At 57.6% G+C, this 56393-nt stretch carries 51 protein-coding genes and 1 tRNA gene; 30 read left to right on the plus strand and 22 right to left on the minus strand.

All coding sequences use genetic code 11. The features are described 5' to 3' along the window. Positions 1–110: 110 nt before the first annotated feature. A complete protein-coding gene (locus FHC48_RS09655) occupies positions 111–1256 on the plus strand; it encodes a porin (protein ID WP_023293123.1) in 1146 nt (381 codons plus the stop codon). Positions 1257–1346: 90 nt separating this feature from the next. On the opposite strand, the gene mnmH is transcribed toward FHC48_RS09655, so the two are convergent. From mnmH to ppiB, 6 genes are all read right to left on the minus strand, one after another. Next, positions 1347–2417: a tRNA 2-selenouridine(34) synthase MnmH gene (gene mnmH / locus FHC48_RS09660; RefSeq protein ID WP_025912645.1), complete on the minus strand. Its 1071-nt coding sequence runs from the start codon at positions 2415–2417 to the stop codon at positions 1347–1349. Positions 2418–2502: 85 nt separating this feature from the next. Next, a complete protein-coding gene (purK, locus tag FHC48_RS09665; protein ID WP_032656600.1) occupies positions 2503–3570 on the minus strand; it encodes a 5-(carboxyamino)imidazole ribonucleotide synthase in 1068 nt (355 codons plus the stop codon). Then, complete coding sequence (purE, locus tag FHC48_RS09670) at positions 3567–4076, minus strand: 5-(carboxyamino)imidazole ribonucleotide mutase (protein ID WP_023616863.1); 510 nt, start codon at positions 4074–4076, stop codon at positions 3567–3569. Before purE ends, purK begins: the two co-directional genes overlap by 4 nt. Positions 4077–4247: 171 nt before the next feature. Beyond that, a complete protein-coding gene (locus FHC48_RS09675; protein WP_059364403.1) occupies positions 4248–4457 on the minus strand; it encodes a YdgH/BhsA/McbA-like domain containing protein in 210 nt (69 codons plus the stop codon). 135 nt (positions 4458–4592) lie between these two features. Beyond that, entirely contained in the window at positions 4593–5315 is a 723-nt protein-coding gene (gene lpxH / locus FHC48_RS09680; protein WP_059359808.1) for a UDP-2,3-diacylglucosamine diphosphatase, read from the minus strand. 3 nt (positions 5316–5318) lie between these two features. Beyond that, the gene (gene ppiB / locus FHC48_RS09685) at positions 5319–5813 is read right to left on the minus strand and encodes a peptidylprolyl isomerase B (protein WP_008499327.1); all 495 of its coding nucleotides are present in this window, start codon (positions 5811–5813) and stop codon (positions 5319–5321) included. Between the two features lie 174 nt (positions 5814–5987). On the opposite strand from ppiB, the gene cysS reads away from it, so the two are divergent. Further along, positions 5988–7373, plus strand: a complete 1386-nt coding sequence (gene cysS, locus FHC48_RS09690; RefSeq protein WP_032674291.1) for a cysteine--tRNA ligase — start codon at positions 5988–5990, stop codon at positions 7371–7373. 86 nt (positions 7374–7459) lie between these two features. Here the strand turns inward: cysS and FHC48_RS09695 are convergent, their stop codons facing one another. From FHC48_RS09695 to folD, 5 genes are all read right to left on the minus strand, one after another. Then, on the minus strand, positions 7460–7981 hold the full coding sequence (locus FHC48_RS09695) for a metal-dependent hydrolase (protein WP_008499329.1): 522 nt from the start codon (positions 7979–7981) through the stop codon (positions 7460–7462). A 72-nt stretch (positions 7982–8053) separates the two neighbouring features. After that, positions 8054–9070, minus strand: coding sequence for a Mal regulon transcriptional regulator MalI (gene malI, locus FHC48_RS09700; protein WP_021241606.1), 1017 nt, complete (start codon positions 9068–9070; stop codon positions 8054–8056). A gap of 83 nt (positions 9071–9153) precedes the next feature. After that, complete coding sequence (locus FHC48_RS09705) at positions 9154–10653, minus strand: PTS transporter subunit EIIC (RefSeq protein WP_008499331.1); 1500 nt, start codon at positions 10651–10653, stop codon at positions 9154–9156. A gap of 284 nt (positions 10654–10937) precedes the next feature. Next, the gene (ybcJ, locus tag FHC48_RS09710) at positions 10938–11150 is read right to left on the minus strand and encodes a ribosome-associated protein YbcJ (protein WP_004143016.1); all 213 of its coding nucleotides are present in this window, start codon (positions 11148–11150) and stop codon (positions 10938–10940) included. A 1-nt stretch (position 11151) separates the two neighbouring features. Then, positions 11152–12018, minus strand: a complete 867-nt coding sequence (gene folD / locus FHC48_RS09715) for a bifunctional methylenetetrahydrofolate dehydrogenase/methenyltetrahydrofolate cyclohydrolase FolD (RefSeq protein ID WP_008499332.1) — start codon at positions 12016–12018, stop codon at positions 11152–11154. A gap of 309 nt (positions 12019–12327) precedes the next feature. Here folD and fimA point away from each other — a divergent pair, with 309 nt between their 5' ends. The 6 genes from fimA to sfmF all read left to right on the plus strand — a co-directional run bounded on the left by fimA (position 12328) and on the right by sfmF (position 18339). After that, complete coding sequence (gene fimA, locus FHC48_RS09720) at positions 12328–12891, plus strand: type 1 fimbrial major subunit FimA (protein WP_008499333.1); 564 nt, start codon at positions 12328–12330, stop codon at positions 12889–12891. 68 nt (positions 12892–12959) lie between these two features. After that, a complete protein-coding gene (gene fimI / locus FHC48_RS09725) occupies positions 12960–13505 on the plus strand; it encodes a type 1 fimbrial protein subunit FimI (RefSeq protein ID WP_008499334.1) in 546 nt (181 codons plus the stop codon). A 34-nt stretch (positions 13506–13539) separates the two neighbouring features. Continuing rightward, complete coding sequence (gene fimC / locus FHC48_RS09730) at positions 13540–14232, plus strand: type 1 fimbria chaperone FimC (RefSeq protein ID WP_023326827.1); 693 nt, start codon at positions 13540–13542, stop codon at positions 14230–14232. A gap of 14 nt (positions 14233–14246) precedes the next feature. After that, positions 14247–16808, plus strand: a complete 2562-nt coding sequence (locus FHC48_RS09735) for a fimbrial biogenesis usher protein (RefSeq protein ID WP_008499336.1) — start codon at positions 14247–14249, stop codon at positions 16806–16808. Continuing rightward, positions 16801–17808: a type 1 fimbria D-mannose specific adhesin FimH gene (fimH, locus tag FHC48_RS09740; protein WP_021241603.1), complete on the plus strand. Its 1008-nt coding sequence runs from the start codon at positions 16801–16803 to the stop codon at positions 17806–17808. Before FHC48_RS09735 ends, fimH begins: the two co-directional genes overlap by 8 nt. A gap of 9 nt (positions 17809–17817) precedes the next feature. Next, positions 17818–18339: a fimbria assembly protein gene (gene sfmF / locus FHC48_RS09745; protein WP_059363331.1), complete on the plus strand. Its 522-nt coding sequence runs from the start codon at positions 17818–17820 to the stop codon at positions 18337–18339. Positions 18340–18390: 51 nt separating this feature from the next. Here sfmF and fimZ read toward each other — a convergent pair whose 3' ends face one another. The 3 genes from fimZ to FHC48_RS09760 form a co-directional block, all read right to left on the minus strand. After that, complete coding sequence (gene fimZ, locus FHC48_RS09750; protein ID WP_059363333.1) at positions 18391–19023, minus strand: fimbria biosynthesis transcriptional regulator FimZ; 633 nt, start codon at positions 19021–19023, stop codon at positions 18391–18393. A gap of 800 nt (positions 19024–19823) precedes the next feature. Beyond that, positions 19824–20552 carry a response regulator transcription factor gene (locus tag FHC48_RS09755; protein WP_059363334.1) on the minus strand — a complete coding sequence of 243 codons (729 nt, stop codon included), beginning with the start codon at positions 20550–20552 and terminating at the stop codon, positions 19824–19826. 24 nt (positions 20553–20576) lie between these two features. Further along, complete coding sequence (locus FHC48_RS09760) at positions 20577–21275, minus strand: EAL domain-containing protein (protein WP_046091602.1); 699 nt, start codon at positions 21273–21275, stop codon at positions 20577–20579. 278 nt (positions 21276–21553) lie between these two features. On the opposite strand from FHC48_RS09760, the gene FHC48_RS09765 reads away from it, so the two are divergent. From FHC48_RS09765 to FHC48_RS09825, 13 genes are all read left to right on the plus strand, one after another. After that, positions 21554–21630: transfer RNA gene (locus FHC48_RS09765), tRNA-Arg, on the plus strand. A 102-nt stretch (positions 21631–21732) separates the two neighbouring features. Beyond that, on the plus strand, positions 21733–22563 hold the full coding sequence (locus FHC48_RS09770; protein WP_059363335.1) for a CPBP family intramembrane glutamic endopeptidase: 831 nt from the start codon (positions 21733–21735) through the stop codon (positions 22561–22563). A gap of 356 nt (positions 22564–22919) precedes the next feature. Further along, positions 22920–23936 (plus strand): iron ABC transporter substrate-binding protein, encoded by a 1017-nt coding sequence (locus FHC48_RS09775; RefSeq protein WP_045335421.1) that lies wholly within the window; start codon positions 22920–22922, stop codon positions 23934–23936. 24 nt (positions 23937–23960) lie between these two features. Then, positions 23961–25535: an iron ABC transporter permease gene (locus tag FHC48_RS09780; protein ID WP_059363336.1), complete on the plus strand. Its 1575-nt coding sequence runs from the start codon at positions 23961–23963 to the stop codon at positions 25533–25535. Position 25536: 1 nt separating this feature from the next. After that, positions 25537–26568 (plus strand): ABC transporter ATP-binding protein, encoded by a 1032-nt coding sequence (locus FHC48_RS09785; protein ID WP_059363337.1) that lies wholly within the window; start codon positions 25537–25539, stop codon positions 26566–26568. A 149-nt stretch (positions 26569–26717) separates the two neighbouring features. Beyond that, positions 26718–26993 carry a DUF1471 family periplasmic protein YahO gene (yahO, locus tag FHC48_RS09790; RefSeq protein WP_021241596.1) on the plus strand — a complete coding sequence of 92 codons (276 nt, stop codon included), beginning with the start codon at positions 26718–26720 and terminating at the stop codon, positions 26991–26993. A 185-nt stretch (positions 26994–27178) separates the two neighbouring features. Continuing rightward, positions 27179–29362, plus strand: coding sequence for a TonB-dependent siderophore receptor (locus FHC48_RS09795; RefSeq protein ID WP_059363339.1), 2184 nt, complete (start codon positions 27179–27181; stop codon positions 29360–29362). A gap of 126 nt (positions 29363–29488) precedes the next feature. Continuing rightward, complete coding sequence (locus FHC48_RS09800; RefSeq protein ID WP_059363340.1) at positions 29489–31462, plus strand: PhoX family phosphatase; 1974 nt, start codon at positions 29489–29491, stop codon at positions 31460–31462. Positions 31463–31565: 103 nt separating this feature from the next. Further along, complete coding sequence (gene pheP, locus FHC48_RS09805) at positions 31566–32954, plus strand: phenylalanine transporter (protein ID WP_023343530.1); 1389 nt, start codon at positions 31566–31568, stop codon at positions 32952–32954. A gap of 246 nt (positions 32955–33200) precedes the next feature. Continuing rightward, positions 33201–34436 (plus strand): MFS transporter, encoded by a 1236-nt coding sequence (locus FHC48_RS09810; protein ID WP_021241592.1) that lies wholly within the window; start codon positions 33201–33203, stop codon positions 34434–34436. A 15-nt stretch (positions 34437–34451) separates the two neighbouring features. Further along, positions 34452–35477 carry a sugar phosphate isomerase/epimerase gene (locus FHC48_RS09815; RefSeq protein ID WP_059363341.1) on the plus strand — a complete coding sequence of 342 codons (1026 nt, stop codon included), beginning with the start codon at positions 34452–34454 and terminating at the stop codon, positions 35475–35477. Continuing rightward, positions 35470–36612, plus strand: a complete 1143-nt coding sequence (locus FHC48_RS09820) for a Gfo/Idh/MocA family protein (RefSeq protein WP_059363342.1) — start codon at positions 35470–35472, stop codon at positions 36610–36612. Before FHC48_RS09815 ends, FHC48_RS09820 begins: the two co-directional genes overlap by 8 nt. A gap of 75 nt (positions 36613–36687) precedes the next feature. Then, on the plus strand, positions 36688–37659 hold the full coding sequence (locus FHC48_RS09825; protein WP_059363344.1) for a LacI family DNA-binding transcriptional regulator: 972 nt from the start codon (positions 36688–36690) through the stop codon (positions 37657–37659). Here FHC48_RS09825 and FHC48_RS09830 read toward each other — a convergent pair whose 3' ends face one another. Both FHC48_RS09830 and FHC48_RS09835 read right to left on the minus strand, forming a co-directional pair. Beyond that, positions 37660–38904: a mechanosensitive ion channel family protein gene (locus FHC48_RS09830; protein ID WP_059363345.1), complete on the minus strand. Its 1245-nt coding sequence runs from the start codon at positions 38902–38904 to the stop codon at positions 37660–37662. A 65-nt stretch (positions 38905–38969) separates the two neighbouring features. Continuing rightward, entirely contained in the window at positions 38970–40406 is a 1437-nt protein-coding gene (locus FHC48_RS09835; RefSeq protein WP_059363346.1) for an MFS transporter, read from the minus strand. A gap of 107 nt (positions 40407–40513) precedes the next feature. On the opposite strand from FHC48_RS09835, the gene FHC48_RS09840 reads away from it, so the two are divergent. Together FHC48_RS09840 and FHC48_RS09845 are read left to right on the plus strand one after the other, a co-directional pair. After that, a complete protein-coding gene (locus tag FHC48_RS09840) occupies positions 40514–41383 on the plus strand; it encodes a helix-turn-helix transcriptional regulator (RefSeq protein ID WP_008499383.1) in 870 nt (289 codons plus the stop codon). Positions 41384–41532: 149 nt separating this feature from the next. Beyond that, positions 41533–42135 carry a hypothetical protein gene (locus FHC48_RS09845; protein ID WP_032663988.1) on the plus strand — a complete coding sequence of 201 codons (603 nt, stop codon included), beginning with the start codon at positions 41533–41535 and terminating at the stop codon, positions 42133–42135. A gap of 27 nt (positions 42136–42162) precedes the next feature. Here the strand turns inward: FHC48_RS09845 and nfsB are convergent, their stop codons facing one another. From nfsB to FHC48_RS09860, 3 genes are all read right to left on the minus strand, one after another. Further along, entirely contained in the window at positions 42163–42816 is a 654-nt protein-coding gene (gene nfsB / locus FHC48_RS09850; protein WP_059363347.1) for an oxygen-insensitive NAD(P)H nitroreductase, read from the minus strand. 120 nt (positions 42817–42936) lie between these two features. Continuing rightward, a complete protein-coding gene (locus FHC48_RS09855; RefSeq protein ID WP_023293103.1) occupies positions 42937–43305 on the minus strand; it encodes an MmcQ/YjbR family DNA-binding protein in 369 nt (122 codons plus the stop codon). Next, positions 43295–43885: a TetR/AcrR family transcriptional regulator gene (locus FHC48_RS09860; RefSeq protein WP_059363348.1), complete on the minus strand. Its 591-nt coding sequence runs from the start codon at positions 43883–43885 to the stop codon at positions 43295–43297. Before FHC48_RS09860 ends, FHC48_RS09855 begins: the two co-directional genes overlap by 11 nt. Positions 43886–44075: 190 nt before the next feature. Here FHC48_RS09860 and FHC48_RS09865 point away from each other — a divergent pair, with 190 nt between their 5' ends. Further along, the gene (locus FHC48_RS09865) at positions 44076–45179 is read left to right on the plus strand and encodes an MBL fold metallo-hydrolase (protein WP_021241583.1); all 1104 of its coding nucleotides are present in this window, start codon (positions 44076–44078) and stop codon (positions 45177–45179) included. A 32-nt stretch (positions 45180–45211) separates the two neighbouring features. After that, positions 45212–45553, plus strand: coding sequence for a RamA family antibiotic efflux transcriptional regulator (locus FHC48_RS09870; RefSeq protein ID WP_010428317.1), 342 nt, complete (start codon positions 45212–45214; stop codon positions 45551–45553). A gap of 54 nt (positions 45554–45607) precedes the next feature. On the opposite strand, the gene FHC48_RS09875 is transcribed toward FHC48_RS09870, so the two are convergent. Next, positions 45608–45856: a DUF1158 domain-containing protein gene (locus tag FHC48_RS09875; RefSeq protein WP_013097677.1), complete on the minus strand. Its 249-nt coding sequence runs from the start codon at positions 45854–45856 to the stop codon at positions 45608–45610. 488 nt (positions 45857–46344) lie between these two features. On the opposite strand from FHC48_RS09875, the gene FHC48_RS09880 reads away from it, so the two are divergent. The 3 genes from FHC48_RS09880 to FHC48_RS09890 all read left to right on the plus strand — a co-directional run bounded on the left by FHC48_RS09880 (position 46345) and on the right by FHC48_RS09890 (position 53388). Next, the gene (locus tag FHC48_RS09880; protein ID WP_059363352.1) at positions 46345–49053 is read left to right on the plus strand and encodes a cation-transporting P-type ATPase; all 2709 of its coding nucleotides are present in this window, start codon (positions 46345–46347) and stop codon (positions 49051–49053) included. A 105-nt stretch (positions 49054–49158) separates the two neighbouring features. Next, complete coding sequence (locus FHC48_RS09885; RefSeq protein ID WP_059363354.1) at positions 49159–50223, plus strand: efflux RND transporter periplasmic adaptor subunit; 1065 nt, start codon at positions 49159–49161, stop codon at positions 50221–50223. A gap of 9 nt (positions 50224–50232) precedes the next feature. After that, positions 50233–53388 (plus strand): efflux RND transporter permease subunit, encoded by a 3156-nt coding sequence (locus FHC48_RS09890; RefSeq protein WP_059363356.1) that lies wholly within the window; start codon positions 50233–50235, stop codon positions 53386–53388. Here FHC48_RS09890 and FHC48_RS09895 read toward each other — a convergent pair. Beyond that, positions 53318–54439 carry a YbdK family carboxylate-amine ligase gene (locus tag FHC48_RS09895; protein ID WP_021242649.1) on the minus strand — a complete coding sequence of 374 codons (1122 nt, stop codon included), beginning with the start codon at positions 54437–54439 and terminating at the stop codon, positions 53318–53320. The two genes, FHC48_RS09890 and FHC48_RS09895, sit on opposite strands and share 71 nt — an antisense overlap. Positions 54440–54543: 104 nt before the next feature. On the opposite strand from FHC48_RS09895, the gene FHC48_RS09900 reads away from it, so the two are divergent. Both FHC48_RS09900 and FHC48_RS09905 read left to right on the plus strand, forming a co-directional pair. Further along, the gene (locus tag FHC48_RS09900; RefSeq protein ID WP_059363359.1) at positions 54544–55434 is read left to right on the plus strand and encodes an oxidoreductase; all 891 of its coding nucleotides are present in this window, start codon (positions 54544–54546) and stop codon (positions 55432–55434) included. A gap of 173 nt (positions 55435–55607) precedes the next feature. Beyond that, complete coding sequence (locus FHC48_RS09905; RefSeq protein WP_023326846.1) at positions 55608–55991, plus strand: SecDF P1 head subdomain-containing protein; 384 nt, start codon at positions 55608–55610, stop codon at positions 55989–55991. Positions 55992–56295: 304 nt separating this feature from the next. Here FHC48_RS09905 and FHC48_RS09910 read toward each other — a convergent pair. Then, positions 56296–56393 (minus strand): IS1 family transposase (locus FHC48_RS09910; protein WP_000851394.1); only part of this gene is annotated, 98 nt, incomplete at its 5' end.

Genomic DNA, 56393 nt, shown 5'->3' on the forward strand with positions numbered 1-56393 from the left:
CCCACTCATTTAGTAGCACAAAACATTAAAAACCCGTCCACACAGCCCGATTATTTCCAGTTAATATTCACCCGCTAAATATTTAGCAGCGTGTCTATTAAGGAAAAATAATGACTATAAAAAAATCAGCGCTGGCGGCAACGATTGGCGCGGCAGTGGCATTAACGACCTTCGCTTCTCAGGCGGAAATCACCGTTCTTAAGCAGGATCCTCAGGCGGGTAACCCGCTGAGCCGCCTGAACTTCACCGTTGGCGGCAGTATTCGTCCTCAGTTCCAGAACATGACCGGCGACGACGGGAAAAACAGCTACAAGCGTAACGGCTTTGACGGCGGCACCCGCTTCCGTTTCGCGGCAGATTACTACCTGTTTGATGACATCAGCTGGATCAGCTACTACGAGCTGGGTGTGAATATTCCTGCGCAGTTTAACTGGGATCACCACTACGCCGAAGGCGCACACGACACCACGCGTCGTATGCTCTATACCGGTCTGAAGAGCGACACCTGGGGTACGCTGACCTTCGGTCAACAGAACAGCGTTTACTATGATGTGGTTGGCGCGAAAACCGATATCTGGGACTACGACATGATCGCTCAGGCACCGGGTAACGGGATCAACGGCGACTACGACGGTTCTTACCGTTCACGCCAGATGCTGAAATATAAGAAAACCGTGGGCGATGCTGACATTTATGCATCCTACCTGTTTGAAGACAGCGAATTCCTGCCGGGCAACGGCCTGCGCTACAAGCGTAAAGGCGGCGGCTCGCTGGGTCTGGATTACCACCTGACTACCGATCTGACCTGGGGCGCCGCGTGGAACTACACCCGCGCCGACATGCGTAACCCGGACAACGGCGACAGCAAAACCTACGACCAGAACATCCTCGGTACCGCGCTGAGCTGGACCCCGGACAACTGGACCTTCTCCGCAGGCGGCGGCTGGTACCAGAACTTCCTGACCACCAAAAAAGTGTCTGTTAACGACTACTTTGCAGGCGACGCGTGGGGTATTGAGTACTTCGCAGGGTACAAATTCCCAGTCGGTCAGTACGCGGTTAAATCCATCCAGCCTTACTTCATGGGTGACCGCATTGAGTACGTGAACGGCCGTAACTACCAGCGCATCGACAACGGCGTGGGTATCAGCTTCCAGCTGGATTACGGTTTCCGCGTGGATTACGAACACGTGTTCACCTCCAGCACCGACAACCTGGGCGACATGAACCTGGTGCGTCTGCGTTACGACTTCTAAGCCGTCTGTTCCCCGGTGGCGCTGCGCTTACCGGGGCCACAACAGTACGCGTAGGCCGGGTAAGGCGTAGCCGCCACCCGGCTTTATTTTTCAGCGATCAAGCCACTCAGCAATTTCTTCGTACGTCCCGCGATACACAATCTTTTCCGCCTTTTTCTCCAGCTGATAGCCGTACATCGGGTCGTAATAGTCGTTCAGGAGCGGTACAAGCCAGCTGAAGTGCGCGTCAGTGCGGCCAGAGCGTTGCTGTTCCAGCAGCGCGGAGTCTAACAGCGCGGTAAATTCCGCAAAGCGCTGCAGCCCAAGACGGCGGCGTATGGCGAACAGGCCGTGATGCAGGTACTCGCTGTATTCTTTCCAGCCCGCTTCCTCGCCGTAGGCGGCAGAAAAGTCCGCCCACATATGGTCGAAATACTCTTCGCGCAGGCGTTCAAGACGAATGTCAAACGGATCCTCGACCACGACGATAGGGGCTTCAACCATGCGGTCGCGCAGGCAGGCCGGCAGGTGGTTAGAGCCAATCATCCGGCCCTCATCTTCCAGCACCCAGCGCGCGGCGTCTTTTTTCAATAGCTCAACCGCAAGGTGATTTTCAAAGCTGGCCTGAGAAAGCTGCGGCGTGAGCGTGCGGCCAAATGACGAGCCGCGATGGTGCGCCAGCCCTTCCAGATCGATACCCTGCGCGTGCTGCTTCACCAGCAGGGTTTTACCGTTCCCGGTACAGCCGCCGATAAGCACCATCGGCTTTTGCGACTGCTCGATGGTCACCTGAATCGCCGTCTGGCGCAGGGCCTTATAGCCACCGCGGATCAGCGGATAGTCGATACCCGCCTCTTTCAGCCAGGCCTGCGAGATATGCGAGCGCTGGCCGCCGCGCGCGCAGCAGAGAAAGCCCTCAGGATGGGCAAGGCTGGCTTCGCGCCAGGCGTTGATGCGGGCCTCACGCGTGTCACCGCTCACCAGGCGATGGCCGAGCGCCAGCGCGGCGTCCGGTCCCTGACGTTTATAACAGGTGCCGACGGCGGCGCGCTCGTCATCGTTCATTAAAGGCAGGTTGACTGCCGCTGGCATCGCGCCCTGGGCAAATTCGATCGGCGCGCGAACGTCGATTAAAGGGGTATCGGACGCGAGGATCGCGCGATAGTCCGTTCCATCGTTCATGGTTATTCCAGAAGAAAGCTAAGCAGCAATGGGCGGGAATTGTACGCCGGGGAAAGAGGAGGTCAACTCCCCGGCGGAGGGAGAACTATTTAAGCTTAGATTGTGCCCAGACAATACCGCTCGCGTATTCCGGCGGCAGGAGCGGGATCATGGCTTCCAGCGTGGCGCTCAGACGGCCCGTGTCGCTGTCGTTCAGGTTCAGGTGGCCGACTTTACGACCCTCGCGGACCTCTTTGTCATACCAGTGCAGATGCACCAGCGGCAGCTTCAGCCAGTCGTAGTTCAGATCGGTCCCGATCAGGTTGATCATCACCGACGGGCTGTTCACCACCGGCTGCGGCAGCGGCAGGTCGGTAATGGCGCGCAGGTGCAGCTCAAACTGGCTGATGGAGGCGCCGTTTTGCGTCCAGTGGCCGCTGTTGTGCACGCGCGGTGCCAGCTCGTTGATCAGCAGACCGGACGGGGTGATAAAGCACTCCATCGCCATGACGCCGACATAACCGAGTTCGTGCATGATGGCAGAGAGCATCTCTTCCGCCTGCGCCTGCTGGTCGGCATTGGCGTGCGGGAAGGCGACGCTGGTGCGCAGAATGCCGTCCTGATGCAGGTTATGCGTCAGCGGATAAAACACCGTGCGGCCGTCATGCCCGCGCGCGCCAACCAGCGAGACTTCACCGCTGAAGTTAATGCCCTGCTCAACGATGCACTCGCCGTAGCAGTCATCCGGCAGCTCGGCGGTGTCGCCTGCGCGCAGGCGCCACTGGCCGCGGCCGTCGTAGCCACCCACGCGGCGCTTCACGATCGCCAGCTCGCCCAGCATGGCGAAGACGTCGTTCCACTCGCTTTTATCGGACAGGAGCTGCCACGGCGCGGTCGCGAGGCCGAGCTTGTCGAACAGCTGCTTTTGCGTCAGGCGGTCGGCAACGATCGGAAACACGTCGCGGTTAACGAAGGCGTTATGGCGCGCCAGCTCGCGGGTCAGAGCGGTCTCCGGCCAGCGTTCAATCTCGGCGGTGATCACGCTCTGGTGGAATGGGACGGCTTCTGGCTCGGCGTCCAGCCCGACGGGCCAGACGGCAATACCCAGCGGCTCACCGGCCTGACGCAGCATGCGGCCTAACTGGCCGTTACCAAGGACGCAAACCTGCTTCATGCCGCACCCCGCGGGTCCGGGTTGTCCAGCACTTCGTCGGTCTGGGCTTTACGCCACGCCGCCAGACGCTGATGTAAGTCTTTATCGTGCGTCGCCAGGATCTGCGCGGCCAGCAGGGCGGCGTTTGCGGCACCCGCTTTGCCAATCGCCAGCGTGCCGACAGGAATACCGCGCGGCATCTGAACGATGGAGTAGAGGCTGTCCACACCGCTTAACGCGGCGCTTTGTACCGGGACGCCCAGCACCGGCACCAGGGTTTTGGCGGCAATCATGCCCGGCAGATGTGCTGCGCCGCCCGCACCGGCAATGATCACCTCATAACCGTTCTCTTCGGCGCTTTCGGCGAAGCTGAACAGTTTGTCCGGTGTACGGTGCGCGGAGACCACTTCAACGTGGTGCGGAACATTCAGGATGTCAAAGATTTCGGCGGCGAACTGCATGGTAGCCCAGTCGCTTTTGGACCCCATCACGATGGCGACACGCGCCGGATTATTGCGGGAAGACATGCGTCTTAAAACTCCTGTGGTGCGAAACACACTGCTTTCGAGGGCACAGAGAATAGCATGTTATACGGGCAAGGAAAACGGTTGCGCGGTTAAATCTTGAGCCGTTGTTGCCATCAATTCATAACAAAACAGACCGCATTCTGGCGGTCTGTTTTCGTCGAGGGGCAATCATTATTTCGTCAGTTCAGCGGTCATATACACGCGATTGTCGACCTTCGCGCTGGTGATTTTATAAGACGCGCCCTGTTCAGCAGCCTGTGCAGCGATTTTCGCTTCTGCGCGGTCAAGGGTAGAGGCGGTTGCGCTCACGCTCTGCGCGAAAGAACCGAAAGAAACCAGGGAGAGAACCGCAACTGCAACGAAAGTTTTGATGGATTTCATGGTCGTATTCCTTAAGTGTTTTGTCTGGGATAGGGCGTGTTGCCCTGATGTGATAAATAATAGGCCGACCACGGGCGGATTAAAATCGAAACAATTTGCCGATATTGTTCAAAAAAATAGAATGATGTGGAGGGGTTAAAACGGAAACGCGATCAGCTCCACGCCCTCAGGCGTGACTTTGACCATGGAACCTTCGGTGTGCCAGGCACCCAATACCACGCGGTGTGCGGGCTGGCCGTTGGCGATGAGGGAATGCACGTCAGGACGATGGGTATGACCGTGGATCAGCCACTGAACGTCATGCTTTTCCATCACCCGCACGACCGCCTGCGGATTGACGTCCATGATGGTCATGGATTTGCTGCTGTTGGCGGCTTTACTGCCTGCGCGCATTCTGGCGGCGATGCGGTTGCGGATAAAGAGCGGCAGGGCAAGGAACACCTTCTGGATCCACGGGGTGTGGACTTTGGCGCGAAACGCCAGGTAGCCGGTATCGTCGGTGCAGAGCGTGTCGCCGTGCACGATCAGGACCTTGCGGCCGTAGAGGTCGAGCACCTGTTCTTCCGGCAGCAGCGTCATGCCGCTTTCACGGGCGTAGCGCTTGCCGATCAGGAAATCACGGTTGCCGTGAATGAAGTAGCAGGGGACGCCCGAATCCACCAGCGCGTGAATGGCGGCGGCCATTTCACGGTGCAGCGGGTTAGGATCGTCGTCGCCAATCCAGGCTTCAAAGAGGTCGCCCAGGATGTACAGCGCATCGGCGCTTTTCGCTTCACCGCGTAAAAAACGCAGAAAACCGGCGGTTATCGCCGGTTCTTCTGTTTGCAGATGAAGATCCGCAATAAAGAGTGTCGCCACCAATTACTCGCTGACGGTCACGCTGGTAATCACAACGTCTTCTTTTGGAACGTCCTGGTGCATACCGCTGCGGCCAGTAGAGACGGCTTTGATCTTGTCAACCACGTCCATACCTTCAACCACTTCTGCGAATACGCAGTAGCCCCAACCCTGCAGGCTTTCGCCGGAGAAGTTCAGGAAGTCGTTGTCCGCCACGTTAATGAAGAACTGTGCAGTAGCAGAGTGAGGCGCCTGAGTACGTGCCATCGCCAGCGTGCCGCGGGTGTTTTTCAGGCCGTTGTTCGCTTCGTTCTTGATCGGCTCTTTAGTGGCTTTCTGGTTCATGCCAGGCTCGAAACCGCCGCCCTGGATCATGAAACCGTTGATCACGCGGTGGAAAATGGTGTTGTTGTAGAAACCTTCGCGGCAGTAGTCCAGGAAGTTTTTAACTGTTTCAGGCGCTTTGTCATCAAAGGTTTTGATTACGATATCGCCATGATTAGTGTGGAAAGTAACCATTTTTGCATCCTGTTCCGTTATTGTGGTACGTCGACCCGCCTTCGGGTCATCTATAGGGGCTTGTTATAGCATAACCACAGGATGCGATCACCTTGCATTGTGTGCTGCTTCGGGTTTGAATTACGGGTAGAATAGCCGGTTTTCAACCACACACGTGTTTACATGGAATCTTCGATGTTAAAAATCTTTAATACAATGACGCGCCAAAAAGAGGAATTTAAACCTATCCATGCCGGGGAAGTCGGCATGTACGTGTGTGGTATTACGGTTTACGATCTCTGTCACATTGGCCATGGCCGTACCTTTGTCGCCTTCGACGTGGTGTCACGCTACCTGCGTTTTCTGGGGTACAAGCTGAAATATGTGCGCAACATCACCGACATCGACGATAAGATCATCAAGCGCGCCAATGAAAACGGCGAAAGCTTTGTCGCGCTGGTGGATCGCATGATCGCTGAGATGCACAAAGACTTCGACGCCCTGAATATTCTGCGTCCGGACAGCGAGCCGCGCGCGACCCACCACATTCACGAAATCATCGAGATCACAGAGAAGCTGATCGCCCGCGGTCATGCGTACGTTGCCGACAACGGCGACGTGATGTTCTCCGTGCCGACGGACCCAACCTACGGTGCGCTTTCCCGTCAGGATCTGGACCAGCTCCAGGCCGGTGCCCGCGTTGACGTGGTTGACGTGAAGCGTAACCCGATGGACTTCGTGCTGTGGAAGATGTCCAAAGAGGGTGAACCAAGCTGGCCATCCCCGTGGGGCGACGGCCGTCCGGGCTGGCACATTGAATGTTCCGCGATGAACTGCAAGCAGCTGGGCAAGCACTTCGACATTCACGGCGGCGGTTCAGACCTGATGTTCCCGCACCACGAAAACGAAATCGCGCAGTCCACCTGCGCCCACGGCGGCGAGTACGTGAACTACTGGATGCACTCCGGGATGGTAATGGTTGACCGCGAGAAGATGTCGAAATCGCTGGGTAACTTCTTTACCGTGCGCGACGTGCTGAAGTATTACGACGCGGAAACCGTGCGCTACTTCCTGATGTCTGGCCACTATCGCAGCCAGCTGAACTACAGCGAAGAGAACCTGAAGCAGGCGCGTTCGGCGCTGGAGCGTCTGTACACCGCGCTGCGCGGAACCGACAAGTCTGTTCCGGCGGCAGGCGGCGAAGCCTTCGAAGCGCGCTTCGTTGAGGTGATGAACGACGACTTCAATACCCCGGAAGCCTACTCCGTGCTGTTCGACATGGCGCGCGAAGTGAACCGCCTGAAGTCCGAGGATATGGCGGCCGCGAATGCGCTGGCGTCACATCTGCGTAAGCTCTCTGCCGTGCTCGGCCTGCTGGAGCAGGAGCCGGACGCGTTCCTGCAGAGCGGTGCGCAGGCGGACGACGGTGAAGTGGCGGAAATTGAAGCGTTGATCAAAGCGCGTCTGGAAGCGCGTCAGGCGAAGGACTGGGCGGCGGCCGATGCGGCGCGTAACCGTCTGACCGAGATGGGCATCATTCTGGAAGACGGCCCGCAGGGAACGACCTGGCGCCGTAAGTAAGTCTGTAACGCCCGGTGACGCTTACGCTTACCGGGCCAACGGGCAAAAGTAGGCCGGGTAAGGCGCAGCCGCCACCCGGCTTTTTTTTACCTTCTTTTCCACCACAGCAACCCCATCAGCACCACACCCGGCAGCCACACCCACAGCAGTTCTGAAATAATCACCTGATGCCCGTACGGCGTGGTATAGCGTGAGAGCGCAAACGGCGCGACCTTGATCACCTGCCACGGCGCAAAGAAGCGTTCATCAGACCACGGCCACAGCCAGCCGACGCCTTTCCCGCCTGTGGTAATCGAATCCAGCAGGCTGTGCGACAGCAGTGACACGGTTAAAAACAGCCAGCACCGCGTCAGGCTGGCCCGGAACCATCGTCGTCCAGTTAGTACGCAAAGTATCGGCACCACGAAGGCAAACAGCAGGGAGTGGGTAAAGCCGCGATGGCCGAAAACGTTGCCGTACGCGACGCCGAACTTGAACGCCAGCACGTCGGCGTCCGGCAGCATGGCGAGAACAATGCCGGCAAACAGCAGGCGGGGTGGGATAACTTTTGTCCCCAGGCCTAACCCCAGGCAAAGCGGAACAGCAGCGTGTGTAATGACGGTAGGCATTGTGATTATCCATGGCAAATCATGGAAATATAGCAGTCATTCCGCGCTAAAAACCTGTGCGAAATTCTGATTTTACGCCGACTCGCGTGCGATAAGCTGCCCGGAGAGCGTAATACGCTGGGTTTGCAGCGTCGGCTCCTTCAGCGTGCGAATAATCAGCCCGGCCGCCTGACGCCCTGTCTCTTCGCTGGCGGACGAGACGTAGGTAAACGAGGGCGAGGTGAGGTTCACGTGGAGCATATCTTCGAAACCGACCAGGGCGACCTGCTGAGTCAGAAAGACATCTTTACCCACCGTACGCCCAACCTGATGAATACCGGAGATGGAGCCGATCATGGCATCCGGCGAGTGGCAGAGCAGGGCGGTGATGGTATTGTTTTTTTCCAGCAGTTGGCGGGTGGCAAAACCCGCTGCCAGCGTGTCATCGCTGCAGGCCGGCGAGTATTCATCGCGCCAGACCAGCCCGTTTTGCGCCATCGCGCTGCGAAAGCCGAGCAGGCGCTGCTCGCGGATAAGGCAGCCTTCCCGTCCGCCTATGTAGGCGATATTACGATGACCGCGCTCGATAAGATAACGCACCGCCAGACTGGCCGCCTGCCGGTTATCGCGCATCACCAGATTGCATTTTTCATCCAGCAGTGACTGCGAGACCACCACCAGCGGCAGCGGGCAGTGGCGAATCTTTTCCGGCAGGGTGGCGGTGCGGGTATCCGAGGCCAGATAGATCACCCCGGCGACGCCCTGCTGCTTAAACGACAGCAGGCAGCGCTCAAGCTGGTCATGGTCGTTCTGGGGCTGACCGAGAAAAACCATATACCCCTGTTTTTCAAGATCCTGAACAATGCTCGCCATCACCTTGATGGAGAAGCTGTCGCTAAAGTCGCGAAGGATCAGGCCAATCAGATTAGAGGTATTGGCGCGGAGGTTGGCAGCGGCAACGTTATGAACATAGCCCAGGGTATTGATGGCAGCGTTGACTTTCTCGATCGTTGCCTCTGAGATTTTCCCTTTCTGGCGCAGCACCAGCGAGACGGTGGAAACCGACACGCCCGCGTGCTTCGCGACATCAATAATGCTGACTTTCTTCAAAACCGCTCCCTGAAATTTACCGATTATCAGCCAGATAAAACACGCCTCCCAGCGTACAGGAGACGTGTCGTTCAGGCATCTTATTATTTGCCGATCATGGTGGACATGGTCTGGGCGATAAACTGTGCTCTGGCACCGAAAATCACCTGAATGCCGTTGTCGCCGACAAACACCACGCCGCGCGCGCCGAGTCCGTTAAGACCGTCTTTATCTACCGCGTCGCTTTTTGCCACTTCCAGACGCAGGCGGGTGATACAGGCGCCGACGGAGTCAATGTTATGCGCGCCGCCCAGCAGGGTGATGATCTCGGTCGCGAGCTCGGAATCCGATTTTTCATCCGCGTTGGCGGTTACTTCGGTGCGGCCCGGCGTTTTCACGTCGAAACGACGGATCACAAAGCGGAACGTGAAGTAATAAATCAGGCCCATTGGAATGCCGATGATAATGGCGCTCAGGAAGTGGGTCTGGTAGCCGTTAAACGACGGCAGGATCCCGAATGACAGATAGTCGATAAAGCCCGCAGAGAACGACTTGGCGATATGCGCATGCAGCAGGTACATGGTCATGTAGGCCAGACCCGCCATGATGGCGTTAAAGACGTACAGAATCGGCGCCACGAAGATAAAGGTAAACTCAACCGGTTCGGTGATCCCCGTCAGGAAGCAGGTCAGCGCCGCGGAGAACAGAATACCGGCCGCGATTTTCTTATTCTTCGTATGGGCTTCGTGATACATCGCCAGGCACGCCGCAGGCAGCGCGAACAGCATCAGCGGGAATTCACCCTGCATGAACTTACCGGCGTTCTGGTAGGTATCGCTGCTGAAGGATTTCACCCCTTCTTCCAGCATCTTGAACCAGATGGTCTGGTCGCCGTGGATCACCTGGCCTGCCTGGGTGGTGTAATCCCCAAACGAATACCAGAACGACGGATACCAGATATGGTGCAGACCGAGCGGGATCAGCGCGCGCTCCACCAGACCGAAGATAAAGGTCGAGGCCGCCTGGTTGTCGCCGTTAACGACCACGGAGAGGGCGTCGATACCGGCCTGGATATGCTGCCACACGTACGGCAGCAGCAGCCCCATCAGGAACGAGAGGAACGCCGTTGCAATCGCCACGAAGCGCTTGCCGGAGAAGAAGCCAAGGAATTCCGGAAGCTGCATGGTGTGGAAGCGGTTATAGCACCAGGCCGCGAGAATACCGCAGATCAGGCCGCCGAAGACGCCCATCTGCAGCGTCGGAATGCCCACCACCATGGCGTATTTCCCGCCCTGGGAGGCCATTTCCGGCGTGATGCTCAGCACGGTGCTGATGGTGATATTGGTGACAAACACCGACACCGCCGCGGACAGCGCCGCAATGCCGGATTCTGACGCCAGGCCCACGGCAGAGCCAATGGCAAACAGCATCGGCAGGTTATCAAAGATAACCCCGCCCGCGTTCATCATCAGCGGCAGATGGAACTTATCGCCGAAGGCCAGCAGCAGGCCCGCAGCGGGAAGCAGTGAAATTGGCAGCATTAAGGCGCGACCAATCATCGATAACTTAGACAGCGATTTAACAAACCCTGATATCAGACTCATGCTGATTTCCCCCCGAGTAGCGCTTTTTTTGGCACTGTTATTGTAAGTAGAACGTTTTAGTAGAACGTTCTACTTATCGTGGGCAAAGCGTGAAAAACGCGCAACTGAATTTTCACTTTTCAACAGACGAAATACTGATTATTTGAAGTGGATCGATAAATAACCGTGATGGGTGTGAGGCGATAGAGATAGAAATTGCCGGGTGGCGGCTTCGCCTTACCCGGCCTACAAACGGAGACAGTACGTAGGCCCGGTAAGCGCAGCGCCACCGGGCATCAAACGGCTTACGCCGTCACGGTCACGCTCTGGCCTTCAAAGCTCACGGTCTGGCCCGCGACAATCTTGCAGCGCTTGCGGGTTTCCACCGCACCGTCCACTTTGACAAGCCCGTCGGCAATGGCAATTTTCGCCTGCGCGCCGCTTTCGCTCCAGCCTTCCAGCTTGAGCAGATCGCACAGCTCAACGTGCGGGTGTTTGCCTAATGAAAATGTGGCCATCTTACGCGTCCTCTACGTCGTGATATTCTTCGCATGCCTGCAGGGTATTCTGAATCAGCGTTGCGACGGTCATCGGGCCTACGCCGCCCGGTACGGGGGTAATGTAAGAGGCGCGCGCGGCGGCATCTTCATACACCACGTCGCCGACCACTTTGCCGTTTTCCAGACGGTTAATCCCGACGTCCACGACAATTGCGCCCTCTTTAATCCACTCGCCCGGAATAAAGCCCGGCTTACCGACCGCGACGATCAGCAGATCGGCGTTCTCAACGTGGTGACGCAGGTTTTTGGTGAAGCGGTGGGTAACGGTGGTGGTGCAGCCGGCCAGCAGCAGCTCCATGCTCATCGGGCGGCCCACGATGTTGGACGCGCCGATGACCACGGCGTTCAGGCCGTAAGTATCGATGTTATAACGCTCCAGCAGCGTCACGATACCGCGCGGCGTGCACGGACGCAGGCGCGGCGCGCGCTGGCACAGGCGGCCAACGTTGTAAGGATGGAAGCCGTCCACGTCTTTATCCGGTGCGATACGCTCCAGCACCTTCACGTTGTCGATACCGGCGGGCAGCGGCAGCTGAACCAGAATACCGTCGATCTCTTTATCGGCATTCAGAGTGTCAATAAGTTCCAGCAGTTCTGCTTCGCTGGTGGTTTCCGGCAAATCGTAAGAGCGGGAGACGAACCCCACCTCTTCACACGCTTTGCGCTTGCTGCCGACATAAATCTGCGATGCCGGGTTACTGCCAACCAGCACAACGGCCAGCCCGGGGGCGCGTTTTCCGGCCGCTTTACGCGCCTTCACTTTTTCCGCGACCTCAGAGCGCACCTGCTGCGCAATCGTTTTACCGTCAATAATCTTTGCTGCCATCAGAGAGAAGATTCCGTCTGTAACGTTCGAAAGGGGGGATGCGTGTATTTTGTCAGAAGCGAGCCCCGCTGTCAGTCACCCTTTGCGCGTTTTTATCCGCAAGACGCAAAAACCCTTCTTAAGGGATGGTCAATTTCTTAGGCGGGATTAGGATGTGACCTGGTAAAATGGCAGCGTTTTGACATATTTAAAAATCACCTCCTGAGCTACTTTGTCTCCTCCGAAATAAGCTTTCAATTACTCAATTGAACGTATTTCTTATTCCCGATTTTTCGCGGGAAGGGTTATTTACATTTTAAAGGAATAGACATGAAACTCAGCAACATTGCTTCTACTGTTATTGCAACTTTGGCCCTGGTTGCGGGTGCCGCAAATGCAGCGGATCCTGCTGCGCCGGTTTCCGTAAATGGCGGTACCGTACATTTTAAAGGTGAGCTGGTTAATGCGGCTTGTTCAGTAAATACTGATTCTTCCGAGCAGACCGTTAATCTGGGTCAGTATCGTACCGCGAAATTCACCAAAGTGGGCGACACCACCTCTAATATTCCGTTCAACATTGAACTGAACGATTGCGATCCGCTGGTGGCCAAAACTGCCGCTGTTGCGTTCACCGGTCAGATCGACCCAACCGACAAAACCCTGCTGGCCGTCACCTCCGGCAGCAACGACAACACCGCGAAAGGCGTGGGTATTGAGATCCTCGACAGCAAATCCAGCGTTCTGACGCCAGACGGTGCGACCTTCTCTGCTGCGCAGACGCTGATCGAAGGGACGAACACCCTGAAGTTCACCGCGCGTTATAAATCCACGGCTGCGACTACCGAGCCAGGCCAGGCGAACGCTGACGCCACCTTCGTTATGAAATACGAATAATTCCTCCGCACAGGGATGTTCAGGCCTCAGGGACGAGGCCCGTCATACGCTATTGCCAGGAACAAAGGATGACAAGGACAGGAACACTACTGCTGTTAACCCTTGCGATGGCTTGCCCGGCATCGGCGCATACCGTGGTGATCGAAGGCGGCAAGGTTCATCTCAGAGGTGAACTGGTGAACGGCGGCTGCGCCGTGGCGCCCGACAGCCAGAATATGCGCATCGATATGGGGCAGTACCGAACCAATTCATTTTCCGGCGTGGGCAGTTTTTCCACGGTGAATGTGCCTTTCACCGTACGGCTGCTGGACTGCAGCGTTGATGTTTCGCGCACCGTGGGGATCCAGTTTCAGGGGGCCACACCCGCAGAAGATCCTCAGGTCTTTCTGGCGACATCGCGACCAGGTGAAACGCCTGTCAGCAGCGGCGTTGGGCTGGCGCTCTTTGACGAGCAGCAGCGTCAGATTATCCCAAATGCCACGGCCGTCAGCTGGCTGCCGATCGATACCCGCGAGCTGGCGTTCCATTTTAGCGCCCGCTATCGGGCTATTTCCGAACACCTCGAGCCAGGCAAAATTCAGTCGGATGTCTGGTTTACGTTGATTTATCCATAACACCTGCGAACACATTATTAAAGGTACGGTTGTGATGAATACCCTAATTAAACCAGGACTTTTTTTATCGTTTATTTTAATGATGGTTTCTGCCTGCGCGAATGCATCCGGCGGTATTGCGCTGGGAGCCACCCGCGTTATTTACCCGGCGGACGCGAAGCAAACGTCGCTGGCGATCACCAACAGCAATAAACAGGAGCGCTATTTAATTAACGCGTGGATCGAAAATGCGAACGGGCAAAAAGAAAAAACATTTGCCGTCACGCCGCCCCTGTTTGTTAGCGAGCCGGACAGTGAAAACACGCTGCGCATTATTTACGCCGGGCCTGCGCTGCCTGCCGACCGTGAATCGCTGTTTTACATGAACGTGAAAGCGATCCCGTCAGTGAACAAAGCCAAAACGGAAAACAATAACGTGCTGCAGCTGGCTATCCTCTCGCGCATCAAGCTGTTTGTGCGCCCGAACAACCTGGCAATGCAGCCTGAAGAGGCGCTTTCCCAGCTGCGGTTTGAGCGCGCGGGTAACCATCTCAAAGTCAGCAACGCGTCTCCGTATTACATCACCCTCGTCAATCTGAAGCTGGGCGGGAAGACGCTGGATAACCTGATGGTGGCGCCGAAAAGCGCGGCACAGCAGGTGCTGCCAGCCGGTGCCGGCGGCACGCTCTCCTGGCAGAGCGTGAATGACTACGGTGCCATCACGCCGGCGCGTAGCGTCAACCTGTGAGCAGAGTCAGGGCGATGAAAAACCATCAGGGACGTTACTGCCCGGTTGCACTGGCGCTGATGGCTGCGCTCTGGCCGCAGGCTGGCTGGAGCGAAAGCTATTTCAACCCGGCCTTCCTGTCCGACGACACCGCCAGCGTGGCGGATTTGTCGCGTTTTGAACAAGGACACCAGCAGGCACCCGGCGTTTATCGCGTGGATATCTGGCGTAACGATGAATTTATCGGGACTCAGGACGTGCGTTTTGAGCAGGCGGAGAACACGCCGCCGGTGGCGGGCGGGCTATCGCCGTGTATTACGCGCGCGATGCTCGACCGCTTTGGCGTCAACGTCGCGGCGTTTCCCGAGCTGGCTCAGGTCCAGGGTGAGGCCTGCGTCCCGTTGACCACGGCCATTCCCGGTAGCGAAACGGTATTCAACTTTGCCTCACAGCGCCTGAACGTTAGCCTGCCGCAGGTGGCATTGCAGAACAGCGCCCGGGGCTACATTCCGCCGGAACAGTGGGATGAAGGCATTCCCGCCGCGCTGCTGAACTACAGCTTTACGGGCAACCGGGGCAGCGAAGACGACAGCTATTACCTCAACCTGCAGAGCGGGCTGAACTATGGCGCCTGGCGCCTGCGCAACAACGGCGCATGGCGATACACGCAGACCAACGGGCAGCGGCACAGCGAGTGGCAGAATATTGGCACCTGGGCGCAGCGCACCGTGATCCCGCTGAAAAGCGAACTGGTCCTGGGCGACAGCAATACCGGTAATGACGTCTTCGACAGCATGGGGTTCCGCGGCGGACGGCTCTTCTCGTCTGACAGCATGTACCCGGACAGCCTGCAGGGCTACGCGCCCACGGTGCGCGGGATCGCCCGGACGCCCGCCAAAGTGGTGGTGCGTCAGAATGGCTACGTGATCTATCAAAGCTATGTGCAGCCGGGCGCATTTGCGATTACCGATCTCAACCCCACCTCCTCAAGCGGTGACCTGGAAGTGACGGTAGAAGAGAAAGACGGTACCCAGCAGCGCTATACCGTGCCGTACTCCACCGTGCCGCTTCTGCAGCGTGAAGGGCGCTGGAAGTATGACCTCGTCGCGGGGGATTACCGCAGCGGTAACAGCGATCAGGATACGCCGTTTTTCACCCAGGGCACCCTGATTACCGGGCTTGCCAACGGCTTTACGCTCTACGGCGGGACGCAGCTGGCGTCACGCTATACCGCGGTCGCCGTCGGGGCCGGAAAAAACCTGGGCGACTGGGGCGCGGTTTCGCTCGATATCACCCACGCCCGCAGCCAGCTCGCGGACGACAGCAAGCATGAAGGACAGTCCCTGCGCTTCCTCTATGCGAAATCCCTTAACGGTTTCGGCACCAACTTCCAGCTGCTGGGCTACCGCTACTCCACAAAAGGGTTTTACACCCTGGACGATGTGGCATGGCGCTCAATGGAAGGCTATCAGTATGCCGACAGCCAGGACGATAACGATGTGCCGGACGTGCAGAGCTATCACAACCTGACGTGGAATAAAAAAGGCCGCTTCCAGCTTAACGTTTCTCAGTCGCTGGGGGATTACGGCTCGGTCTATATCTCCGGCAGCGAGCAGACCTACTGGGGAACCGACGAGTCGAACCTCTGGTACCAGCTGGGGTATGCGGGGGGCATGAAGGGGATCAACTACTCCGTTTCGTGGTCGTGGAACAAATCCGTCGGGATCGACGGCACCGACCGGATCGCGTCGTTTAACGTCTCCGTGCCGTTCAGTATCTTTACCCGTCAGGGCTACCGCCGGGACAGCGCGATTGACCGTGCCTACGCCACGGCATCCGCCAGCCGGAACAGCGATGGCGACACGAGCTGGCAAACCGGCGTCAGCGGCACGCTGCTGGAGGACCGCAACCTGAACTACAGCGTGACTCAGGGACACACCAGCACCAACGGGTCAAGCGGAAGCGCCAGCGCCAACTGGCAGGCGACCTACGGCACGTTGGGCGTGGGTTACAACTACAGCGACGATCAGCACGATCTCAACTGGCAGCTCTCCGGCGGGGTCGTCGGTCATGCCGACGGCGTGACCTTCAGCCAGCCGCTGGGCGACACCAACGTGCTGATCAAAGCGCCGGGGGCATCCGGCGTCAGCGTGGAAAACCAGACCGGCGTGAGAACCGACTGGCGAGGCTATGCGGTGATGCCGTATGCCACCGTCTACCGCTATAACCGCGTGGCGCTGGATACCAACACCATGAGCAACAACACCGACATTGAAAACAACGTGAGCAGCGTGGTGCCGACCAAAGGCGCGCTGGTGCGCGCCAGCTTTGATACCCGCATTGGCGTGCGCGCCCTGCTGACGGTAACGCGCGGCAACCAGCCCGTGCCGTTCGGCGCGGTGGTCCGTGAGACCCGGAGCGGTGTCACCAGCATGGTGGGGGACGACGGGCAAATTTACCTGAGCGGGCTGCCGCTGGAAGGCGAGCTGCTGATCCAGTGGGGCGACGGGGCGCAGTCTCAGTGTCGCGCGCCTTACAGCTTGCCTGAAAAGAGCCTGCAACAGGCAATCACAATGAAGGGGATTCGCTGTGAATAAAACCCACATCTTAGGCTTGTCGCTTCTGGCGCTACTGCCTGCGGCAAACGCATTCGCCACCGTGTGCGTCAATGAAAAAGGCGTGCCGACGGAAGTGCATTACGACCTGACGGACAAATTCAATAGCTCGAATAACCAGATTGGACAGGTCGTGACGCTCAGCGAGAAGTCGCAGTGGGTAGGGGTCAATGCCGTCTGCCCGAAGGGCACGGTCGGGAATACCACCAAGCGTAGCTACGTGACCGATTATCAGGTTACGGGAACGAGCGATGGCTATCAGTATCTGAAGCTGAACGACTATCTGGACGGGGCCATGAAAATCACGGACAGCTATGCTGGCGTGTTTTATCCGCCAAAAAACTATATCCAGATGGGGAGCCATCCTAACGTCTCCAAAAACAGACCGTTTGGCGTTCAGGACTCCAGCCTTGTCTTCCGCCTTAAGGTAACCCGACGTTTTATTAATATGGTCGTGATCCCGCGCGCCACCATGTTCCGCGTTTACGTCACCACCACCTCCTCGGATCCGCTCACCACGCCGGTCTATACCATCAGCTACAGCGGTACCATTCAGGTGCCGCAAAGCTGCGCTATCAACGCCGGGAACGTGGTGGAGTTTGATTTCGGCGACATTGGCGCCTCCCTGTTCAGCAAGGCGGGCGTAGGTAACAAACCGGAGGGCGTCTCATCGCAAAGCAAAACCATTGCGATCAAATGCACCAACGTCGAGGCGAACGCCATGCTGACGATGCGCGTAGAGGCGGAGAAAGTCTCTGATAATGTGCTGGTGTCGGATAACCCCGACGTCGGGTTCATCATTGCCAACGAGAGCGGTGCGCCGCTGACGCCTAACAACCTGACAAGCAAAATTCCGTTCCGCCTCGACGACAGCGCGCAGGCAAAGGTGGGGATCCGCGTCTGGCCGGTGAGCGTGACGGGCAACAAGCCAGCGGAAGGGCGTTTCACCTCGCGCGGGTATTTGCGCGTGGATTACGACTAAGGAGCCGATATGCGAAAAGGGATCCGTTTTCTCACCGTGGCGCTCTTTGCGCTTTGCACACAGGCTCAGGCGGACACCGCGTTGGGTGAAATTAACATTCGGCTCTACGGCAATATTGTCGATTTTACCTGCGTTGCGGAAGGCAGCGACAGCGACAAGACCGTCACGCTGGGCACCTGGCCCACGAAACAGCTCAGCACCACCGGGAGCCGCACGCAGCCCATGCCGTTTACGCTGAAGCTGACCGACTGTCCGCCGGGCGCCGCGTCGATAACGTTTTCGGGTAAAGCCGACGGGAGCAATAACGGTTTGCTGGCGCTGAACGACGCCAGTACAGCGAGCCGTGTCGCGGTAGAGATCAGGGATGCGGATAAAACGCGTCTGGCTCTCCAGCAGGCCAGCCAGCCGGTCTCGGTTGATGCGCAGGGGAATGCAACATTGTCGTTTTATGCCAATTATATTGCCACTGCAGATAACCCTCAGCCCGGACGAGCCGATGCGGATGCCACCTTTATGATTAACTATAATTAGCACTGACCGCACTCCCTGCAGCTCAGATAAGCTGCAGGGAGTGAATTCAGGTTAAAGCAGCTCGTGCGCTTTGGCGTAATCAATTAATTCCACGATGCTTTGCACGCCCAGCTTGGAATAAATATTGGATTTATGCGTGCTAATGGTTTTGTTGCTTAATAGTAGCTGTTCAGCAATTTCCTTATTGGATAATCCATTCGCCAGATAGCGTAATACCGTGACCTCGCGATTTGATAATGGCATATCGACTGCCATCCCTTTCCCTGAACCCAAATGGTTTATAAAGTTCAGCGTTTCCGATGGGAAAAAGGAATAGCCCATCAGGATCATTTCTACGGCGTTGTAGATCTCACCCAAATCTTTTCGTTTACTGACGAAACCATTTGCCCCGGCGCGAATGGCGCGACCCGCGTAAAATAACTCTGATTTAGATGAGAGGAACAGAACCTTAATGTCTTTGTTTAAGTTTCTGATTCTCTTAAGTAAAGCGAAAGCATCCGTGCCCGTGAGTTCAATGTCAAGGATCACCAGATCGATAGGGTGATTACGGATACAGTCAAGGACTTCATGGCTATCGCCAGACTTGAGCTTGACTGTGATATTCTTATTTTTCTGTAGCAGGACTTCTATCGACATTCTGACGATAGGATGTTCGTCCATAATGATAACGGATGCCGGTTTCATTTTTAATGCCTCAGATTGTTAAAAGCGTTATGCAGAGTTTGGTAAAACTCTCGAAATGCCGGAAGGATATAATGTGCAGATCCCTATACCGTAGTATTTCCCTGGAAAGAGCGAAAGCATCCTTGTTTACGTAATGAAAAGAACTATGCCTCAGCGCGGTCATCTCATTTGGCTGGTGTTGGCAAAAAGGTTTTTCTTATTCAGATTTGGTACGCTTCTTATTATACAGGGTAAGTTTTTTCCGAAAACCCTGTAAATTAATCACAGGATATTGGTTTGTATTATCTTCTGGATCTGAATCGCTATTATTTTAAATTTAGCGGAAATATCCTGTTATCCCATTTACCGCATATTTTCATCTTTATGTAATAACAAAAAATAACAGATATCTCTGTATGTTGATCAATTGTTAACAAAAATACGCATCATTTTGGGGGACTCGCCCGGTCTGATGAGGTGAACAATTGCCCTCGCAGGCCGTCAGACCTTCATCTGAAAGCGTGAAGGTTGACCTTCAGCTCCGCAACTCCTGCACAGGAGAACATGCTATCTGCTTCGCTTTTCCCTCCAGGGCGCAGTCGCTAAGCTGCTTGTTTTTACATCATTATCATCTTGTTAACGCTGTCTGCATTCACTTAACGGATGGAGGAAAGTGCTGCCGTTCGTTCAATTTGTGGCATTTCACAAGGTTCTCGCCCATAAATTAGGAATAGTTATAATTTCGACTTTATTGTTAAAAATTAACATTTTTGAAACACGAATGGTAAGTAAATTCTTAAAGCGCTTTAGGAAATAAGGGGTTAGGACGTGAGTGAAAACGTGCAGTCTGAGAGGTTATTAAGAAGATGCAACAATTCCTGTCGATGACTCAGCCCCATCTTCACCAGGATGCAGCTAAGACGATAGATAATGCGGCTATACGGACGATTCTGCATAAGGGCAATCTGACGTAACGTCTTGCCCCGGGAGAGTTCCTGCAGGATCGGCCATTCATTGCGGTTGAACCAGTCTTTGTCGGAGCCCTGTGGCGGGCGGGCATCCAGCAGGCTGTGCTGGAGTGCCGCGGCGTTCAGCTGGCGCTCGAGCACATGAAAGGGACCTGCCGCTTTGCAGAAAAGGCGGGTGTCGTAATTATCGGCCCGGACTAACAGCCAGGGCGTCAGGAACGGAGGAAACAGGCTATGCCTTCTCAACTGATCCAGTTTCTCCAGAAGCCCCGTTGACCGGCTTTCAATATCCACGACCAGACGGGCGGAGGGCCATTGGGTCTGTGCGATAAGGGCGTCGTCCAGCGTGGCGTAATCGCAGCAGCTGCTCAGGGGAAACTGCCCGTTGAGAAAACCGGTGCGCAGGAAATGATCCTCCGTCACCAGGAGAATAAACGGGGCGTCTGTTTTGCGGGGCTGGCTGATGGACTGGCTCAAAAATTCGAGCCGGTCGAAAAAGGGGGGAGCAAAAGGTGAGCGCGTAAATCCCAGTGCATCACTTCCTGTACGCCGCCGCCGGTAACGGCGCACTGTCATTCGCATGGTCTCCCTCCTGGAAATGGCGTTTTAATCCTCCGGCCATGTCCAGGACGGCCAGTAATATCCCTGGCCGAAGTCTGCGCCTGCCTGCAGTGCCCAGGTACGATCGCGTTCAGTCTCAATACCTTCGATAAGCACTTTCCCGGCAAGCTGAAAGCAAAGGGAAACCAGTTGCCTCAGCGCAGGGGTGTCGCGTAAACGCCAGAATGCTTCCTTATCTATTTTGATGCCGCTTAACGGAAGTCGACAGGATAAAAACGACTGCACTAAGACATCATCAATGTCATCCAGCCAGATAGTGTGCCCCTGTCTGCTCAGCTGCTGCAGATTCTGAACCACGCGCTGCTTCTGCGCGACGGACAGCGCCAAAAAAGCCGCAAGGTCGACAAGCTCAATATTTAGCGGCACGCAGGGGAGTCTGATGAGCCGCTGGAAGGACGCAGGCTCTGTCAGGACGGTTATCGGCAGATTAATAAAAAGGTTATGACCGTGCGGCGTATTTTTTAACGCAGCAAGCTGCGCCTCAAGCAGCGTTAGCGACCAGCCAGCGGACCGATCGCAAAAAAAATCCTCACTGTGCCGCGTATCGGCCAGGACGCTAAGGACCTCGACGCCAACCTGACGCAAAGAGGCGAGGGCGACGATAGGCTCAAGCTTAATGCCGACGATGTCCTGAGAGAGGTACTGTAACCGGGGGGGCGTATCGATCAGGTTTTGCGCTGTCACTCCATTGTCCTGTTGTCTGTCAGCCTCCAGGCGGCCGGGATACCTGGCTCTAGTGTGACGAGCTGACGTTCAGGAAAACAGCAGGCGTTACTTAAATGCAACTAAGCCTTTTCGCAGCGCTAAATTTTACGGTAAAACAGGGAGGAATGTTGAGAAAATAGCCGTATTTACAATCGGCTAGCGGTAATTGGCCCTGAAAACGGAAAAGGCATTGACTCACCTGCCATTGACCGTATAATTCTTCGCGTTTCACCACCGCGAAGTACACGCTTCTCAGTGCGCCCTTAGCTCAGTTGGATAGAGCAACGGCCTTCTAAGCCGTAGGTCGTAGGTTCGAATCCTACAGGGCGTGCCATTTCATTTCATAGAGTTACGCCTCACTCACATCCTCCTGATTTCCGTTGTGGGACATATTTGGGACATCGACCCTAAAATTTATCGGTCATGAAGGACATTTATGTGGTATCTACTCGCAATTTCGCTTGCCGCACTTTCCCTTAATAAAAGCCTGGCTTACCTGCTGCTGGGATTAACGGCATTTCTCGGCTGGAAACAGAGCATTCTTGACGCCCCGGCGCTGCTGGTTATTGCGTCAATCGTTATTGGCTGGTCTGTTGTTGAATGGCTACGTAATAAGGATGATAAATATACTTATCTGATTGAAGGCCTGTGTGTGATCATCGCCGTTACCCTGGTTATGCATGTGCTCCCGGGCTTCCATAATCCCAAAGTGCTGGATGCTGTCGTCGTTGGTCCGCAAAGCATACCGTTCAGTATGTACTTTAATATGGACAAGGCGGTGGTGCCGTTCTTTTTAATTACGTGCATGCCAACGCTATTCGTAGCAAAACCCCTCTATAAAATTGGCAAGCTCGGCTGGGTAATATTGGTACTTGCGGTACCCGCGCTGTTACTTCTGGCTGTGGCGTTGGGCGGGCTGAGAATTGAGCCACATGCGCCAGAATGGTTCGCGCAATTTGCCCTTGCGAATATTTTCTTCGTCTCTTTGGCCGAGGAAGCCCTGTTCAGAGGCTACCTGCAGCAGCGCTTGTCCCGGATCGTTCATCCTGTTGTCGCGTTGTTGATTGCCTCAGTCCTCTTTGGGCTGATGCATTATAGCGGCGGTTTACTGCTGATTATTTTTGCCAGCCTCTCCGGCATTATTTACGGCCTGGCGTGGATGTGGAGCGGCAGGCTCTGGGTTGCAACGTTATTCCATTTTGGGCTGAACTGCGTGCATTTATTGTTCTTCACCTATCCTGTGTATGCCCCTCATGCGGCTATGTGAGGCTTTTTAAATGAGTAGCCTAATAAATTTAGCTACCTCCGGATAAGCATAAAAAGCCCCCGCACTATCGGGGCTTTTTTATATCTGCCGGGCGCGAATAACAGTTTTACCTTCGCGCTATAATGAATAGAAGGCTAATGAATTTCGTTGTTGGCAGGCTTAAGGTTTTCTTAATCTAGAAATTATCTCGCATTAAAATTTGGATTTTTATCATTACAAAATCGGCTAAAAAGAAATTTTACACTTTTACGCGTAAACTGGATTGATACTAATTATCATTAGCGTTGTTGTATGCTTTAATCCTGTCCCACAAAGCTATGAGTGGTTACTCCCGTTGGTCTATTAAGGATATGTTCATGAATTCTCGCCTGCTGTCCTGCTTCTCGCTTGCCTTGTTGTCCTCATCCCTTTTCCTTTCCACACAGTCTGTTGCCGCCGATAACAACGACGGTATCGTTGTTTATAACGCGCAGCATGAAAACCTGGTGAAGTCGTGGGTTGACGGTTTTACCAAAGAAACCGGGATTAAAGTCACTTTGCGTAATGGTGATGACAGCGAGCTGGGTAACCAGCTGGTGCAGGAAGGCAGCGCATCGCCGGCAGACGTATTCCTGACGGAAAACTCGCCGTCCATGGTGCTGGTGGATAACGCCAACCTGTTTGCCCCGCTGGATTCAGACACCCTGAAGCAGGTACCGGCAGAGTATCGTCCGGCGCACGGCCGCTGGATCGGCATTGCTGCCCGCAGCACGGTGTTCGTCTATAACCCGGCGAAACTGAGCGAACAGCAGCTGCCTAAATCGCTGATGGATCTGGCGAAACCCGAGTGGAAAGGCCGCTGGGCGGCATCACCGTCAGGCGCGGATTTCCAGGCTATCGTGAGCGCGATGCTGGCCCTGAAGGGCGAGAAGGCCACCCTGGAATGGCTCAAGGCGATGAAAGCCAACTTCGTGGCCTATAAAGGCAACAGCACCGTGATGAAAGCGGTCAATGCGGGTCAGATTGATGGCGGGGTGATTTACCATTACTACCGCTTTGTCGATCAGTCCAAAACCGGTGAAAACAGCAAAAACACTCAGCTCTACTACTTTAAGCACCAGGACCCGGGCGCGTTTGTGAGCCTCTCCGGCGGTGGCGTGCTGGCGTCCAGCAAGCACAAAGCGCAGGCGCAGGCCTTCATCAAATACATTACCGGCAAAGAAGGTCAGGAAAGCCTGCGTACCAACAACGCCTTTGAATACGCCGTGGGCGTGAACGCGGCCTCAAACCCGAAACTGGTCCCGCTGAAAGATCTTGATGCACCGAAAGTTGAACCTTCAACGCTCAACAGTAAAAAAGTTATCGAGCTGATGACGCAAGCCGGCCTGCTGTGATCCTGAGAGTGAAGTGAACGTCTTATGTCTGGTCTGAGTCTCGACATCGGAAAAAACAGAGTGCAGGAGCCTGCCCGCAGGCGTCCTGCACTGCCGATGGTTGCGTTAGCTGTCTTGTTTTCATTACTGGCGCTTCTGCCTTTGGGTTTTATCATTGCCATTGGCATTGAGACGGGCTGGGAAACGATAAAGGCGCTGGTGTTTCGCCCGCGTGTGGCTGAGCTGCTCAGCAACACGCTGTGGCTGACGGCTTTAGCGGTTCCGCTGTGTATCGTGACGGGCGTGGCGATAGCCTGGCTCACAGAGCGCACGCAGCTTGCCGGGCGAGGGATCTGGTCTGCACTGGCGGTCGCCCCGCTGGCGATCCCCGCGTTTGTGCAAAGCTATGCCTGGGTGAGCGTGGTTCCGTCGATGCACGGGCTCTCCGCGGGTGTGTTTCTCTCCGTTCTGGCCTACTATCCCTTTATCTACATGCCGGTTGCGGCGGTGCTTCGCCGCCTTGACCCGACGCTCGAAGATGTCGCCGCGTCGCTCGGCACCCCGCCGTGGAAGGTCTTTTTCCGCGTGGTGCTACCCCAGCTCAAGCTGGCTATCTGCGGCGGCGCGCTGCTGGTGGCGCTGCACCTGCTGGCGGAATATGGTCTGTACGTGATGATCCGCTTTGATACCTTCACCACGGCCATTTATGACCAGTTTCAGTCAACCTTCAGCGGCCCGGCAGCAAACATGCTGGCGGGCGTGCTGGCTTTGTGCTGCCTCGCTATCCTGATGCTGGAAGGTGTGACGCGTGGAAAAGCACGCTACGCGCGCATTGGCGCCGGGGCTGCGCGCGAGCAGAAACGCTGGCCGCTGAAGCCTGCGGCTGCCGCGCTGGGGCAGCTGTTTTTCATGGCGCTGATCGTCCTGGCGCTGGGCGTGCCGTTAGCTGTTCTGTGTCGCTGGATTTGGCTCGGCGGGGTGGAAAACTGGATGAGCGCCGATCTCTGGCACTCGCTGCGCCAGACGCTGATGCTCGGCGTGGGCGGCGCGCTGCTGACGACGACGTGCGTGATCCCCATTGCGTGGCTCGGTATCCGCTACCCGCACCGTATCTTCCGGATGCTGGAAGGGTGCATCTATATCACCAGTTCGCTGCCGGGCATTGTCACGGCGCTGGCGCTGGTCACCGTCACCATTCATTACGCCCGTCCCATTTACCAGACGGAAATTACCCTGTTCCTTGCCTACCTGCTGATGTTTATGCCCCGCGCGCTCATCAACCTGCGGGCGGGAATTGCGCAGGCGCCGGTTGAGCTGGAAAACGTGGCGCGCAGCCTTGGCAGCACGCCCGCGAAGGCGCTCTGGAGCGTCACGATGCGGCTGGCCGCGCCGGGGGCGGCGGCGGGGGCCGCGCTGGTGTTCCTCGGCGTCAGCAACGAGTTGACCGCCACGCTGTTACTCTCTCCCCTGGGCACGCGCACGCTCTCTACCGGATTCTGGGCGCTGACCAGCGAAATTGACTATGTCGCCGCCGCGCCTTACGCGATGCTGATGATCCTGATTTCCCTCCCGCTGACCGCCATTCTCTATATGCAGTCGAAGAAAATTGCAGGGCTATGACATGCTTGAATTAACCGCCATTTCTAAATCGTTTGCTGATGTGCAGGTGCTCGACAGCTTAAACCTGAGCGTTGCGCCGGGGAGCAGAACGGCCATTGTCGGGCCGTCGGGGTCAGGTAAAACCACGCTGCTGCGTATTCTTGCCGGGTTTGAGACGCCCGACACCGGTCGTATTGTTATGCAGGGGAGAACCCTGTTTGATGAAAACCGTTTTGTCCCTGCCCACCAGCGCGGGATCGGTTTTGTGCCGCAGGAGGGCGCGCTGTTCCCCCACCTCAACGTGGCAGACAACATTGCCTGGGGGCTGGACGGGACCCGCCACGAAAAACGCCAGCGCGTTGAGGCGCTGATGGAGATGGTTTCGCTGGACGGGCAGCTCGCCACGCACTGGCCTCACGAGATTTCCGGCGGACAGCAGCAGCGCGTGGCCCTTGCCCGTGCGCTGGCCCAGCGTCCTTCACTGATGCTGCTGGATGAACCGTTCTCGGCGCTGGATACTGGCCTGCGCGCCATGACGCGTAAGGCCACGGCCGAGCTGCTGGCCGAAGCGGGCGTGGCCTCGATTCTGGTTACCCACGATCAGAACGAAGCGCTCTCCTTTGCCACGCAGGTTGCCGTCATGCGTTCCGGACGCTTCACGCAGGTCGGGACGCCTTATGAGGTTTACACCCGTCCCGTTGACGAAGAGACGGCGCTGTTTCTTGGTGATGCGCTGATCCTGCCTGCGCAGCTCACCGCGGGCTACGCCCTCTGCGCGCTGGGTAAGGTGCCCACAGACAACCCGCTGGCGACAGGGCAGGGCAGAGTGATGCTGCGCCCGGAGCAGCTGAGCGTGACGGCATGCGCCTCACATGAAAGCCCGATCTCCATTCTTGATGTGGATTTTACCGGTCACCTGTCGACGCTCACCCTTGGGCTTACCGGACAGCCGCAGCCCGTCACCCTCAAGACCGTCAGCCAGCCAGGATGGAACCCGGGCACGGCGGTTCGCATTGATATTGCTGGCACCGCGCGTGTATTCGACTATTCTTAATATTCATTAATAATTTCATGCAATGGACTGTTATAAAAGAATTTTCCAGAATATATGGCATTTCCTGAGATTCTCTACCATGCTCATAAAACCTCACCATCATGTGTGAGGTTTTTCGTAGTTGCTGATTAATCTCAAGGAAAAAGGTTATGAAAAAGACGACTGCTATTTTGTTGGGAACGGCGTTACTGTTTACGACCAATGCTTTTGCTGCCCAACTGCTGACTAAAAATGAGTTCAAGAAAGTCGAGTCTCAGTATCAAAAAATCGGTACGGTAAGCACCTCAAATGAAGTATCGGTTGATGATGCAAAAAAAGAACTGATTGAGAAAGCCGATAAGCAAGGCGCGGATGTTCTGGTGCTCACCTCAGGGAACACCAACAATAAAATTCACGGTACGGCTAATATCTACAAGAAAAAATAACGTCACTGCAGCCACCCCATTTTGGGGTGGTTGTTCCTCATCCTGTCTCCCCATCTCTTCCTGTTGTTCGCGGTTACGCTTGCTAACGCATGGATAATGCGTATAGTTCTCATTTGCATTGCTATCAATACATTCTAAGGCCTGACAACGGGCTATTTTTGCGCGCACTTTCAAATGAGCTAACGATGAACAACACCAGAATACACAAAACGCTGCTGGCGCTCGCCGTTGGCGCGGTAACGCATTCCGCCTTCGCGGCGGACGATCAAAAAGAAGATACCCTCGTTGTGCACTCTGCACCGGTCAACGATTTCAAACCCGGTGGCGACCAGCTGGTACCGGCCTTCCTTGACGGACAGGTGGCGAACGGCGGGCGTATGGGGATGCTCGGTCAGCAGAACGCCATGGACGTGCCGTTTAACATCATCAGCTATACCTCGAAGCTGGTGGAAGATCAGCAGGCGAAAACCATTGCTGATGTGATCGCCAACGACGCGGGCGTACAGTTCGTTCAGGGGTACGGCAACAGCGCGGAGACCTACCGCATCCGTGGCCTGAAGTTCGACGGTGACGACATGACCTTTGGCGGTCTGTCCGGCGTGCTGCCGCGTCAGGTGGTGGATACGCAGATGGTTGAGCGCATTGAGATCTTCAAAGGGGCAAACGCCCTGATGAACGGCGCGGCGAGCTCGGGCGTGGGCGGGATGATCAACCTTGAGCCAAAACACGCGGGCGAACTCCCGCAGGCGAAAGTGGGCCTGGACTACACCTCCGATTCTCAGATTGGCACCACGCTGGATGCGGGCCGTCGCTACGGCGACAGCGACCAGTTTGGCGCGCGGGTGAACCTGGTCCACCGCGAAGGGGAAACCGGCATACCGAACGACCGCCGCCGCACCACGCTGCTCTCCACCGGTCTGGATTACAAAGGCGACCGTTTCCGCACCTCGCTGGATCTGGGTTATCAGAAGAAAACCTTCCACGGCAGCCCGACCAGCGTCAATATTTCGGCGGTGGATTTCGTGCCCGAGCCGCCGAAAAACGATCGTAACTTCTCGCAGAAGTGGGCCTACAGCAACATCGAAAACGAATTTGGGATGTGGCGCAGCGAGTACGACATCACCGACGGCTGGACCGCCTATACCGGCCTGGGCGCGCAGCACGCGCATGAAGAAGGGATCTACAGCGCGCCGAAGCTGGTGGACAAGAGCGGCAAGGCGACGGTCAGCCGTCTGGATACCAACCGCATCAGCGATTCCGTCAGCGGCATGGCGGGCATTCGCGGTAACTTCACTACCGGCTTCGTCTCGCACAAGGTGAACGTCGGGTACTCCGCGATGACTAAAAACGAAAAAATCGCGTGGAAAATGTCGGCGGCGAAGGATAACCCGACCACCAACATCTACCACAACACCGGCGTCGATATGCCGGACAGCACTAACTTCAACGGCTCCGGCGGCAAATACAGCGATCCGCTGACCAGCGGGCGCACCCGCACCCAGGGCTGGCTGCTGAGCGATACCCTGGGCGTGCTGGACGACAAACTGCTGTTCACCGCTGGCGCGCGCCATCAGAAGGTGGTCATTCGCGGGTATAACAAAGTTACCGGTGCGGAAAACGCGGCAGACGGCTTCGACGGCAGCCGCTGGATGCCAACCTACGGCGTGGTTTACAAACCGTGGGAAGAAATTTCCCTTTACGCCAACCACACCGAAGCGCTGCAGCCGGGCAAAACCGCGCCTAACACCGCCACCAACTACGGCCAGAGCACCGGTATCGTTCACTCTAAGCAGAACGAAGTGGGCGTGAAGGCGGACTTTGGCCGCGTGGGCGGATCGCTTGCGCTGTTTGAGATCAAGATGCCGTCGGCGATCCTCGACAGCAACAATCACTACGGCCTGGACGCCGAGCAGCGTAACCGCGGCGTGGAGCTGAACGTCTTCGGCGAGCCGATGCTCGGGATGCGCCTCAACGCCAGCGCCACCTGGCTGCAGGCGGAGCTGACCAAAACCAAAAACGGCGTAAATCAGGGCAACGATGCCATTGGTGTCCCGAACGTCTACGCCGTGCTGGGGGCAGAGTATGACATCAAGCCGATTGATGGCCTGACGGCGACCGCCCGCGTCAGCCACTCTGGCGCGCAGTACGCCGATCTTGCCAACACCAAAAAGATCGACAGCTACACCACGCTGGATCTGGGGATGCGCTATCGCTTCGCGGTGAACCACAATGCAAACCAGATGACGGTGCGCGCGGGCATCGACAACGTGACCAATGAAAACTACTGGGCCAGCGTGGACGATTCCGGCACCTACATCACGCAGGGCGAGCCGCGTACCTTTAAGGTCTCGGTTGGCTACGAGTTCTAAGCGTTCCACCTCGTTATCCGGGGCAGGGACGCCCCACACCTCCGCCGTTGTGTTATAAAATTGTAATAAAAGCTTCTTAGACTGGTCGCCGACTCCTTACCTCTTGGCCAATGACAGGAAGCCGCTATGGGCAGACCCCTCAAATCCGTTTTTAAAAAAGAACATCGCGACGACATCGCTAACCGCAGCGCGAACCCGGTATTCTCCGAGGTTGCAGAGGTGTTCCTCTCCCGCCGTCGTTTTCTCCAGATGGGCGCCGTGGCGGGCGCTGCCGTTTCATTCCCCTTTCTGATCAAACCCGAAAATGCGATTGCCGCGGTATCAAAGCCTTCCGCGCTGGCAAAAGCGGTTTCCCTGGGCTTTACCAGCATCGACGTCTCCACGGAAGATACGGTGAGGGTGCCGGAAGGCTATATCGCCCGCCCGTTTTATCGCTGGGGGGATCCGACGGGGCTCAAAAACAACATGCCGGCCTTTAAGCCGGATGCCAGCAACACCGCGGACGAACAGGCTGCGCAGGCGGGCATGCATCATGACGGCATGGCGTGGTTTAGCCTGCCGCAGGGGGAGCAAAACCCGGAGCATGGCCTGCTGGCAATGAACCATGAATACATCGACAACGGGATGCTGTTTACCGACGGTACGGCGAACTGGAGCCTCGACAAGGCCCGCAAGGGGCAGAACGCGATGGGCGTGTCGATGGTGGAAGTGAAAAAAGCGGGCAGCGACTGGCAGGTGGTTCGCCCGTCTTCGTATGCCCGCCGCATTACCGTCAATACGCCGATGCAGCTTACCGGCCCGGCGCGGCATCAGGACTTAATGAAAACCGCCGCCGACCCGCAGGGGGAGCGCGTGCTGGGCACCATGCAGAACTGCGCCAACGGCCATACGCCATGGGGCACCTATCTCACCTGCGAGGAGAACTGGTCGGATATTTTTGTCAAAAAAACCGATCTCAACCCGCTGGAAAAACGCTACGGAATCAGCGACAGCGATGAATCCTACCGCTGGAACGAGGTGGACGAGCGATTTAGCGTTGATAAAACCCCTAACGAACCTAACCGCTTCGGCTGGGTCGTGGAGATCGATCCCTACAACCCGACCTCCACGCCGCGCAAGCACACCGCCCTGGGCCGCTTCAAGCATGAGGGGGCGGCCGTCACGCTTGCCGCCGATAGCCGCGTGGTGGTCTATATGGGGGACGACCAGAAGTTCGAGTACATCTATAAGTTTGTCTCGGACAAAAAATACGATCCCGCGAACCGTGAAGCCAATATGCAGCTGCTGACGTCCGGCACGCTGTACGTTGCCCGCTTCAACGAAGACGGGAGCGGCGACTGGCTGCCGCTGATCTTCGGGCAAAATGGCCTGGATAAGAGCAACGGGTTTGAAAACCAGGGCGATCTGCTGATTAAAACCCGCCTGGCGGCAGACGCCGTGGGGGCAACGAAGATGGACCGCCCCGAGTGGATAGCGGTCGACCCGCACGCCAGCGGCAGCGTCTACTGTACGCTCACCAACAACAGCGATCGCGGGAAGGAGGGTAAGGCACCGGTTGATGCCGCCAACCCGCGCGCTAATAACGTGTTTGGTCATATTATGCACTGGCACGAAGAGGGGGCCGATCCTGCTGCCGCTCGCTTTAAGTGGGATATTCTGGTGATGGGCGGGCGGACCGACAGCGACGATCCGAAGGCTAAAGGTTCCATGCAGGGGGCGGCCTTCGGCAGCCCCGATGGCCTGTCGTTCGATCATCAGGGCGTGCTGTGGATCCAGACCGACGTCTCTTCCAGCACCATCAATAAGAAAGCCTACGAGGGGATGGGCAATAACCAGATGGTGGCCACCATTCCGGGCACCAACGAGTACCGCCGTTTCCTGACCGGACCGCGCGGGTGTGAAATTACCGGGATTGCGTTTACGCCGGATAACCGGACGCTGTTCATCAACATTCAGCATCCGGGGGAGGGCGGGGATGATATCACCGACCCTGCTAACCCTCGCGCTGTTTCCAACTGGCCAGACGTGAACCCGAACGGACGCCCGCGTTCCTCAACGGTGGTCATCGTCAAAGCGGACGGCGGGATCATCGGCTCATAACCTTGCATCGCCGGGGGCATGCCGTGCCCCCGGCGTTAAACTTGCTACCGCCAGCATGAAGTGTTAAAACGTGCCCCTTCTAAAAAAGAGACAGGGGTAGGACGTGAAAGACGCGTCATCCGCTTCAGGCCATGGTAGCGCTGAAGCCTCGTCGGATCAGAATCCGACGCTGCAACGTGGTTTGCAAAATCGACATATTCAGTTAATTGCCCTTGGCGGCGCAATCGGTACCGGGCTCTTTCTCGGCATCGGCCCCGCTATTCAGATGGCCGGTCCGGCGGTGCTGCTGGGTTACGGTATCGCCGGGATTATCGCCTTCCTGATCATGCGCCAGCTTGGCGAGATGGTCGTTGAAGAGCCGGTGTCAGGCTCCTTCGCGCATTTTGCCTATAAATACTGGGGCCCGTTCGCAGGCTTCCTCTCCGGCTGGAACTACTGGGTGATGTTCGTGCTGGTCGGGATGGCGGAGCTGACCGCCGCAGGCATCTATATGCAGTACTGGCTGCCGGATGTCCCGACGTGGATCTGGGCGGCGGCCTTCTTCATCATCATTAACGCCGTTAACCTCGTCAACGTGCGCCTGTATGGTGAAACCGAGTTCTGGTTTGCGCTGATCAAGGTGCTGGCAATTATCGGCATGATCGGCTTTGGCCTGTGGCTGCTGTTCTCCGGCCACGGCGGCGAGCGGGCCACTATCGACAACCTGTGGCAGCACGGCGGCTTCCTGGCGACCGGCTGGAAAGGGCTCATCCTCTCGCTGGCAGTGATCATGTTCTCCTTCGGCGGGCTGGAGCTGATTGGCATCACCGCCGCGGAAGCGCGCGACCCGCATAAAAGCATTCCGAAAGCGGTTAACCAGGTGGTGTACCGTATCCTGCTGTTCTATATCGGCTCGCTGGTGGTGCTGCTGGCGCTCTACCCGTGGGTAGAAGTGAAATCCGACAGCAGCCCGTTCGTGATGATTTTCCACGATCTGAACAGCAACGTGGTGGCTTCTGCGCTGAACTTCGTCATTCTGGTGGCGTCGCTGTCGGTCTATAACAGCGGCGTTTACTCCAACAGCCGCATGCTGTTTGGTCTCTCCGTGCAGGGTAACGCGCCGAAATTCCTCACCCGCGTCAGCCGTCGCGGCGTGCCGGTGAACTCGCTGTTCCTTTCCGGGGCGATTACCTCGCTGGTGGTGCTGATCAACTATCTGCTGCCGAAAGAGGCCTTCGGCCTGCTGATGGCGCTGGTTGTCGCTACGCTGCTGCTGAACTGGATCATGATCTGCCTCGCGCACCTGCGATTCCGCGCCGCGATGCGCCGCAAGGGGCGCGAAACGCAGTTCAAAGCGCTGCTCTATCCGGCGGGGAACTACCTCTGTATCGCGTTCCTGGCGTTGATTCTGGTGCTGATGTGCACCATGGATGAGATGCGACTCTCGGCGATGCTGCTGCCGGTGTGGGTGGTGTTCCTGTTTATCGCGTTTAAGCTCTCACGTAAAAAGTAGCCCGTTTTTCTCCCTCTCCCTGTGGGAGAGGGCCGGAGTGAGGGCAACAGACCGCACCAAACCAGACCGCACCTGCCTTCACGCCCGGTGGCGCTGCGCTTACCGGGCCTACAAAACACTGCTTCATCTTTATCGTGACCCCCCTCCCAAATCTGTTTCGATCCACAGGATCTTTATTTTGTAATCGATTACTTTTTCATTTGAATTGATTTGTAATCGATTACTTTTTTCCGGGTGAGGCTTATTATGGTGTCAACTGAAAGTAGTGAAAAGACGATAGCGCAGCATCGGCTGCTGGTGCCGCGGCTGTCGCTGATGATGTTTCTGCAGTTTTTTATCTGGGGTAGCTGGTCGGTTACGCTAGGCCTGGTGATGACCCAGCACAACATGTCTCTGCTGATTGGCGATGCGTTCTCCGCCGGGCCTATCGCTTCCATTCTCTCGCCGTTCGTGCTCGGCATGCTGGTGGACCGCTTCTTCGCCTCGCAGAAGGTGATGGCGGTGATGCACCTGGCGGGCGCGGCGATCCTCTGGTTCGTGCCGGGGGCGCTGATTGCCGAGAACGGCGCGCTGCTGATTGGCCTGCTGTTTGGCTACACGCTCTGCTACATGCCGACGCTGGCGCTGACCAACAACATCGCGTTTCACAGCCTGGCGAACGTGGATAAAACCTTCCCGGTGGTGCGCGTGTTCGGCACCATCGGCTGGATCGTGGCGGGCATTTTCATCGGCGTCACCGGCGTGGCGTCCAGCGTGACCATTTTCCAGGTGGCGGCCGCCAGTTCCGTGCTGCTGGCGCTTTACAGCCTGACGCTGCCGCACACGCCAGCCCCGGCGAAAGGCCTGCCGGTGAAGGTGCGCGATCTCTTCTGCGCGGATGCCTTTGCGCTGCTCAAAACCCGCCACTTCTTCGTCTTCTCCGTCTGCGCGATGCTGATCTCCGTCCCGCTCGGCACCTATTACGCCTACACCGCCTCGTATCTGGCGGATGCGGGAATTGCCGACGTCAGCACCGCCATGTCCTTCGGGCAGATGTCCGAGATCGTCTTCATGCTGGTTATTCCGCTGCTGTTCCGCCGTCTGGGCGTGAAGGTCATGCTGCTGATCGGCATGCTGGCGTGGTTTGTGCGTTACGCCATGTTCGCGCTGGGCGTCAGCGAGGAGGGGCGCATCCTGCTGTATCTCGGCATCCTGCTCCACGGCGTCTGCTACGATTTCTTCTTTGTCGTCGGCTTTATCTACACCGACCGCGTGGCGGGCGAAAAGGTGAAAGGCCAGGCCCAGAGCATGATCGTGATGTTCACCTACGGCATCGGCATGCTGCTCGGCTCGCAGATTTCCGGCGCGCTCTATAACCGCCTGGTGGCAGGGCAGACCGTGCCGCAGGCGTGGGTGACATTCTGGTGGATCCCGGCGGTAGCTGCCGCGGCGATCGCGCTGATTTTCCTTCTCACGTTTAAGTATGACGATGACAAGGCGTAACGTTCAGGAGGTGGTATGAGGACGATAAAAGGACCCGGCATTTTTCTCTCGCAGTTTATCGGCGAGGAAGCACCGTTCAACACGCTCGACGGGCTTGCAGGGTGGGCGGCTTCAAAGGGCTATAAAGCGGTGCAGATCCCCTGCAACCATCCGCATATTTTTGACGTCGAGAAAGCGGCTGAGAGCCAGGCCTACTGCGATGACATCACCGCTAAGCTGGCCGCGCACGGGCTGGTTATCAGCGAACTGTCGACCCATCTGGAAGGGCAGCTTGTCGCGGTAAACCCGATTTACAGCGACGCGTTTGATCACTTCGCGCCCACGTCCGTGCGCGGTAACGATGCGGCGCGCCGGGCGTGGGCCACGGAGAAGCTGAAACAGGCGGCGGTCGCCTCGGCCAGATTAGGCCTGAAAGCGCACGCCACCTTCTCCGGCTCGCTGGCCTGGCCGTTTTTCTACCCGTGGCCGCCGCATAACGAACAGCGTTTTCAGGAAGCGTTCGGGGAGCTGGCGACCCGCTGGCGGCCAATACTGGATACCTTCGACGAGCAGGGCGTGGACGTCTGCTTTGAGCTGCATCCGGGGGAAGATCTGCACGACGGCGTCACCTTCGAGCGTTTTCTTGCGCTGGTGGACAACCATCCGCGCTGCAACATTCTCTACGATCCAAGCCATATGCTGCTCCAGCAGATGGACTATCTGACCTTTATCGACATCTTCCATGCGCGTATTAAAGCGTTCCACGTGAAGGATGCGGAGTTCCGCCCGAACGGGCGCAGCGGCGTGTACGGCGGCTACCAGCCGTGGATCAACCGCGCCGGACGCTTCCGGTCGCCCGGCGACGGGCAGATCGACTTTAAGGGCATTTTCAGCAAGCTGACCCAGTACGACTACGACGGCTGGGCGGTGCTGGAGTGGGAGTGCTGCCTGAAGGATGGCGATACCGGGGCGAGTGAAGGCAGCGAATTTATCCGCCGCCACATCATTCCGGTTGCCGGGCGCGCGTTTGACGATTTCGCCGCAGGGGGCAGCCATGATTAACGTCGGGATCGTCGGCAGCGGGTTTATTGGCCCGGCACATATCGAGGCGCTCAGGCGCCTTGGGTTTGTTCAGGTGGTCGCGCTGTGCGACGGCTCGCTCGTTAAAGCGCAGGAAAAGGCGCGCCTGCTAAACGTACCGCACGCGTACGGCAGCGTTGAGAAGCTGCTCGCGCACCCTGATTTGCACGTGGTGCACAACTGCACGCCGAACCACCTGCATGCACAGATTAACCGCCAGATCCTGCGCGCGGGCAAGCACGTGTTTTCCGAAAAGCCGCTGTGCATGATCCCTGAGGAGGCGCGCGAGCTGGTGGCGCTGGCGGAGCAGACGGGCGTGGTGCATGGCGTGAGCTTTGTCTATCGCCAGTTTGCGATGGTGCGTCAGGCGGCGAGCATGATGCGCGCAAGCAGCCTCGGGCGGATTTTTGCCTCACACGGCAGCTACCTACAGGACTGGATGCTGCTGGAAACCGACTACAACTGGCGGGTGGATGCCGCGCTCGGCGGCGCATCGCGCGCGGTGGCGGATATCGGCTCCCACTGGTGCGATACGGTGCAGTTCGTTACCGGGCGGCGCATTACCGAGGTGATGGCTGATTTATCCATCGTCTGGCCGACGCGCAGGGCCAGCAAGGTCGGGAATCAAACCTTCTCCCACGACGAGCAGGCGGAGTATGTAGACAAACCGGTCACGACCGAAGACTTCGGCTCGGTGCTGTTCCGCTTTGACGACGGCAGCAAGGGCTGCTTTAGCATCTCGCAGGTGAGCGCCGGGCGTAAAAACCGCCTGACGTTTGAGATCAACGGCAGCGAGCGCTCGCTGGCGTGGGACCAGGAGGTGCCGCAGCAGCTGTGGATCGGCCATCGCGCGCAGGCCAACCAGACGCTCACCGACGATCCGGGCCTGATGAACCCTGACGTGGCCGACAGCGCCCACTTCCCCGGCGGACATATCGAAGGCTGGCCGGACGCCTTCAAAAATATGATGGCGCAGTTCTACCGCGCCGTGCAGGCGGGCGCGATGCCGGATACGCCGCAGTTTGCGACGTTTCACGATGGCGCAAACGTGATGTATATCATTGATGCTATTGTGAAAAGCCATCAGCAGCAGCGCTGGGTGCGCGTGGAACAATAACGCGTTGCCCGGTTCGCCGGGCAATAAATTTATGGTAGCCTGCACAAAACGCTAACCGCAGGATGTGTCGTCGCTATGTCAATTCAGAAAATCGCTCAGCTGGCCGGGGTCTCCGTGGCGACGGTCTCCCGCGTGCTGAATAACAGCGACACCGTGAAGGCGAAAAACCGCGAGCGCGTTCTGCAGGCGATTCAGGAGAGCAACTACCAGCCAAACCTGCTCGCCCGTCAGCTGCGCACCGCCCGCAGCTATATGATCCTGGTGATGGTGTCCAACATTGCCAACCCGTTCTGCGCCGAAGTGGTGAAGGGCATCGAAGCCGAGGCGGAGAAAAACGGCTACCGCATTCTGCTGTGCAACTCCGGCTCGGACATCGAGCGCTCCCGCTCGGGCTTAAGCCTGCTCTCCGGCAAAATCGTCGACGGCATTATCACCATGGACGCCTTCTCGAAGCTGCCGGAACTTGCCGCGCTGATTGGTTCTGCACCGTGGGTGCAGTGCGCCGAATATGCCGATGCGGGTGCGGTCTCCTGCGTCGGCATCAATGATGTGGACGCTTCACAGCATGCCGTCAGCCAGTTGGCCGACGGCGGCCGCAAGCGTATCGCGATGATCAACCACGATCTCAGCTACAAATATGCCCGCCTGCGCGAACGCGGCTACAAGAGCGTGATCCACCTGCGGGATCTGGACTATCAGGCGGTGGAGTATGCCAGCGATCTCAGCTCCGGGGCGGGCATGGCGGCGATGCAAAACCTGTTAAAAAATAATCCGCCGGATGCGGTATTTGCCGTTTCCGATACGCTGGCGGCGGGCGCGCTGCGCGCCATTCAGCAGGCAGGTCTTCGGGTGCCAGAGGATATTGCCGTGGTCGGCTTTGACGGTACGGAGCTGGCGGACATGATTTCGCTCACCACCATCGAACAGCCGTCGCGGGATATCGGGCGCAAGGCGGTCGATCTGCTCTTAAATAAGATCGACAACCCGGACGCGCCCACGGAAAGGGTGATGATGGACTGGCGCTTTATTTCCCGCGCCAGCACCTGATTATATGGCAATAACGCCTGTCAGGGAGCGAATATCGTTCCCCGTCGGCGACTGGTGAATACGCAGACCAAATTCATCCACCACCGCGAAAATATGGTCGAAGATGTCGGCCTGAATCTCCTCATATTCCGCCCAGACCACCGTGTTGGTGAAGGCATATATTTCGATCGGCAAGCCATTCGCGTCAGGCGCGAGCTGACGCACCATCAGCGTCATATCTTTACGAATGCGCGGGTGGTTGCGCAGATATTCGTTCAGGTAGGCGCGGAAGGTGCCGATATTGGTCATCTTGCGCAGGTTTAATACCGATTCCCCTTCACCGTTTTTCTGATTCCACAGGCTAATTTCCTCATGGCGTGCGGCCAGATAAGGCTTCAGCAGTTTCGCCTGAATGAGTTTCTGCTGCTCCTGCTCGTCGAGAAAATGAATGCTGGTGGTATCAATGTTCAGGCTGCGCTTAATGCGTCGTCCGCCGGAGGCCGACATGCCGCTCCAGTTGATAAAGGCGTCGGAGACCAGCGCCCACGTCGGAATGGTCGTAATCGTATTATCGAAATTGCGCACTTTCACGGTGGTCAGGCCGATATCCGTCACCGTGCCGTTGGCACCGTATTTCGGCATCTCCAGCCAGTCGCCGAGCTTGAGCATATCGTTGGCGGAAAGCTGGATACCCGCTACAAGTCCAAGTATCGGATCTTTAAACACCAGCATCAGCACGGCGGCCATGGCGCCCAGACCGCTGATCAGAATCGCCGGAGACTGGCCAATCAGCAGGGAGATAATCAATATCCCCACCAGAATGGCGCTCACCAGCTTGATGCCCTGGAAAATCCCCTTCAGCGGCAGCTGCGACGCGGTGGCCATTTTCTGCGACAGATTGAAAATCACGTCCAGCAGCGAGAAGAAGGAGAGCAGGGCATAGACCATCACCCACAGCTTCGCGCAGGTGGTGAGTATTTCCGCCGCTTCGCTGCCTTTTTGCAGCCACAGTACCGCCTGGACGTTGACGATTATCCCCTGCAGGGTAAAGGCCAGACGGTGAAATAATTTATTCTGGGTGATGATCTGCAGCCATAAATGGCTGCTGGCCTGCGCGCGCTTTTCGAATGCGCGAAGTACCCCTTTGTGCAGAATAAAATGAACGATGATGGCGGTAAGAAAAATAATACCAAAGATAATCACTAAAGAGGTGGTGTGATTAATTTCAATGCCTAACTCTTCAACCTGAGCAATCAATTCCTGCATAACGTCTCCTGTATTTTTGCAGCCCCATAATGGCGGCTGCGGATCTATTATGCAAATTCACGAACTTATTTGGCGGCCTGACAGATCTTCGCCACCGGCAGGCACAGGCTATGGCGGATACGCAGCGTCGCCAGAGCAAGTACCCCCATCATACCTGTTTCCACCATCAGGAAGACGTTCACCGCCTGGGTGTAATCCCCGTGATGGTTTTGAAGCGCGTGCAGCAAAATGGCGCCAAAAATGGCCGGGCCAAGGCCCAGTGCGGCCTGCTGCAGGGTGCTTAAAATAGCGCTCGCGGCTCCCGCGTCGTCAGGCTGAATGTCGCGCATCCCGATGCGGTAGAAACTGTTCACGATCAGCGCCTGCCCGTAGCCCACCAGTCCGGTCGCGGGTGCCAGCGTCAGGGTGGTATTCTCCATGCCCCAAACGCGGAACGTGGCGATCAGCGCCAGCAGGCCGGTAATCTGGATCGCCAGACCCGTCAGCAGAATAGTGCTGGTGCTGTAGCGGGCAATCAGCCGCGGCGCGAACCACGCCGAAACAAAGTAGGTCACGCCAAGGGCGATAAAACTGTTCCCGGACTGCCACGGCGCCATCCCCAGACCGGTTTGCATGGTCAGCGCCATACAGAACATAAACCCGGACCAGGCGCTGAAAAAGAGCATCGCAATCAGGACGCCAAAGCGCACGCTGCGAAGCGCAAGCAGGCGCGGCGGGATCAGCGGGTGGGCATTCTCACGCTCTTTTTTGCGCGCGTTCAGCGCCATCAGCCAGGCCAGCGGGACAAGGGCGAGCAGCATCGTCTTCAGCGGCCACGACCAGTGCCACTGGGGGCCGAGCGCCATCGGGAACAGCAGGCAGCAAAGCATGACCGCCAGCAGCGCGGTACCCGGCCAGTCGATGCGTGACGGCGTCTCGCGACGGGTTTCCGGCACGTAGCGGCGGCTCAGCGCCAGCACCACCAGACAAATCGGCACGTTGATAAAGAAGGCGTTACGCCAGCCCAGCCCGGCGATGTCCGCCGATACCAGCCAGCCGCCGCCCATCTGCCCCACGATAAACGCAATCCCGCCGATGCCGCCGAACAGGCTGATGGCTTTGGCGTGGGCGGTGCCTTTCAGCGTGACGTGCAGCGTGGCAAGAATTTGCGGCACGATCAGTGCGGCCCCCGCGCCCTGAACGATGCGCGCGGCGAGCAGCTGTTCAATGTTCCCCGCCATTCCGCACAGCAGCGAGGCCAGGCCAAAGCTCGCCACACCCCACATGAACAGACGACGACGGCCAAAGTTATCCCCCAGCTTGCTGCCGAGCGCGAGGCAGACGGCAAAGGCCACGCCGTAGAGCGCGACGATGAGCTCCAGTTCGGTAGCGGTCGCATGCAGTGAATGGGTGATGGCGTCCAGCGCTACGTTAGTGATTGAGGTATCAATCATCGGCAGCATCTGGCCGGTTAACAGCAGTATCAGGCCAGCGCGACCCGGTGAAACAACTGACGTATTCATGGTAACTCCATTGCGTCATTCAACAGATGGTCGTAGCATCTACCATCAGATAAACGGGTACCAGTTCTTGCTTATACTGGTACTGGCACTACCATGCAGGGGGATTTATGGCGCTGATGTCTGAACCGGTCGTTTCACGTCAGGATGACACCCGAAAACAGCTCGGGGCATTTTTACGCGCCCGGCGGGAAAGTCTCGATCCGCAGCGCTTAGGTTTGCCGCGCAGCGGTCGCCGCCGCACGCCGGGCCTGCGCCGGGAAGAGGTGGCGATGCTCGCTGATGTGGGCGTCACCTGGTACACCTGGCTTGAGCAGGGCAGGGACGTCAATCCGTCCAGCGCGGTGATGGCGGCCGTGGCAAAAGCGCTGCAATGTACCCCGACCGAGGCCCGACATCTGTTTGTGTTAGCAGGTTTACCGCCGGGTGAAGCGCCGCAGGCGGTCTGCTGCGAGGGCATTAGCGAAGGCACCCGACGCCTGCTGGATACGCTGATGCCGAAACCCGCCAGCATTCAGAAACCGAACTTCGATATCGTGGCGTGGAACGACAGCTTCGGGCATCTGATGGGTGTCGATTTCAATGACATCCCTCCCGAAGATCGCAACTGTATTTATCTGTTCCTCACGCATCCGGCGTGGCGCGCGCGCCTCGGCAGACGCGACGACGTGCTGCCCATCTTTGTCTCCTATTTCCGCGCGGCGATGGCCGAACACCGGGGCGATCCGCTTTGGGAGGCCAAGCTGGCGCGCTTCTTTGCAGTGTCCGAAGAGTTTAAAACCCTGTGGCACCAGCGCAACGACGTGCGCGGCGTGGAGAACCAGCTCAAGCTGTTTACCCATCCCGAGCTGGGGGATTTTACATTGCAGCAGATGTACTGGTATTCCGCGCCGCGAAACGGATCGCGGCTGCTGGTGTATCTGCCGGTGGATGAGGCGGGAGAGCGGGCGATGGCGTGGCTGGCGGCGCAGGGGAAATAATTTTTGCGAGGGGTTTTCAGGGAATAAAAGCCGTCTCTGTTAAGTGGAGAAGACTGGCGTAATGTGGGGATTAACTTAAACCCATCACTGAATCGACATCATTTCGACGGGGTGTTAAGTCGTCTATACTCACGTCATGAGAAACCACCATGTCGCCACTGATGATTGATTTCGCAGATTTCAGCCAAAAATTAGGCCTTATCTCCCGAAACGTCGAACATACCGAAGCGTTTCTTGCGCGGGGTACGGTGGATTTTCATCTGCCCGGATTTATGCTGCCTGTGGGATATCGCTTGTTAAAATCGCGCTACGGCGATGAATACCGTCTCGTGACCACCGAGGACGGAAAACCCTATACGGCGTATGCGGTCAAGCTGACGTTTCATAAAGAAATTACGTTCCCCCACGGTGCTGCGACACAGGTCATGGTGTGGCGTACGCCACGCGCTGTCCATCAGCGGGTTATAAGTGGTTTACCACAATCCTTCTTTCAATGGGTGCTAAGCGAATACGACATTGTTGTGTCTGACAGCGAACAAACCGGCGACGGACAGCGGTTTTGGTTACGCATGATAGACTGGGCGTTCAGCATGAATTATCGGATAAGCGTGGCTGACGGTACGGTAGGAGAAGAGTGGCACTTAACGCCGGTGAGCTCATATGCCGAGCTGGAAGAGCGCTGGATTGCGTTTGCCTGGGGACACGATCGTGATGTGCACCCACATCGCAGGTTAGTCATCAGTAAAGCGTAACGGGCCGCACAGAGCGGCCCGTTTTGTTTAGCACTCAGTCACAATCGTGCTCAGCGGCAGGCGAGATTTCGGCAGCGTGGCGTTGAAATCTTCCACGCTGTGATGCCCAACCGGCACCACCACCAGGCTGGTGAAGCCTTTCTCTTTCAGGCCAAACTCTTCGTCGAGGATCGCGGCGTCGAAACCTTCAATCGGTACCGCGTCCAGGCCCAGCGCAGCCACGCCCAGCAGGAAGTTACCGACGTTCAGGTAAACCTGCTTCGCCATCCACTGGTCGTCATCTTTCAGATCCACGCGGTGCATGTCGGCAAAGTAGGTACGGCCCTTATGGTTTGCCGCTTTCGCTTCCGGGGTATTAAAGCGACCATCGACTTCTTCCTGATCGACAACGCGCTCCAGCCAGGCGTCGTCCATCGCGGTTTTCGCGCAGAACACCACCACGTGAGAAGCATCCAGCATTTTGCGTTCGTTGAACACATAGGTGCCCGCCGCGGATTTCGCCACGCGCGCTTTTCCTTCCTCGGTGCTGGCGACAATAAAGTGCCACGGCTGGGAGTTGGTGCTGGACGGGCTGTACTGCAGCAGGGTTTTGATTTTTTCCGCTTCTTCAGCGGTCAGTTTTTTGCTTGCGTCGAACGCCTTGGTGGAGTGGCGTTTCAGCGCAACAGAAATGATATCCATAACAACTCCTGATGATGAAATTCGCCCGCGTGCGGGCGCGAAAGGTGAGCAGATTACAGCGGGACGCGGAAAAAGATAAGGGCAATTCGAGCGCTTAATCTGTTCGTCTCAGACGAACAATCAGACCGGCCGGATCCACTTCTGGTCTTTTTTCGGCAGTTTATCCACCACCAGATGCCAGGAATCATTGATGAGATCGGTAACCAGTTCCGGCGTCACGTCGTCCGTACCGTAAAGGGAAATCCAGTGCTTTTTGTTGAGGTGATAGCCCGGTTCAACGCCGCGATAAATCTGCTGATTTAACAGCGATTTTTCCGGGTCTGACTTCAGGCTAACGTGCGGCCGCCCGTGGGCGACGGCCACAATCATGAAAATTTTCCCGCCCACTTTAAACACGTCAAACTCCGGCCCAAACGGCCAGCAGTGTTCGGTGAACGGCAGTTCCAGCGCCACGCGTTTTGCGTGTTCCTGCAACGTTTTACTGTCCATCGCTCTCTTCCTGGGCAAGCCCGCGCCACATTACCTCAAAGCCGAGCGCTTTAAACTCAAAGGCGCGGGACGGATCGCGGGTGGCAAATTCCATCGTGCTTTCGGCCAGCGATAAGAAAAGCGCATCGCCAAACGTTTTAAATTCATCAGACATAAACACCTGACGCACCGAGCGGCGGCAGAGCTCATGCAGCTCCGGGAACATCTCTTTCACCGCCTGTTCCGTTTCGGCGCTCAGCTTTTCACTGACGCCAATCTGGCGGATCGCCGCATGGGCAACGGGGTTACGAATACCCCAGTCCACATAGCTGTTCCAGATATTGCGGGTATGTTCTTTGGGCAGCGTGATGGTGCGATCGAGGTTCGCCAGCATGGTCTGGCAGAGATCCTGCTTCAGGTGCAGATAGAGGGCATTCAGCAGATCGTCTTTCGTAGCAAAGTAGCGGAACAGGGTGCCTTCGGCGACGCCCGCCTTACGGGCAATGAGCGCCGTTGAGGCGGCAATACCTGACTGTGCAAACGCCGTGGTTGCGGCGTCCAGTAAGGCCTGTTTTTTATCTTCACTCTTCGGACGTGCCACTAAATTTTTCCTCCTGTCAATTATAAAAACCCTGATTGAAACACGTGCTTTGACACGCTGCAACGCGGAATGTCAAAGATCGAAAACGTCTTGACGACTTTATCATCATATCTATAATGAGTGCTTACTCACTCATAATCAAGTTTACCCTGCGCACGCTATCGGATGGGGCGCGTTTTCGGGTCAGGATATGAAAAAACCTCTCTTCATCTGCGTGGTGTTAATCATGATTATTGCTTCAGCCGCGAGTTTACCGTTTGTTCTGAATGCCGGATTCGGCCAGCCGCCGCAGGGTGAACGGCTTACTGAAGTGGAGGCCTCTCCACAGTATCGCGAGGGGAAATTCCACAATACGCTGCCGACGCCGGGTTATAACGGTGACAAAAATATGCTGGTCGCGATGTGGGAGTTTCTGACCAAAAAAACCGAAAACGCTCGCCCGGCCCAGCCGCTGCCGCTGGTGAAAACCGATCTTGCGAGCCTGCCGCTGGAGCAGGACACCCTGGTGTGGCTTGGTCACTCCTCGTGGTATCTGCAGCTCGCGGGCAAACGCATCCTGATTGATCCGGTTCTTGGCAACTATGCCGCGCCGTTCTCGTTCCTCAATAAGGCTTTTGCCGGCGAGTATCCGTGGCGGGCAGAAATCATGCCGGCGATCGACCTGCTGATTATCTCGCACGATCACTACGATCATCTGGATTACGCCACCATCAGGGCGCTACTGCCGAAGGTGAAGCGGGTGGTGACGCCGCTGGGCGTCGGCTCCCACCTGCGTTACTGGGGGATGAAGCCCGAGATTATTGACGAACGCGACTGGAACCAGTCGGTGCGCATCAGCGATGCGTTGACGGTGCACGTTCTGCCGGCGCGTCACTTCTCCGGCCGCGGCATCAAACGCGATCGCACCTTGTGGGGCAGCTTTATGTTCGTCACGCCAGAGCAGAAGGTTTACTACAGCGGGGATTCCGGTTACGGCCCGCACTTCAGGGCCATCGGTGAACAGTTTGGCGAAGTGGACGTCGCCATCATGGAAAACGGCCAGTACGACCAGGACTGGAAGTACATCCATATGCTGCCGGAGGAAACGGCGCAGGCCTCGGCGGATCTGAACGCGAAAGCCGTGGTGCCCGGGCATAACGGACGCTTCGTGCTGGCGAAACACGCCTGGAACGATCCGCTGATCCAGCTGGCAAAAGCCAGCCAGGATAAAAATTATCGGTTGCTGACGCCGGAACTGGGCGAGCCCGTCCGGGTAAGCGACACCGCGCAAACCTTTCGTGCGTGGTGGGAATAATGTTTAAGCGAGAAGCAGAGGGGGACAGCAGTATGACCATTTCCGCTCAAGTCATCGACACTATCGTCGAATGGATCGACGACAATCTGCACCAGCCATTACGAATAGAAGAGATTGCCCGCCACGCGGGTTACTCGAAGTGGCACCTGCAGCGGCTGTTTATGCAGTACAAAGGGGAGAGTCTGGGGCGCTATATCCGTGAACGCAAGCTGCTGCTGGCGGCGCGCGATCTGCGTGAATCCGACGCCCGGGTGTACGACATCTGCCTGCGTTACGGGTTTGACTCGCAGCAGACGTTTACTCGCATCTTTACCCGCACGTTCAACCAGCCGCCTGGCGCGTACCGTAAAGAGAACCATAGCCAGACACATTAACCTGTCTCGTGTAGGCCGGGTAAGGCGTAGCCGCCACCCGGCCTTTTTATGGGCTCACGACGCCAGTGAAAACCAGCGTCGCCAGACGAAACGCAGCACAAAGAATTCAATCGCCCCTAGCAGTAAAAACCACACGCAGAACAGAATGGTATAGAGCTGGTTAAGATCGACCATGTGAAAGGTCTGAACCAGCTTCTGCGCCAGTACCAGCCCAAGCGAAGGCGCAGGGAGCAGCAGGCATGAAAGCAGTGCCAGCAATAAAATGCCGCCTGCCGTGAGCAGCGATTCTAGCGGGTGTTTCATCGTAATGTTAATCGTCAGTTAAAAATGTCATTGTCCGGCATCCCGGAACGTAAAGCAATATAAACCCGGCGCACGTTTACGGATAAAACGAATGCGCTATTCTGTGAATAATTAACAGAAAAAGATAAATATCCCAGACGCGATTAAATAATTATCGCGTAGTGTAAATAAACGTCCGTCTCAGGAAAATAATTTTACAAATGTATAGGTGCTATAACCAATTAACGTGGCAATAACAATGGCCGCGATAACGTATAACACCAGTCTGCGCCCGCGATAAATACCCCACATGGTTCCCCCTCGTTTAGTTTTGGTTTAGAAATATTTTGTAAAAATCAGATCATCGAAATAGTTTTAATCAGTTTTGAATAACCGAGAAGTCATTATATTGCGGTAGATCAATTTTACCCGGAAGACTTTAAAATGAATTTATTTAAGCCCGAAAGGAATTCAGGCTTCTGTTCACCGGAAATTGAAGGAAAAATACGATGACTGAAAAAAAAGTGATTCCGAACGTGCCGCCTTCCGGCGGGCTGGCATACCAGCAGACCGTAGAGCAGGTGCTTGCACACGCGCAGAGCCAGGCCAGCGGCCTGGATCGTGCAGAGGCGCAGGCGCGTCTGCAAAAAACAGGGCCGAACGCGCTGCCGGAGAAAAAAGGGAAACCCGCCTGGCTGCGTTTCCTGGCCCATTTTAATGATGTCCTGATTTATGTCCTGCTGGCCGCCGCCGTATTAACGGCAGTAATGGGCCACTGGGTTGATACGCTGGTTATTTTGGGCGTGGCGGTAATCAATGCCTTAATTGGCCATATTCAGGAAAGCAACGCGGAAAAATCCCTGAAGAGTATTCGTAATATGCTCGCCAGCGAGGCGCGCGTTATTCGTAACGGCAACCATGAAACAATTCCCACAACTGAAATAGTCCCGGGCGATATTATTGTATTACGCGCGGGAGATCGTATTCCGGCGGATATGCGTTTAACTGAAGCGCATAATTTACGCGTGGAAGAGGCGATTCTGACCGGTGAATCCACCGTGGTGGATAAACACGTTAATCCGCTGAGCGGCGAATTACCGCTGGGCGATCGCACCAACATGGTCTTCTCCGGAACGACCGTCAGCGCGGGCGGCGGCGTCGGCGTGGTCACCGCCACCGGTCAGGATACGGAACTCGGCCACATCAACCAGATGATGGCGGGGATCGAGAAGCACCGCACGCCGCTGCTGGTGCAGATGGACAAGCTGGGTAAGGCGATCTTTGCGATTATTCTGGCGATGATGGCCGCGCTGTTTGTCTTCAGCCTGGCGTTCCGCGAGATCCCGATGGGCGAGCTGCTGCTCTCCCTGATCAGCCTGGCGGTCGCCTCCGTACCGGAAGGTCTGCCGGCGATTATCTCCATCATCCTCTCCCTGGGTGTGCAGGCGATGGCGCGCAAGCGGGCGATTATCCGCAAGCTGCCGACGGTGGAAACGCTTGGCGCGATGACCGTGGTCTGCTCGGATAAAACCGGCACCCTGACCATGAACGAGATGACAGTCAAAGCCATCATCACCGCCGACGCCTGCTACTGCGTGGACGGCAACAGCTACGAGCCGGTGGGTAACATATACCTGGAAGGCAGCGACGAGCCGGTGCAGATCCAGCCGGGTACCGTGCTGGAGCAGTACCTCCGCACCATCGACCTGTGTAACGACAGCCAGCTGATTCAGGACGATCGCGGGCTGTGGGGCATTACCGGTGGGCCGACCGAGGGCGCGCTGAAGGTGCTGGCGGCGAAGGCCAACCTTGAGCCGGTCACGACCACGCTGGTTAACAAAATCCCGTTCGACTCGCAGTACAAGTACATGAGCACCCACTACCAGATTGGCGGTGAGGAGCAGATCCTGATCACCGGGGCGCCGGACGTCATTTTCGCCCTCTGCGCGCAGCAGCAGACCCGTCACGGTGCGGAAGCCTTCAACCGCGCGTACTGGGAAAGTGAGATGGAGCGCTATGCGCGTCAGGGGCTGCGCATGGTCGCCGCGGCGTTCAAGCCGGCGAACGGCGAGCAGGAACTGACGCACGACGATCTGAGCCACGGCCTGATCTTCCTCGGCATCGCCGGGATGATGGATCCGCCGCGCCCGGAAGCCATTGACGCGATTAACGCCTGCCAGCAGGCGGGGATCCGCGTGAAGATGATCACCGGCGATCACCCGCAGACGGCAATGAGCATCGGGCAGATGCTGGGGATCAGCAACAGCGAGCAGGCGGTCACCGGCTATGAGCTGGAGAAGATGGACGACGCCGCGCTGGCGGAAGCCGCGGTGAAGTATGACATCTTCGCCCGTACCAGCCCGGAGCATAAGCTGCGCCTGGTGAAAGCGCTGCAGGACAAAGGTGAAATTGTCGGCATGACCGGTGACGGCGTGAACGACGCCCCGGCGCTGCGTCAGGCGGACGTGGGCATTGCGATGGGCATTAAGGGCACGGAAGTGACCAAAGAGGCGGCGGACATGGTCCTGACGGACGATAACTTCGCCACCATCGCCAGCGCGGTGAAAGAGGGGCGTCGCGTTTACGACAACCTGAAGAAGACCATCCTGTTCATCATGCCGACCAACCTGGCGCAGGGGCTGCTGATCGTGATTGCGCTGCTGGCGGGGAACATCATTCCGCTGACGCCGGTGCTGATTCTGTGGATGAACATGGCGACCTCCGCCACGCTCTCCTTCGGCCTGGCCTTTGAAGCCGCCGAGCGCAACATCATGCGCCGTCCGCCGCGTCAGACCGGGCAGCACGTGATGGACGCCTACGCCGTCTGGCGCGTGGCCTTCGTCGGCACCATGATTGCCATCGCCGCCTTTGCGCTGGAAGCCTGGCTGGCCCCGCGCGGCCACAGCGCGGAGTTCATCCGCACCGTGCTGCTGCAGATGCTGGTCTGCGCCCAGTGGGTATACATGATTAACTGCCGCAACACCGAAGGGTTCTCCCTCAACCGCGGCCTGCTGGCGAACAAAGGGATCTGGCTGGTGACGGGCGTGCTGTTCCTGCTCCAGGCGGCGATTATCTACCTGCCGTTTATGCAGATGCTGTTCGGCACCGAAGCACTGCCGTTGCGCTACTGGTTTGTGACCCTGGCCGTTGCAGGCGTGATGTTCTTCGTCGTCGAAATCGAGAAGCGGCTGACCCGCAGGTTCCGTAAGGCTGCATAACCTTTTGCCCTCACCCTAACCCTCTCCCACGGGGAGAGGGGACTCTGACCTCCTTCTCCCTGTGGGAGAGGGCCGGGGTGAGGGCAACAACCCTGAGGTACTCCCATGAAACTCCCACTCCTGTTCGCGCTCCTCGCCTGCACTCTGCCACCCGCATTCGCTGCCGCCATTCCCGTTCGCGTCGCCACCGTGGAGCAAACCGCCCACGCCGCCGAGCGCCAGATCCCGGGCCGCATCGAAGCCATTCACACCGTTGAGCTACGGGCACGCACGGAAGGCGCGATCGCCAAAATCCACTTCCGCGACGGGCAGTACGTGAAAAAAGGCGACGTGCTGTTTGAGCTGGACGACGCCGAGCCGCGCGCCGCCCTGCGCCTGGCGCAGGCCGAAGTGAAAAGCGCCGAAGCCACGCTGCGCCAGGCGCAGCAGCAGCTTTCCCGCTTTGAAAGCCTCGGCAGCAGCAACGCCATCAGCCGTCACGACGTGGACAACGCCCGCATGCAGCGCGACGTCGCCAGCGCCGCTCTCGATCAGGCGAAGGCCCGGCTCGACGCCCGCCGCGTCACCCTGAGCTACACCCGCATCACCTCGCCGATTGACGGCCGCGTGGGGCACAGCAGCTTCCACGTGGGTAGCCTGGTCAACCCGGCGAGCGGCGTTTTGGTGGAGGTGGTGCAGCTTGACCCGATCCGCATCGCCTTTGCGCTGGAAGAGGGGGCGTTTGCCGCCAAAGCCGGACAGCATGCGGATATTAACGCCATGAAGCGTGCCTGGCAGGCGCTGATCGACAGCAACGGCCAGCGCATCAGCGGCGAGCTGACGTCAGTGGATAACCGCATTGACCCGCGTACCGCCAGCGTGATGCTGCGCGCCGAGTTTGCCAATCCGCGCCATCAGCTCCTGCCCGGCGGCAATGTGAACGTGTTTTTGCGCCCGGCAAGCGAGCAGCCGGTGCTGACCCTCCCCGCCGCCGCAGTCCAGCAGAACGGCGACGGCTTCTTTGCCTGGGTGGTTAATGCCGACGGCAACGCCGAAATGCGCCCGCTGAACGTGGCTGGTCAGATTAGCCAGCAGTTCCAGATTGCCTCTGGCGTGAAGCCCGGCGAGCGAGCGATTACTGACGGCGCGCAGCGCGTGAAGCCCGGCGCTGCCGTCCAGATACTCAATTAAGGAGCCATCATGCTGACGTTTTTCATCAAACGCCCGCGCTTCGCGATGGTGATTGCGCTGGTCATCACCCTGCTGGGGGCCATCGCGCTGAGGATTATCCCGGTGGAGCAGTACCCGCAGATCGCGCCGCCGGTGGTGAACGTCTCTGCCAGCTGGCCGGGGGCCAGCTCCGCTGACGTGGCGGAGGCCATCGCCACGCCGCTGGAGACGCAGCTGAACGGCGTGGACCATATGCTCTACATGGAGTCCACCAGCTCGGACGAAGGCACTTACAGCCTGAACATCACCTTTGCGGCGGGGACCGATCCGGATCTTGCCGCCATCGACGTGCAGAACCGCGTGGCGCAGGCCGTGGCGCAGCTGCCCACCGAGGCGCAGCAAAACGGCGTGCAGGTGCGCAAGCGGGCCACTAACCTGATGATGGGGGTAAGTCTTTACTCACCGAATAACACCCACACGCCGCTGTTCGTCAGCAACTACGCCAGCACCCAGGTGCGCGAGGCGCTGTCGCGTCTGCCGGGCGTCGGGCAGGTGCAGATGTTCGGCGCGCGCGACTACAGCATGCGCATCTGGCTGCGCCCGGACCGCATGAACGCCCTGAACGTCACCACCGATGACGTGGCGCAGGCGCTGCGCGAGCAGAACGTACAGGGGGCGGCCGGCCAGGTGGGCACCCCGCCGGTGTTTAACGGCCAGCAGCAGACCCTGACCATCAACGGGCTAGGGCGCTTAAGCCAGGCCGACGAGTTTGCCGACATCATTATTCGCGCCGGGGAGATGGGCCAGCTGGTGCGCCTGAAGGACGTCGCCACCATCGAGCTCGGCTCGCGCAGCTACAGCTCCGGCGCGCAGCTGAACGGGCACGACTCCGCCTATTTGGGTATCTACCCGACGCCGTCCGCCAACGCCCTGCGCGTGGCCGACGCGGTGCGCGGGGAGCTGGAGCGCCTCTCGACGCGCTTCCCGGACGACCTGGTCTATGAGGTGAAATTCGACACCACCACCTTCGTTGCCGCCACCATTAAAGAGATCGGCGTCTCGCTGGCGCTCACGATGCTGGCGGTGGTGGTGGTCGTTTCCCTGTTCCTGCAAAGCTGGCGCGCGACGCTGATTGTCGCGCTTGCCATTCCGGTGTCGCTGGTGGGCACCTTTGCGGTGCTCTACGCGCTCGGCTACTCCGCCAATACGCTGAGCCTGTTCGCCATCATTCTGGCGCTGACCATGGTGGTAGATGACGCCATCGTGGTGGTGGAAAGCGTCGAAACGCTGATGGCGGAAGGGCAGAGCCGCACGGCGGCGACCGCGCTGGCGCTGCGCCAGATTGCCGGGCCGGTGATTGCCACCACGCTGGTGCTGCTGGCGGTGTTTGTGCCGGTGGCGCTGCTGCCGGGGATTGTCGGCGAGCTGTACCGCCAGTTCGCGGTGACCCTCTCGACGGCCGTGACGCTCTCAAGCCTGGTGGCGCTGACCCTGACGCCCGCGCTGTGCGCGATGCTGCTGCGTCCGCGCCCGGAGAAACCGGCGGCGGTTTACCGCGCCTTCAACCGCGGGCTGGACGCCACGCGCGGTTTTTACACCCGTATCGTGCAGGTCTTAAACCTGCGCCCGTGGCTGGCGCTGCTGGCCACCGCAGGCGCGGCGGCCGTCGTGCTGTTCAGCTTTATGTCGATGCCAAAAGGCTTCCTGCCGCAGGAGGACCAGGGCTACTTCTTCGCCAGCGTTCAGCTGCCGGAAGCGGCTTCGCTGGAGCGCACCGAAGCGGTGATGACCACCGCGCGGGAGCTGATCGCCCAAAATCCGGCGGTGGAAGACGTGATTCAGGTCTCCGGGTTTAACATCCTCAACGGCACCAGCGCCTCCAACGGCGGGTTTATCTCCATCATGCTCAAAGACTGGAGCGAGCGTCCGCCGCTGGATGAGGTGATGGGTACCCTGCAGCGCCAGCTGCTGGCCCTGCCGGAGGCGACCATCATGACCTTCGCGCCGCCGACGCTGCCGGGGCTGGGCAACGCCTCGGGCTTTGACCTGCGTATCCAGTCTCAGGCGGGGCAGAGCCCGGCGGAGCTGGAGCGCGTGACGCGTGAGGTGCTGGCGAAAGCCAACCAGCACCCGCAGCTGAGCCGCGTGTTCACCACCTGGAGCAGCAACGTGCCGCAGATGACGCTCACCGTTGACCGCGAGCGCGCCGCCCGCCTCGACGTGCCGGTATCGCGCATCTTCAGCAGCCTGCAAACCGCCTTTGGCGGCACCCGCGCCGGGGATTTCAGCATCAACAACCGCGTCTACCACGTGGTAATGCAGAACGAGATGCAGTGGCGCGAGCGCGCCGAGCAGATCGGCGAGCTGTTCGTGCGCAGCAACAGCGGCGAGCGGGTGCGCCTGAGCAACCTCGTCACCATCACGCCAACCGTCGGCGCGCCGTTCCTCCAGCAGTACAACCAGTTCCCGTCCGTGTCGGTGAGCGGCTCGGCAGCGGCTGGAGTGAGCAGCAGCACCGCCATGGCGGCGATGGGCGAGATTCTGGCGCAGAGCCTACCAGCCGGCTACGACTACGCCTGGAGCGGCATGTCGTACCAGGAACAGCAGACCGGCAATCAGGCGATCTGGATCGTGCTGGCGGCGGTGGTGATGGCGTGGCTGTTCCTCGTCGCCCAGTACGAGAGCTGGACGCTCCCGGCAAGCGTGATGCTCTCGGTGCTGTTCGCCCTCGGTGGGGCGCTGGTCTGGCTGTGGCTGGCGGGCTACGCCAACGACGTGTACGTGCAGATTGGTCTGGTATTGCTGATCGCGCTAGCGGCCAAGAACGCGATTCTTATCGTCGAGTTCGCCCGCGCGCGGCGTATGGACGGAATGGCGATTGTCGATGCCGCGCGGGAAGGGGCCTCGCGCCGCTTCCGGGCGGTGATGATGACCGCCGTGTCGTTCATTATCGGCGTATTGCCGATGATGCTGGCGACCGGGGCGGGCGCCCAGAGCCGCCGCATCATCGGCACCACGGTCTTCAGCGGCATGCTGGTGGCGACCGTGGTGGGGATTCTGTTCATCCCCGCGCTGTTCGTGCTGTTCCAGCGCCTGCGGGAGTGGGGCCACGGCCTTACGGACTCGTCGCCCACAGCTCGCAGTGTTTCTGCACCAGAGAAATCAGCGAGCCGCCGTCGGCGATAAAGTCCCGCATGCGCTGCGCCTCGCTCTTGCCCTGCTTTAACAGCAGGGCAATTTCATTGATTGCGCTTGTCGCGCCGAGCTTCTCGGCCGACGGCGCCACCTGCTCCAGCAGCCAGGCGATATCTTCCGCCACGGTTTTGTGCTCGCCGGTGTGCACGTCCGTCAGGATCCCCTCCAGCCCGTAGCGACACGCCTGAAAACGGTTAAAACGGTAGAGCAGAAAATCCCGTTCCTGATGCTTATACGGCCGCGTGGTCAGCAGCCAGTGCGACGTGGCCTGAATCAGCCCGGCGATGTTAATCGCGTGGCCGAGCGTCAGCGGCGTATCCATCACCCGCACCTCCACGGTGCCAAAATGCGGGCTGGGGCGAATATCCCAGTGCAGATCTTTGATGCTGTCGATCATGCTGGTGGCGCTCAGGCGGCGGAACAGCCCTTCGAACTCCTGCCAGCTGTTGACCCACGGCATCTGTCCGTTATCCGGGAACCCGGAGAAGATGTTGAGCCGCGACGAGGAGAACTTTGTGTCGGTGCCCTGCATGTACGGCGAGGCGGCCGCCAGGGCAATAAAGTGCGGTACAAAGCGCGACAGGCCGTGCAGGAGGTAAATGGCGTCATCCCCGGTCCGGCAGCCGACGTGCACGTGCTGGCCGAATACCGTCGCCTGCAAAATCAGATAGCCAAAGCGCTCCAGCGTGACGTTATAGCGCTCGTCGTCGCACACCTCCTGGCGCTGCCACTTCTGGAACGGATGCGTCCCGCCGCCGCAGATCTGAATGTGCTGCTCCGCCGCCGCGCGCAGGATGCTCTGCTGCATCACCGAGAACTGCGCCGCCGCCTGATCGATGGTCTGACACACGCCGGTGGCGATTTCGAGCATGCTTTCGGTGATGTCGTGTTTGACTTCACCGCCTTTGATGTCGTCTTTGACGGCGGCAATGAGCGCGGAGGAGTCCTGGCTGAGGTCGTATCCCGGCGGGTTAACCACCTGCAGTTCGAGCTCGATGCCAAGGGTGAACGGTTCAGAGGATTTAAAATCGGGTAAAGGCATGGCGCACTCCGTTGTCTGTGAATGTTGAGTATAGACAACGGGTGTGGCGCGCTCGTCTCAGGGTGGTATAACTGATAGCAGGCTTAGCAAAAGGGGAGTGACTCATGTCTGACTATCCAACCATTGCGCTGATTGGTCCCGGTGCGATTGGCACCACCATTGCCGCGGTGTTGCATGACGCGGGCCGCACGCCGCTGCTCTGCGGACGGACCGCGCATCCGGAATTACGCCTGCGTCACGATGAGGGTGAAACGGTGGTACCCGGTCCGGTATTAACCGATCCAGCGGCCATCACGCGCCCCGTTGACCTCGTGTTTATCGCGGTAAAAACGACGCAAAATGCCGACAGCGCCGGGTGGCTGCGCGCGCTGTGCGATGAAAATACGGTGGTCTGTGCCCTGCAAAATGGCGTAGAGCAGAAGGCTCAGCTTGAGCCTTTGGTCAGTGGCGCGACTGTGCTGCCGTCGGTGGTCTGGTTCCCGGCGCAGCGCGAGCCGGATGCCTCCGTCTGGCTACGGGCGAAGCCGCGCCTGACGCTGCCGGACGAGCCTCAGGCGCAGCGGGTGGTCGAGGCGCTTCGCGGTACGCGCTGTGAAGTTGAACTGTCGGCTGATTTTCCCACCGTCGCCTGGCGCAAGCTGCTGCAAAACGCGGTCGCCGGGCTCATGGTGCTCGCTAACCGCCGTGCCGGGATGTTCAGGCGCGAGGATATCAGCGAACTTTCGCTGGCCTATCTGCGGGAAGGGCTTACTGTCGCCCGCGCCGAGGGGGCGAAGCTGGCCGATGACGTGGCGCAGGAGATTCTGGCGAACTTTCAGCGCGCGCCTGAGGACCTCGGCACGTCGATTCTCGCTGACCGTCAGGCGGATCGCCCGATGGAGTGGGACATCCGCAACGGCGTGATCCAGCGCTACGGCCGCAAACACGGCATTGCGGTGCCCATCAGCGACGTGGTGGTGCCGCTGCTGGCGGCGGGGAGCGAGGGGCCGGGTTAACGGCCACTGTTTTTCCGTTCGGCAAAGTAATGGGCTAGCGTGGCTGTGGGGCGAAAGAGGGGGAAGATGATAGATGTGAATATGAATGTCTGCTTTGTGCCAAAAGCAGACGTGGATAATGTTGAGATATGTTAATTTATGGGGAGCAGGTCAACAAATAAAAGGAGAAGAAGATGCAAATCAAATTTGGGGTGTTGTTACTCGTGGTGCTTGTGCCATTGACATCGACTGCAGCAAAAGGGAGTTTTATTTTTTCGGTCGGTAATGAGAAAACTTTGTTTGATTCTGGATGTGTAAAGACAATTGATTATGTAGAGAAGGATGAGATAGGTGCAGAGAATTTAGTCTTTAGATTTTCCGATGAATGTGGCAAAAGGTTGTCGGACATGACCCGACAGAATATCGGAAAGCATATGACCATCGCCTACGATGATAATAAAATTACTTCCGCTATGATTGCCTCGCGCCTGAGTACCAGTTTCAGAATATCCACAAAAGACATACCAAGAATAATGTTAATGCAAATACTTAACGATTATGATGGTGTTCGTGATTAACCAGAAAAAGCGGAAAATAATAATTTATTTGGCAATGTAAAAGTCATTCATAAAGACAATTTCCGCTCTACGCTCACAGCGGACATCGATCTTCGAGCCGATCCGCGCTGTGACAAGATCGGACTTTCTATGGCTATTATTTGTCAAAAAATTGAGCACAGGTCGCATCAGCACATCATATCTATAAGTCAATTTCTATATCTGCAACATAAATCACGCCTTTCACTTCATTTGGCAATATTTCATATTTCAATGGTGTTTTTGGTTTCGAAATTAATTTATATCCACCGGTAATGACTCCAACTTATTGATAGTGTTTTATGTTCAGATAATGCCCGATGACTTTGTCATGCAACTCCACCGATTTTGAGAACGACAGCGACTTCCGTCCCAGCCGTGCCA

It is taken from the genome of Enterobacter sp. EC_50, from assembly GCF_019584525.1.
GTDB classification, from domain to species: Bacteria; Pseudomonadota; Gammaproteobacteria; order Enterobacterales; family Enterobacteriaceae; genus Enterobacter; species Enterobacter roggenkampii.

Bases quoted from the DNA above. Each gene is read 5' to 3' on its own strand.
- mnmH (WP_025912645.1), bottom strand. From the start codon at position 2,417: ATGAACGATGGAACGGACTATCGCGCGATCCTCGCGTCCGATACCCCT.
- purE (WP_023616863.1), bottom strand. From the start codon at position 4,076: ATGTCTTCCCGCAATAATCCGGCGCGTGTCGCCATCGTGATGGGGTCC.
- FHC48_RS09875 (WP_013097677.1), bottom strand. From the start codon at position 45,856: ATGAAACACCCGCTAGAATCGCTGCTCACGGCAGGCGGCATTTTATTG.
- FHC48_RS09815 (WP_059363341.1), top strand. From the start codon at position 34,452: ATGAGGACGATAAAAGGACCCGGCATTTTTCTCTCGCAGTTTATCGGC.
- FHC48_RS09890 (WP_059363356.1), top strand. From the start codon at position 50,233: ATGCTGACGTTTTTCATCAAACGCCCGCGCTTCGCGATGGTGATTGCG.
- FHC48_RS09785 (WP_059363337.1), top strand. From the start codon at position 25,537: ATGCTTGAATTAACCGCCATTTCTAAATCGTTTGCTGATGTGCAGGTG.
- FHC48_RS09885 (WP_059363354.1), top strand. From the start codon at position 49,159: ATGAAACTCCCACTCCTGTTCGCGCTCCTCGCCTGCACTCTGCCACCC.
- folD (WP_008499332.1), bottom strand. From the start codon at position 12,018: ATGGCAGCAAAGATTATTGACGGTAAAACGATTGCGCAGCAGGTGCGC.
- nfsB (WP_059363347.1), bottom strand. From the start codon at position 42,816: ATGGATATCATTTCTGTTGCGCTGAAACGCCACTCCACCAAGGCGTTC.
- FHC48_RS09795 (WP_059363339.1), top strand. From the start codon at position 27,179: ATGAACAACACCAGAATACACAAAACGCTGCTGGCGCTCGCCGTTGGC.
- FHC48_RS09695 (WP_008499329.1), bottom strand. From the start codon at position 7,981: ATGCCTACCGTCATTACACACGCTGCTGTTCCGCTTTGCCTGGGGTTA.
- yahO (WP_021241596.1), top strand. From the start codon at position 26,718: ATGAAAAAGACGACTGCTATTTTGTTGGGAACGGCGTTACTGTTTACG.
- FHC48_RS09855 (WP_023293103.1), bottom strand. From the start codon at position 43,305: ATGGACAGTAAAACGTTGCAGGAACACGCAAAACGCGTGGCGCTGGAA.
- fimC (WP_023326827.1), top strand. From the start codon at position 13,540: ATGAATACCCTAATTAAACCAGGACTTTTTTTATCGTTTATTTTAATG.
- fimZ (WP_059363333.1), bottom strand. From the start codon at position 19,023: ATGAAACCGGCATCCGTTATCATTATGGACGAACATCCTATCGTCAGA.
- FHC48_RS09845 (WP_032663988.1), top strand. From the start codon at position 41,533: ATGTCGCCACTGATGATTGATTTCGCAGATTTCAGCCAAAAATTAGGC.
- FHC48_RS09705 (WP_008499331.1), bottom strand. From the start codon at position 10,653: ATGAGTCTGATATCAGGGTTTGTTAAATCGCTGTCTAAGTTATCGATG.
- FHC48_RS09755 (WP_059363334.1), bottom strand. From the start codon at position 20,552: ATGCGAATGACAGTGCGCCGTTACCGGCGGCGGCGTACAGGAAGTGAT.
- FHC48_RS09900 (WP_059363359.1), top strand. From the start codon at position 54,544: ATGTCTGACTATCCAACCATTGCGCTGATTGGTCCCGGTGCGATTGGC.
- cysS (WP_032674291.1), top strand. From the start codon at position 5,988: ATGTTAAAAATCTTTAATACAATGACGCGCCAAAAAGAGGAATTTAAA.
- FHC48_RS09770 (WP_059363335.1), top strand. From the start codon at position 21,733: ATGTGGTATCTACTCGCAATTTCGCTTGCCGCACTTTCCCTTAATAAA.
- FHC48_RS09820 (WP_059363342.1), top strand. From the start codon at position 35,470: ATGATTAACGTCGGGATCGTCGGCAGCGGGTTTATTGGCCCGGCACAT.
- FHC48_RS09655 (WP_023293123.1), top strand. From the start codon at position 111: ATGACTATAAAAAAATCAGCGCTGGCGGCAACGATTGGCGCGGCAGTG.
- FHC48_RS09895 (WP_021242649.1), bottom strand. From the start codon at position 54,439: ATGCCTTTACCCGATTTTAAATCCTCTGAACCGTTCACCCTTGGCATC.
- FHC48_RS09840 (WP_008499383.1), top strand. From the start codon at position 40,514: ATGGCGCTGATGTCTGAACCGGTCGTTTCACGTCAGGATGACACCCGA.
- FHC48_RS09835 (WP_059363346.1), bottom strand. From the start codon at position 40,406: ATGAATACGTCAGTTGTTTCACCGGGTCGCGCTGGCCTGATACTGCTG.
- FHC48_RS09780 (WP_059363336.1), top strand. From the start codon at position 23,961: ATGTCTGGTCTGAGTCTCGACATCGGAAAAAACAGAGTGCAGGAGCCT.
- sfmF (WP_059363331.1), top strand. From the start codon at position 17,818: ATGCGAAAAGGGATCCGTTTTCTCACCGTGGCGCTCTTTGCGCTTTGC.
- ybcJ (WP_004143016.1), bottom strand. From the start codon at position 11,150: ATGGCCACATTTTCATTAGGCAAACACCCGCACGTTGAGCTGTGCGAT.
- FHC48_RS09800 (WP_059363340.1), top strand. From the start codon at position 29,489: ATGGGCAGACCCCTCAAATCCGTTTTTAAAAAAGAACATCGCGACGAC.
- FHC48_RS09810 (WP_021241592.1), top strand. From the start codon at position 33,201: ATGGTGTCAACTGAAAGTAGTGAAAAGACGATAGCGCAGCATCGGCTG.
- FHC48_RS09865 (WP_021241583.1), top strand. From the start codon at position 44,076: ATGAAAAAACCTCTCTTCATCTGCGTGGTGTTAATCATGATTATTGCT.
- FHC48_RS09825 (WP_059363344.1), top strand. From the start codon at position 36,688: ATGTCAATTCAGAAAATCGCTCAGCTGGCCGGGGTCTCCGTGGCGACG.
- FHC48_RS09675 (WP_059364403.1), bottom strand. From the start codon at position 4,457: ATGAAATCCATCAAAACTTTCGTTGCAGTTGCGGTTCTCTCCCTGGTT.
- FHC48_RS09880 (WP_059363352.1), top strand. From the start codon at position 46,345: ATGACTGAAAAAAAAGTGATTCCGAACGTGCCGCCTTCCGGCGGGCTG.
- purK (WP_032656600.1), bottom strand. From the start codon at position 3,570: ATGAAGCAGGTTTGCGTCCTTGGTAACGGCCAGTTAGGCCGCATGCTG.
- FHC48_RS09830 (WP_059363345.1), bottom strand. From the start codon at position 38,904: ATGCAGGAATTGATTGCTCAGGTTGAAGAGTTAGGCATTGAAATTAAT.
- FHC48_RS09870 (WP_010428317.1), top strand. From the start codon at position 45,212: ATGACCATTTCCGCTCAAGTCATCGACACTATCGTCGAATGGATCGAC.
- FHC48_RS09905 (WP_023326846.1), top strand. From the start codon at position 55,608: ATGCAAATCAAATTTGGGGTGTTGTTACTCGTGGTGCTTGTGCCATTG.
- fimA (WP_008499333.1), top strand. From the start codon at position 12,328: ATGAAACTCAGCAACATTGCTTCTACTGTTATTGCAACTTTGGCCCTG.
- FHC48_RS09775 (WP_045335421.1), top strand. From the start codon at position 22,920: ATGAATTCTCGCCTGCTGTCCTGCTTCTCGCTTGCCTTGTTGTCCTCA.
- fimI (WP_008499334.1), top strand. From the start codon at position 12,960: ATGACAAGGACAGGAACACTACTGCTGTTAACCCTTGCGATGGCTTGC.
- FHC48_RS09735 (WP_008499336.1), top strand. From the start codon at position 14,247: ATGAAAAACCATCAGGGACGTTACTGCCCGGTTGCACTGGCGCTGATG.
- ppiB (WP_008499327.1), bottom strand. From the start codon at position 5,813: ATGGTTACTTTCCACACTAATCATGGCGATATCGTAATCAAAACCTTT.